The sequence below is a fragment of the Tahibacter sp. genome (assembly GCF_032229445.1).
Taxonomy (GTDB): Bacteria; Pseudomonadota; Gammaproteobacteria; order Xanthomonadales; family Rhodanobacteraceae; genus Tahibacter.
This window is the reverse complement of sequence record NZ_JAVTWC010000087.1, coordinates 1-44,648: the sequence shown is the minus strand read 5'-3', so window position 1 is coordinate 44,648 and position 44,648 is coordinate 1. Positions and strand designations below refer to the sequence as shown.

At 65.4% G+C, this 44,648-nt stretch carries 22 protein-coding genes; 17 read left to right on the top strand and 5 right to left on the bottom strand.

The annotated features are described in order from the left end of the window. The first annotated feature begins 670 nt into the window (after nucleotides 1–670). The 3 genes from RUU78_RS15195 (at nucleotide 671) to RUU78_RS15185 (ending at nucleotide 8,950) form a co-directional block, all read left to right on the top strand. Nucleotides 671–5,260 carry a non-ribosomal peptide synthetase gene (locus tag RUU78_RS15195; protein WP_313918058.1) on the top strand — a complete coding sequence of 1,530 codons (4,590 nt, stop codon included), beginning with the start codon at nucleotides 671–673 and terminating at the stop codon, nucleotides 5,258–5,260. 26 nt (nucleotides 5,261–5,286) lie between these two features. Continuing rightward, nucleotides 5,287–7,923 carry a 50S ribosomal protein L11 methyltransferase gene (locus tag RUU78_RS15190; RefSeq protein WP_313918056.1) on the top strand — a complete coding sequence of 879 codons (2,637 nt, stop codon included), beginning with the start codon at nucleotides 5,287–5,289 and terminating at the stop codon, nucleotides 7,921–7,923. Nucleotides 7,924–8,002: 79 nt separating this feature from the next. Further along, complete coding sequence (locus tag RUU78_RS15185) at nucleotides 8,003–8,950, top strand: acyltransferase domain-containing protein (RefSeq protein ID WP_313918054.1); 948 nt, start codon at nucleotides 8,003–8,005, stop codon at nucleotides 8,948–8,950. Nucleotides 8,951–9,082: 132 nt separating this feature from the next. On the opposite strand, the gene RUU78_RS15180 is transcribed toward RUU78_RS15185, so the two are convergent. The 5 genes from RUU78_RS15180 to RUU78_RS15160 form a co-directional block, all read right to left on the bottom strand. Next, on the bottom strand, nucleotides 9,083–10,264 hold the full coding sequence (locus tag RUU78_RS15180) for a glycosyltransferase (protein ID WP_313918060.1): 1,182 nt from the start codon (nucleotides 10,262–10,264) through the stop codon (nucleotides 9,083–9,085). A 452-nt stretch (nucleotides 10,265–10,716) separates the two neighbouring features. Beyond that, on the bottom strand, nucleotides 10,717–12,447 hold the full coding sequence (locus tag RUU78_RS15175) for an amino acid adenylation domain-containing protein (protein ID WP_313918052.1): 1,731 nt from the start codon (nucleotides 12,445–12,447) through the stop codon (nucleotides 10,717–10,719). Further along, nucleotides 12,428–14,170, bottom strand: coding sequence for a condensation domain-containing protein (locus RUU78_RS15170; protein WP_313918050.1), 1,743 nt, complete (start codon nucleotides 14,168–14,170; stop codon nucleotides 12,428–12,430). The genes RUU78_RS15175 and RUU78_RS15170 overlap by 20 nt, the downstream gene beginning before the upstream one ends. A 221-nt stretch (nucleotides 14,171–14,391) precedes the next feature. After that, complete coding sequence (locus RUU78_RS15165) at nucleotides 14,392–15,198, bottom strand: 4'-phosphopantetheinyl transferase superfamily protein (RefSeq protein WP_313918048.1); 807 nt, start codon at nucleotides 15,196–15,198, stop codon at nucleotides 14,392–14,394. A gap of 3 nt (nucleotides 15,199–15,201) precedes the next feature. After that, nucleotides 15,202–15,963, bottom strand: coding sequence for a metallophosphoesterase (locus RUU78_RS15160; protein WP_313918046.1), 762 nt, complete (start codon nucleotides 15,961–15,963; stop codon nucleotides 15,202–15,204). Between the two features lie 437 nt (nucleotides 15,964–16,400). Between RUU78_RS15160 and fabD the strand changes: the two genes are divergently transcribed. The 14 genes from fabD to RUU78_RS15090 all read left to right on the top strand — a co-directional run. Further along, nucleotides 16,401–17,261 carry an ACP S-malonyltransferase gene (gene fabD, locus RUU78_RS15155; protein WP_313918044.1) on the top strand — a complete coding sequence of 287 codons (861 nt, stop codon included), beginning with the start codon at nucleotides 16,401–16,403 and terminating at the stop codon, nucleotides 17,259–17,261. Nucleotides 17,262–17,333: 72 nt separating this feature from the next. Beyond that, nucleotides 17,334–17,786: a PspC domain-containing protein gene (locus tag RUU78_RS15150; protein ID WP_313918042.1), complete on the top strand. Its 453-nt coding sequence runs from the start codon at nucleotides 17,334–17,336 to the stop codon at nucleotides 17,784–17,786. Nucleotides 17,787–17,840: 54 nt separating this feature from the next. Beyond that, complete coding sequence (locus tag RUU78_RS15145) at nucleotides 17,841–19,271, top strand: PfaD family polyunsaturated fatty acid/polyketide biosynthesis protein (RefSeq protein ID WP_313918040.1); 1,431 nt, start codon at nucleotides 17,841–17,843, stop codon at nucleotides 19,269–19,271. 2 nt (nucleotides 19,272–19,273) lie between these two features. Next, nucleotides 19,274–19,522: an acyl carrier protein gene (locus RUU78_RS15140; RefSeq protein WP_313918038.1), complete on the top strand. Its 249-nt coding sequence runs from the start codon at nucleotides 19,274–19,276 to the stop codon at nucleotides 19,520–19,522. Between the two features lie 38 nt (nucleotides 19,523–19,560). Continuing rightward, a complete protein-coding gene (locus RUU78_RS15135) occupies nucleotides 19,561–20,823 on the top strand; it encodes a hydroxymethylglutaryl-CoA synthase (protein ID WP_313918036.1) in 1,263 nt (420 codons plus the stop codon). Then, complete coding sequence (locus RUU78_RS15130) at nucleotides 20,820–21,590, top strand: enoyl-CoA hydratase/isomerase (RefSeq protein ID WP_313918035.1); 771 nt, start codon at nucleotides 20,820–20,822, stop codon at nucleotides 21,588–21,590. The genes RUU78_RS15135 and RUU78_RS15130 overlap by 4 nt, the downstream gene beginning before the upstream one ends. Nucleotides 21,591–21,627: 37 nt before the next feature. After that, nucleotides 21,628–27,111, top strand: a complete 5,484-nt coding sequence (locus RUU78_RS15125) for a non-ribosomal peptide synthetase (protein ID WP_313918033.1) — start codon at nucleotides 21,628–21,630, stop codon at nucleotides 27,109–27,111. A gap of 60 nt (nucleotides 27,112–27,171) precedes the next feature. Continuing rightward, entirely contained in the window at nucleotides 27,172–28,071 is a 900-nt protein-coding gene (locus RUU78_RS15120) for an ABC transporter ATP-binding protein (RefSeq protein ID WP_313918031.1), read from the top strand. Next, complete coding sequence (locus RUU78_RS15115) at nucleotides 28,068–28,871, top strand: ABC transporter permease (protein WP_313918030.1); 804 nt, start codon at nucleotides 28,068–28,070, stop codon at nucleotides 28,869–28,871. The genes RUU78_RS15120 and RUU78_RS15115 overlap by 4 nt, the downstream gene beginning before the upstream one ends. 25 nt (nucleotides 28,872–28,896) lie before the next feature. Continuing rightward, entirely contained in the window at nucleotides 28,897–29,640 is a 744-nt protein-coding gene (locus tag RUU78_RS15110) for a polyketide synthase (RefSeq protein WP_313918028.1), read from the top strand. Between the two features lie 31 nt (nucleotides 29,641–29,671). Next, nucleotides 29,672–30,370: an ABC transporter ATP-binding protein gene (locus RUU78_RS15105; protein ID WP_313918025.1), complete on the top strand. Its 699-nt coding sequence runs from the start codon at nucleotides 29,672–29,674 to the stop codon at nucleotides 30,368–30,370. Beyond that, nucleotides 30,367–31,518 carry an FtsX-like permease family protein gene (locus RUU78_RS15100; protein WP_313918023.1) on the top strand — a complete coding sequence of 384 codons (1,152 nt, stop codon included), beginning with the start codon at nucleotides 30,367–30,369 and terminating at the stop codon, nucleotides 31,516–31,518. Before RUU78_RS15105 ends, RUU78_RS15100 begins: the two co-directional genes overlap by 4 nt. Before the next feature lie 31 nt (nucleotides 31,519–31,549). After that, a complete protein-coding gene (locus RUU78_RS15095; RefSeq protein ID WP_313918021.1) occupies nucleotides 31,550–32,749 on the top strand; it encodes an ABC transporter permease in 1,200 nt (399 codons plus the stop codon). Nucleotides 32,750–33,034: 285 nt separating this feature from the next. Beyond that, on the top strand, nucleotides 33,035–44,648 hold an 11,614-nt coding region (locus RUU78_RS15090), incomplete at its 3' end, for an SDR family NAD(P)-dependent oxidoreductase (protein ID WP_313918018.1).

Sequence of the window (44,648 nt, the reverse complement as noted above, 5' to 3'; positions counted from 1 at the left end):
TTCTGATCACTCTGAACGCCCAACGGGCCGGGACGAAGAGTGATCGCCCAGAACCACAGATTCTGATCACTCTGAACGCCCAACGGGCCGGGCTCGCCAGATGCCCGCGTAGCAGGTATTTGGCGCGGTTGTGGAGATCGGGTGCCAGGTAGAAGTGCGGTAGCGCCAGGAATGGTACTTGCGGGACAGGACACTGGACGTCGGCAGCACAAGGGGGCACGGTGGCAGGGCGGCCGCGAGATTCGCGGCGTGTGATCGGGCGGGCTAGGCCGGGCGTGATGACGACTGCGACGGCGCTATGCCTGCCACGTGATGAGCGCGCAATGGTGTCGATAGTGCCGCATTTGCGTTTCGCTGCGGCTGTGCCGGCTGCACTCCTGGTTGCGCGCCTCGTGACCGGGATGCGCGCACTACCGGTGGCATCGCGTGGCATGGCCGCGGACGCGTGTCGTCAATCCGGGTTGCTCCGCATTCGGTGGACTTCGGTGCGCTTCCCGACCAAGTGCATCTCGCGTGCCGTCAGGGTGCCCGCGGCACGGAAACGTGCCGCTCGCGATCAGCGCGTGAGCGAATGATCCGGGCAGACGAATCCGGGCCCGCGCCGGTCTCGTCGACTCGAATCCGACAAAACGACGGTTATTCGAGATCACATAATCAGATGAGGTAGTGAATGTCTTCCCGTCACGATGTGTCCGAACTTACCCCACAGCAACTGCAAGCCCTGGCGGATCGGCTGCTGCGTCAACGCAAGACGGCGGCTGCGCCGACGGCGAGCATTCCGGACGAAACGCCGACGGCACTGAGCTACGCGCAGGAAGCGTTATGGCTGGTGGAGCGACTCGGCACGGGCGTGCGGGCGTACAACGAGACGATGACGCTGCGGCTCGAAGGTGAGCTGGACGTCGGCGCGCTCGAGCGCAGCCTGTCCGCGGTCGTGCAACGACACGGTGCGCTGCGTGCGCGTATTGACGTGAGCGACGATGGGTCGCCGCATCAGGTCATCGAGCCGGCGCGGCCGATCACGCTGGAAGTCCTGGACCGGCCAGATATCGACGACGACGGCTTGCATGCCGAACTGCATGCACTCGCCGACCGCGCATTCGATCTGGCACAGCCGCCGCTGTTTCGGGCTACCCTGGTACGCATCTCACCCAGATCGCATGTGCTGCTGTGGAACGTGCATCACATCGTATGGGACGAGTGGTCGGTGCAACTGTTCCTGATCGAGTTCGGCGCGCATTACGCGGCGTTCGTGCAAGGGCAGCCCGGTCCCGGGCTGGCGCCGGTCGCGCTGCAGTACGTGGATTTCGTCGCCTGGCAGCGCGGTCACATGACGCAGCAATCGCTCGAACAGCAGCGCGCCTACTGGCGTGGCTGCCTGGCTGGCGCGCCGGCGCTGCTGACCTTGCCGATCGACCGTGCACGACCGGCGCGCCGGACGTTTCTCGGAGGCAACCATTACTTCGAGTTGCCGGTGCGCGTGGCGACGTTGCTCGAAGCGACGTCGCGCGCGGCCGGCGCGACCCTGTACATGACGCTGCTCGCGTTGTACCAGGTCCTGCTGGCGCGGCTGAGCGGCAGCGCCGACATCGTCGTTCGATCGCCGACTTCCGGACGCACGCATCCGCAGGTCGCCGGGGTGATCGGGCTGTTCGTCAACATGCTGCCACTGCGGAATATCATTCACGGCGATGTCACGTTCGCCACGCAACTGGACCAGGTGCGCCTGGGCACGCTGGACGCGCTGGGCAATCAGACGTTTCCCTACGAATGGCTCGTCGCCGAACTGGTACGCACGCGCGACCTGTCCTACGAGCCGATCGCTCAGGTGGATTTCGTGCTGCGCGAAGAGCATGAGGCCGGCGGTACGCTGCCGGGCATTGCCGTGCTGCCGCTGGAAACGCTGCATTCGGGAGCGATCAATGATCTGACCTGGATCGCGCGGCCGGATGCGGGAGGCATGCGATGTGAATTCGTATACGCGACCGACCTGTTCGATCCGGTGACGGTGCAGGAATTCGGCGAGCGTCTCATACGGCTCGCCCGCAGCGTCGTCGACGAGCCGGCTGTGCGCCTGGAACAGATCGATCTGCGCCTGCCTTACGACGAGGCCGTTGCCCGAGCCCGCTATCCGCTGACGGCCGTGCAGCAGATCCGCTGGCGGCAGATCGACGATGCGGCCGCGACGACGGTCCCGCGCATGATCTGCGTCATCGTCGAACTGGCGGAAGCCGTGGATCCGGTGCGGCTCGCGCAGGCGGCGAACGCGCTGTCGGCACGAACGGAGGCGCTGCGGCTGCGTTTCGAAGCGGTCGCGCCCGGACGCGTGCTGCAGCAGGTCGCTGCCGCCGTACCCGTGGAACTCTCGCAGGTGGACGTGTCCGTCGCGCCCGACGTGGAAGCGGCTGCGACGGCGGCGATCGAGGCGTTCGCGCGATGCGACGCGGGCATACTCGATGCGGCCGCCTTCGACGGACTGCTGGTCAAACTGGGTGATGCGCGATTCCGTCTTGGCTTCCGCTATCACCCGCTGGCGTTGGATTCGGCACAGGCCGACGCGCTGACGCGACAGTGCCTCGCCGACTATGCATCGGCGTCGCCGGTAGCTGCGCCGGGCGGATCGCTGCGACGGCACTGGCATGTCGAGACGGAGTGGTACTACGGCCCGCGGTCGGGAGCGGCGCAGGATTTCTGGCGCAGCGTGCTGGCCGATTCGGTCGCGGTCACGTTCGCCGCGGGCAGCAGTCGCCAGCCCTTGTCGGCACCGGTCCGTATCGGCGGCGATCTGCCGGCAGCACTGACCGACGCAATCGGCGCCTATGCCGGCGCAGTGGATTGCAGCGTCGCCGATCTGATGTTCGCGTTGATCGCCCTGTACGTGCAGCGGGCCACCGGCACGCAACGGCCGCGGGTAGGTTCGTCGGTGACGATTGCGGCGGCGCACGATGTCGTGGCGGCTACGCAGGCGTTTGTGCCGGTCGTGGTGGTCGCGGAGGCGGCGGCCGCGGTGGGCGCCAACGTGCAGAGCGTTCTCGCACAGCGACGACAGTCCACCGGGTACGCACGCGACTACGCGCCGCTGCAAGCCGGGCTGCTCGCCGACGACGAAGAGGCGTTCCGCGTCGCGATCGACGTCGAGGGCGGCACACCCGAGGCGCGCGGCGGCGTGCAGGTGCAAGCGGCCGACCGGCACGACCTGACGATCAGCTATGGGCTGGATGATGCCGGGCGCTGCATCGGGCTGTCGCTGCATGCCTATCCTGGTCAGCACCAAGTCTGGGAACTGGAGTCGGTGCTCGCCGCGCTGACGAGCTTCCTGCGCAGCGTGTGCACGGCGACGCCGGCGCTGCCGTTGCAGCGGGCGGACATGATGACGGCGCAGGAACGCGAGCGGTTGCTGGCCCAGGTATGCGCACCGCAGTGCGTCGATGTCGGCACCGAGTGGGTCCACGAGCAGTTCACGCGCCAGGCGTGCCTCACGCCGGACGCAGTCGCGGTGCGTATCGGGACCCAGGAGATCACCTACGCGCAATTGGAGGAGCGCAGCAACCGCTTCGCCGGTTACCTCGTGCGGCGCGGGGTCGGGGCTGACTGTGCGGTCGGGCTGTTCCTCGAACGATCGATCGAACTGCTGGTGGCGATTCTGGGCACGCTCAAGGCCGGCGGAGCGTATCTGCCGATCGATACCGAATCGCCTGATGCGCGCATCGCCTACGTGCTCGGCAATTCGAAACCGACGTTGCTGATCACGACGGCGGCGTTTGCGCAGCGGCTCAAACCGGTCGTTCCGGATACGCTGATCTGCGCGATCGACAGCGTGGATTTTTCCGGCAGCCCCATTACCCCGGTGGTGCGCGTGCACGGCGAGCAGCTCGCCTATGTGATGTACACCTCCGGCTCGACCGGCCAACCCAAGGGCGTGGAAATATCCCATGCGGCGCTGCTCAACTGCATTGCGTGGATGCAGGCGGAATACGGCCTGGGTGCGGGCGATCGCGTGTTGCAGAAGACCCCGTACACGTTCGACTTCTCGGTCTGGGAACTGCTCTGGCCGCTGATGACCGGTGCGCGCCTGGTGCTGGCAAGGCCTGGCGGACACCGCGACGCGGAGTACCTCTACGGGCTCATTCGCAGCGAAGGGATCACGCTGACGCATTTCGTGCCGTCGATGCTGGCTGCGTTCCTGACGCAGGCACCGACGCTGGACTGTCCATCGCTGCGTCACGTGACCTGCGGCGGCGAGGCGCTGCCCGCAGCACTCGTCGAGCGCTTCTTCGCCGCGCATGCGGGCGCGCGTCTGCACAATCTCTACGGGCCTACGGAAGCCACTATTCAGGTCAGCTATTTCGAGTGCCTGCGCGAGTCGGCGTCGAGCGGCGTGCCGATCGGGCGTCCGATGTGGAACACGCGCCTGTACGTGCTCGACGAACAGCTGCAGCCGGTTCCGCTGGGCTTCATCGGTGAGCTCTATATCAGTGGCGCCTGCGTCGCGCGCGGTTACCGCAACCGCCCTGACCTGACCGCGGATCGCTTCGTCGCCGACCCGTTCGCCGGAACGGCGACCGCCCGCATGTATCGCACCGGAGACTTTGCGCGCTATCGCGCAGATGGTCTGCTCGACTTCCTCGGCCGCTGCGACCAGCAGGTCAAGATACGCGGCGTGCGCATCGAGCTCGGGGAAATCGAGGCGCTGCTCGCGCAGCACGCGAGTGTGAAGCAAGCCGTCGTGCGGCCGCTGGCACGCGACGGCGACGTACGCCTCGTCGGCTACGTGATTCCCCGCGACGGCATGAGCGTATCGCCCGACGTGTTGCGCATGCATCTCAAGCAGCACCTGCCGGAGTCCATGCTGCCGTCCGCGTTCGTGTCGCTGGCGGCGTGGCCGGTGACGGCCAACGGCAAGCTCGATCACCGCAGTCTGCCGGCACCCGATGCCGGCACGCAGTCGGCACGCGAGTACGAACCACCGCAGAGCGGCACCGAGGCGAGTCTCGCGTCCATCTGGTCGCAACTGCTCGGTGTCGAACGTGTCGGGCGCCGCGACAACTTCTTCGAGCTCGGCGGGCATTCGCTGCTGGGCATGCAGGCCATCGCGCGCGTGCGTGCGCGGCTCGAGGTCCCGGTGCCGTTCGAGGCGATGTTCGAATGCCGCGACCTGGAGGCGCTGGCGCGGCGCATCGACGCAATCCGCTGGTCGCGGGAGACCGACGAAAACAGCGACGACGACGTTGGCAATTCGCGCGAACGGCTCGTATTCTAGAGAATCGGCAGAAGGGAAACCGCAACATGACGGAGTGGCACGAGCGATTGCAGCGCGCACTGGCACGCGGCAATCCCGAGGAGATGAAGGCGGCGCTGGCTGAAGTACCCGGCAACGTGTTGTATATGGCGGTGCCGATGCTGTCACGCATGGCAGAAGAAGCGACGCGTCGCAACGAGGTCGAGGAGGCGCTGACCTATCTGAACCAACTGGTAGAGGTCGAGCCCGACTCGGTCCGCTGGCGGCTCGACCGCGCGAATCTCAACCGCAAACGCGACGAGCCGGTGCTGATCATCGAGGACGCTACGCATGTCGCGGGGCTGGAACCCGACAACTGCGTCGCGGCGCGGCTCCTGGCCGAAGCGCATGACGGGCTGCGCAACGCGCGCGAGGCCGTGGACGCCTACCGCAAGCTGGCCGCGCTGGAGCCCGACGACGAGGCGGTCCGGCAACGCCTCGACTACTTTCAGAAGCAGTTGCGCAAGGACGAGGTTCTGCAGCAGGTGCTGGACCCGGAATCGGCGGCCCAGCAACCGCCGCCCGTGATCGAGCCGCCGCCGGCGACGCGATTCGATCCGAGGCTGCTGCTCGACCCGGCGATACCATCGTCGATGAACCCGGCGATGGTGGCGGGCCTGAAGCAGCACCTGTGGCGCTACAGCATCCATCATTCGGCGCGCAACTCGCTCGAGCGTCTGGAAGACGAGCGCTGGCTGCAGACCTGGGATGACGCGCTGGCCGCGACGGCGGGCGGCCGCGTGCTGCTGCACGGCAGCGAGTTAGGCATTTTCGCGGTGCGCGCACTGGTGCACGGCGCTGCACATGTGACCGTGGTGGAACCCTCGGCGCTGGACGCGCGCATCGCGTCCGGCGTGATCCAGAAGCACCTGCTCGCAGGTTGGCACGCCAGGCACGGCGCGGACGTGCCGTCGTGGACCGAGGAGGAAAGGCGCGCATCGTTTGAGCAGTTCGCTGCGGCGATCGACGTGCTCGGCCCGGCTGAACTGCAGCCCGCCGACTACGACTGGCTCGTGTTTCCGAATCTCGACCACACGCTGCTCGGTACCGGCATCGTGCGTACGATTCGCGGCTATCGCGAACGCGGCGCGACAAAGCTGCGCGTGTTGCCGCGCAAGGCGCGCGTGTTCGCCATGGGCGTGCAGTGGGCGTATCCGGGTACCGGATTCGACCTCCAGGCGCTGAGCGGATTGCGCTGGGCGCCGTATCCGCAGCCGCTGGATCTGTCCGAAGCATGCTGGACCGCGCTGACCCCGGCGAGCGAAGTGGGCGAGATCGATCTGGAAGACTTCGTCGAGCAGGTCTGGTCGCGCGAACTGCCGGTCGTGCAGCAGGGTAGGCTGGATGCGATCGTGTTCTGGTTCGATCTCGATCTGGGTGGCGGGCGCCTCGATACGTGTCCGGGCAGCGGTCTGACGAGCGTGAGGCCCGCGGTCCAATATGCCGATTCGGCTGTGCTTGATGTCGGCTCGACAGTGGCGCTGCGCATCCATGTGGATACGTCGCGGATCTATTTCGAAACCGTTCCTGCCGCGAGCGAACTGCGTTCGGGCGCGCTGCCGAGCTGGTACTTGCCGATGGTCGTGGACGAGGGGAGAAATTCTGCATATCGCAGCGCGCTCGCGCAGCGTCTGCAGGAACGCAGCGAGGCAGCTGTCCTGGACATTGGCGGTGGCTGCGGCCTGCTCTCGATGATGGCGGCGCAACTCGGTGCACGACGCGTCGATGCCTGCGAGCTGGACGGCGCGCTTGCCCGCGCAGCCGAAAAGGTGCTCGGCGCGAACGAGGCCGGCGAGCGCGTGCACATCATCAACAAGGATTGCCGTCACCTGAAGGTTCCGGACGATCTGCCCGGCAAGGCCGATCTCGCGGTATTCGAACTGTTCGATTGCAGCCTGATCGGTGAGGGTGTGCTGCATTTTCTCGCTTACGCACGCGAGCACCTGCTTGCGGATGATGCGATCTACGTGCCGATGGCCGGCCGCGTGCGCGCGATGCTGGTCGAGTATCGTCTCGACCGGATCTGGGACATCGATGTCAACATCCTCAATCCGTACCGCTTCTCGCCGGAATTCATCAACGTCGATGCGAACCGCATCGTGCACCGGCCGTTGAGCGAAGCCTTCGACGTCTTCGCCTTCGATTTTGCCAGCGCGTCGCCGGAACCGCAGGAGTGCGAGATCGATCTCGTCGCCAGCGCCGACGGCACCGCCGGAGCGGTGCTGTTCTGGTTCGACCTGCAGCTCGCGCCGGAGCAGTGGCTGTCGAACGCGCCGGGAGCGCCACAGTCGTTCCACTGGAAGCAGGCACTGCAGTTCCTGCCCGAAGTGCAGGTGCGCGAGGGCATGTCGCTGCCATTGACGGCCAAACACAACGGCAGCGCGCTGACGTTTCGCTGGCGGCCTGATACGTTGCCGGCAGAGTCGTACTCCAAGCTGCCGCGCTTTGATCCGAACGCGTTCCAGCAGGCGGCTCAACTGCAGGCACAGACAGCCAGCCTGTTCCAGCACTGCATGTCCGACCGTGCGGAATACGAGCGTGTCGCTCAGCTCGCGCAGTTGTTCGCGATCGACCCCGCCGCGCATGAGCTCGATCCGCGCATCGCGCAGCGTTTTGCCGCGAAGTTTCTCGCGAACGGCAGCTGAGGGCGGCATACGCCTGCGTCTGCCGAACCGGTATCCGAACATCGATCGGGAGATTCGCGCGCCGCACGCGGTCACGCTCATGTCGAGGCTCAAGACGATCTTCATGTTCTCGGGGCAGGGGTCCCAGTACTACCAGATGGGGCGGCCGCTGTATGACGGGAACGCGGTGTTCCGGTACTGGATGGATCGTCTCGACGCCTGCGGTCGGCGCGAGGCCGGCGCCTCGGCCATCGGACTGATCTACGATCCGAAGCGTACGCGCGCGGACACGTTCGAGCGCACGCCGCTCAGCGGTGTGGCGATCTTCATGGTCGAGTACGCGTTGACGATGGCGCTCGAGGCCGAAGGTCTGCGCGCAGATCTGACGCTCGGTGCGAGCCTGGGTACCTATGCTGCAGCGGCGGTCGCCGGTGCGATCGCGCCGGAAGCCGCGCTCATCGCGATCCTGCAGCAGTCGGAGGTCGTGCGGCGGCATTGCCCGCCGGGCGGCATGCTCGCCATCGTCGCCGAGCCCACGCTGTTCGACCTGCCGGAACTGTGCAGCCGTTCAGAGCTGGCCGCGCTGAATTTCTCCGGTCATTTCGCCGTCGCGGGGCTGGAGCACAACCTCGTCGCGATCGAAAGCTTTTTGAGTGCCAAGGGCGTAATACACCAGCGGGTGCCGGTGTCACACGCGTTTCATTCGCAGTGGATCGATGCCGCGCACGCGCCGCTGTTGCGCGATTTCGAAGGGTTGCCGCTGGCGCCGCTCAGAATTCCGCTGGTCTGCTGCGCACAGGCGCGCACATTCCACAGCATCCCCGACGGATTCTTCTGGTCGGTGATCCGCCGGCCGATCGAATTCCAGCGCACTGTCGCCGAACTCGTGCGGGAAGGTCCTTTTCGCTATGTCGACGCCGGTCCGTCGGGCACGCTGGCGGGTTTCCTGCGCTATTTGCTGCCGGCCGGGTCGCCGGCTCAAGTGCAGCGGGTGCTGGCGCCGTTCGGTAGCGAGATCAGGAATTTCGAGGCGGCGATCGTCGTCTGAGCGCCGCGCTGGCTTCGGCGCGCGGCGTGGCGGACGAATGCCGACGATGGCGTTTCGCCGCTGGCATGGGCAGGGTGCTGCCCCTCACGTGTTGCCACGGGACCCGGAGGTCGCAGCGGAACCCGAATAGTGTCACGCCTTCACCCCGAGCTCGCGGGCGTAGCGCTCGATGAACTCGCAGACACGGGACGTCGCATCGTCGTCGATGCGGCCTGCGACGACTTTCGCTGCCTGTGTCATATGCGCGTCTGCGACGGTGTTCGCGACGACGTGCGTGATCAGGTCCACCCGGAACTCGGCGCGATCGATGCGCGTTCCGCATCCCAGCGCGACGACGCGATCGGCATTGGCAAACTGATCGAAGGCGATCGGGCAGATGATCTGCGGCACGCCCGCACGGAAAGCCTGCGCAACGGTCCCCGCGCCACCGTGATGGATTACTGCAGAAGCGTAGGGAAACAATTGCTTGAGCGACACGTAGGGCACCGACATGCATCCGGACGGCAACGGCGAGGGCAGTTGCTCCGGGTATCGGGTCAGTACCACCAGGCGTTCGCCGATCGAGACGCAGGCTTCGATTGCATTGGCGTACAAGGCCGCGTCGGTTTGTGCGTACGTGCCAAAGGTGACCACCAGCGGGGCCTTGCCACGAGCCAGGAAATCCACCAGCTCCTCGGACAGTGCCCGACTATCGTCCTGTGACTCGAACAGATAGTGCAGTGGGATGACGTTGGCCGGGCGCTCGAGGTCGGAAGCATCGAGGAACCATTCCGGATAGAGACCCAGCGCCCGGTCGGGCGTCAGCAGCCAGCGCAGCCAGCCTTCCTGCATCGGGGGGAGTCTGATGCTCTTCCGGATACCGTTGAGCACGTCCCCGAACATCTGGTCGAACTCGCCGGCGTCGAGATGGACGCGTGGCGCATACTGGATTTCAATCAGCGGCATCTGGAATTTTTCCCGGAGGAACGGGAATCCCGCGCCAGTCATTGCGGGAGCCAATCCGATCGAATCGCCTGGAACGAATTCTTGCCAGACGAAGCGAATCGTTTCAGCTACGGCAGGCAACGCCATGTGAATCCAGGCCTTCATGTTTTCCAGATGCGGCTCGGACTCTCGCGGCAGCGTACGCCAGGAATCCCATTGCTGCTGGCTCAGCACGGCATGGGCATGTAGCCCGCTTTCGCGCACCTTGGTTTCCGCATCGGCGGTGGTCAGCACGAATACCCGATGGCCGCGTTGCTGCAGCGCGCTACCGAGCGAAATGACCGGATTGACGTCGCCCAGACTGCCAATGGCACACGCGAAAACTATCATTTGCCACTTCCTCTGAGGCGCATGTTGGCTTTCCCTGAACAAGTCTGTTGCGGTGCGCTGGCATCGGATCAGCCTATCGAGCTGGTTAACGCGTGGATCAGATGAGCGTGACCTGCGCTGATCAACCGCGGAACACGCGCGCGCTCGCCGGGAGGCGATCCTCTCTGACACGCAGACACAGGGTCCGTTGAAGGGCGCTGGTCGGACTCATCGGGCCGTTTTCTCCCGACGGACGGGCGCTGCGCCGAGCTACAGGAACGGCTTGCGGTCTCAGCGCGATAGCGCAGCCAGCGCTCCGGTACCGGCGGATTGTCGTTAGCAGCAATGTTGACCGACGCGACAATTGTCTGGACTGTGCCGGACGCCGCATGGCTGCGCAAGATCATCCGGACGCCAGGGCGCTTTTTCGCCAGCGACACGGCGACCGATCACGATTGCCTGTAGCGCCAGGTTCACGCGTAGAGGACGGCAAGCTCGAGAGCGTGTTCGGAGGCCGTGGCGAAGCTGAAGAAAAGCCGCGCACACCAGATTTGCGCCAATCCCAGCACCGCGTTCCGTGCTGTGCGCGGGCGGCTTTGGACCATGGCCAGGGCATGCTTGCGATCGAGCTTGCCATTGTTCGACTTTGGCAACGAATCCAGCCAATTGAATTCGCTCGGAATCATGTAGCTGTTCAACTTGCGCGACAGAAACGACTTCAGCTCGCGCACGGCCATGGGCGTTCCGGACATGAACGCCGTGAGTTTCTTGGTTCCGTCGACTTCGACGACAATCACGGCCGCTTCGTCTACGGCCCCGTGCGACATCAGTACCGCTTCGATCTCGCCGAGTTCGATGCGATAACCGCGAACCTTGACCTGGCTGTCCATACGCCCGTGAAATTCGAATCCGCCGTCCTCGAGCTCGCGCGCGAGGTCGCCGGTCTTGTACAGGCGTGGGCCGCGGATGTGTGGGAAGCGATTTTCGACAAACGCCTTCGCGGTCAATTCAGGCGCCTTGTAATAGCCGGCAGCGAGCCGGATACCGGCGATGCACAGCTCACCGAGCTCACCTTTCGCTGCGAGCTCGCCGTTCTCGTCCACGACGAGCATCTGCACGTCACTGCTGTCGGGTATGCCGATCGGAATGATCATCACATCTTCGGCGGGACGCGAGTCGATCAGGTAGTTCGAGATCGTGACCGACGCCTCGGTCGGTCCGTAGAGGTTGATCAGCTTGGTGCGCAGGCCGTAGCGGTCGATCCATTGACGCACGAAGGGTGCCGGGATTGCCTCGCCCGCGAAGGCGATCCAACGCACGCGTTCGAACGTGACGTCCTCGTCCCGCATCGCCCGGATGAACTCGCCGAACATCGACGGCACGAAGTGAACGACCGTGATCTGGCTCTCGACGAGCCATTCGGCGAGCGCCCATGGGTTTTGCAGCACGTTCTTGCTGGCCATGTACACCGTCGCGCCGGCGAACAGCGGCGGAAACAGTTCGGCCATCGACAGGTCGAAACAGCACGAGGCCATCTGCGAGCACCGGTCGCCTTCCCTGATGTCGAGCGCCTTGCGTTGCCAGTCGAAGCGGCTCGTCATGCCGTCGTGGCGCAAGGCGACGCCTTTGGGGTGGCCTGTGGAACCCGATGTGTAGAAGATGACCATGAGGTCCGTCGGCGCGACGACGACGTCGGGTGGCGCCTGCGGCGCCTGATCCAGGTCGTTGCGGCCCAGACGGCGATACGGAAGCCGTTCGAGTGCTCGCTCCGCGCTGGCGGCGACATCGTCCAGAAACAACAACGTCTTCAGTGTTGCCAGCGGCGTGTTTTCCAGAAACAGGGCCGAGTAGGTCTCGGTGACCACGCTCGACTCGGTAACCAGCGCCTCGACTTCGGCGTGGTCGAGTATGTAGCGCACGCGATCGGCGGGAAACTCCGGATCGACGGGCACGTAGACACCGCCTGCCTTCACGATGCCGAGCAGGCCGGCGAGCAAGCGAGGGCCGCGCAGCGTCAACAGTCCGACACGGGTCCCGGTCTCGATGCCGTGGGCACGCAAGGTATTGGCGATCCGGTTGGAAAGCCGATCCAGCTCCGCGTAGCTGAGCTGCTCGTCCTTGCCGGTCACCGCCGGCAGATCCGGGGTCAGGCAAGCCTGGTGCATGAACGCCTTGTGCGGCGTGTCAGGAGTCTGTGAATCCATCGGGATAGTGCCCCTCAATGACGGAAGCCATTTGTGCCAGCGTTCGGCAGGCAAGCAGTGCATCTCGATCCAGCGTCTTGAGACTTCGCGAATACAGATGTGCGGCGAGACGGACGCGCTGCAGTGAATCGATGCCCAGATCGCCTTCCAGGTCGAGGAAAAGCTCGTCGGGCGCAATCTCCAGGTGCATCGTCTCGGCTGCGATATCCAGCAGCTGCGTAGCGACTTTGCCCAAGTGGCCGGTGGGTGCCGGTGACGCGTCGGTGGAAAGATCTGAGGACGGCGCGGTCGGGTTCGCGTAGGTTTCCAGCTCCCCTGCACAGCGATCCAGGAAGCGCTCGATCAGCTGGACGTCGAAATATGGGCTGTCGAACACGAAAAACAGCATCAGGCGCTCGCCGAAGATCAGGAACTGGCATTCGAGAGAGCCGGCAGGATTGGTGCCGCCCGTCCGGATGCGCGCGACCTGTACGTCCTTGCCCGCGGGACCGAAGCGGGCGTGCCCGAGAAACGAAAGGTGCAGGTTGGCGCGCTGGGTGTCGGTAGCGTCGCCGGGCGTCTGCTCCGGAACCGCGCCTCCGACCAGCGGAACCTTTTTCACCTGGTCCGCGAACACTCGGGCGAGCGCGCGATCGAGACCCGAATTGAGTCTCTTGTGAGCCTGCGCGTGAACCGCCGCAAGGACATCCTCGAATCGCACATCGGGATCGGGCACTTCGAAATCGGTTGGCGCACACTGGGCGAAGCCGGCAAAGACGCCATCAAATGCAACGTCCGGATAGTTCGTGCCGCTGGTTGCAAGCTGTATGGCGATGTTTTTCGGGTGCGGATGAACCGCCATGGTCCTGAGAAACGCCGCCAGCATCACGGAGTTCATCGAGCAGTTCAGTTCGGCCGTCTTTTTCAGCAGCGCGGAAGTCGCTTTCTCGTTCAGTGCCCGGGAGCGGACCTCGAATCGCCGTTCGGATACCGAGGCCTTGCTCCGGTTGGGATTCCACAGGCACATTCTGGAATACGCAGGCGGCCTTTCCAGTTCGTCCTTTACGAGTGCGAGTTCCTCGACCGTCGGCTGGTAGCGGCCGATTCGCGCCAGCCTGTCGGCGTACTCTCCGACGCTGATGGCAGGTGCGAGCCGCGCCGCGCGCCCGGCTAGCCGGGCCGTGTAGATCTCGAGAAACTCCCCGAGCACCAGGACCTCGCCCAGCGCGTCCGCGATCGCGTGGTCGCCGGCGAAGAACAGGTGCAGTTCATCGTCAGCGACACATTGCATCGAGAAATGGTGTAGTGGCCAGTGATCGAACTGCCACTCCACGTGGCCCAGTCTCTGGAATTCACGTCGGACGCACAGTTCCTGCTCGTCTCGGGCAAGTCCACGCAGGTCCTCGAATGTCATGGCTGGCGGTTGGACGTTCTCCAGAATCGATGCGCGGCCGGCGCCGAGCGTCGTCGCCTGCTTCGGAATCTCCAGGCACAGGCGCAAGCCCGGATGGCGCTCGACGAGTTCCCCCCAGGTTGCCTGCGCAACATCGGGGTCGAATGCGCTGCGGAACTGGATTCCCATGCAGATCGCCACCGCGTCCCGCGGCTTGTTGAGGAGCAGCCTGAGGTACTGGTAGTCGAGCAGCCGGGCAGGGTGGCGAACGGCGCCTTCGGGAACGGGCTGCTGGTAGACGCGCGGACCGCCACGACGATTTTCTGCAATCTTCAGACTTGGCGTCGACATGCGGGCGTCTCGGGCTCACGATGGGGAACGACCACGCAGGCCGGAGTAGCCATCAGTGATTTTCCACTCAAGGCCTATGGGTCGTTGATTCGTCGTCGCTGATTCGTCTGCCAATCCGGAGCCTGTCCGGATGCCGGGCAGGAGGATATAGCAGAGGCTTTGACTGCAACAAGGTCGTTGAACGAATGCGTGACGTACGCCACCGGGCGACGCGGGAGCGATCAGGGTTGTCGGGGTGGTGACCGGCGTCTGAGTGCCGCACTCAGCTCGACCGGTGTCGCGGAGAGCGGACAGGCGATCTGCGGCAGGGCCGGTTGCAGCACGAGGCGCGGAGCTTCGACAAAACGCTGTTCCAGGCACAGCGACACCAGATAGTCCGGGCTGGGTTGCAGTTGCCAGAAGGTCCAGCGCTGCGGCGCCTCGTCGAGGTCCGGGTCGGTGTCGAGCAGGACGGTCGCTTCCGAGGGATACGAGAAAGTGAACCGGTCCAGCGGAATCGACAGCCCCATGCCGCACGCCTTGATGTAGGACTCCTTCAGCGTCCAGTACTCGAAAAAACGGTGCTGCTGCCGCGCCGGCTCGAGTGTGCGTAGCTCGCGCGCTTCGTCGCGCGAAAAGAACCGGTCGGCGACTTCGATCGGCGCTGCACGCGATGTGACGTTTTCGACATCAACACCGACGGCGGCTTCGCGGGTAAGCGCGAGCGTGATGAGGCTGTGGGTGTGCGAGAGGTTGAAGTGCAGCGCGCAGGCGTCACCGTGCCTGGCGGCGATGGCCGGGCGGCCGTAGTCGTTCACGGTGAATCGCCAATCGGCAGCCGGTATCGGCATGTAGCGCGACAGCGTCGAGCGGACCAGCGCCCGCGTGACCAGGTAACGCAGGCGATCGCGCTCGAAGTGGAAGCGCGCCATCTGTACGCGTTCCTCGTCGGTGAGCAACTCGCGATAGCCGGCCGGCAGGTCCGAACTGGCGAACCGGTCGTAACAGGCCAGCCACAGGTGCACTTCGCCCGGCGCCAGCGTGAGCATCAGTCAGCCGTCCAGGATCGCCGTCAGGCGCTTTGCCGTAATGCGATCTTCGTGGGGGTAGCCGAAGGCGTTGTTGATATAGATGACGCCGTCGATCAGTCGTTGGCGATTGATGTGGCTGTGTCCGTAGACGTGCATCTGCGACTTCAGGCGGCGCAACTGCGTGTCTATGTGAGTCGACCCCAGCACCGGGAACAGCATGCGGTGCTCGGCGGGAAGCGAACTCGGCAGAAGGTCGATCCGCGGCACGAAGTGTGAAAACGTGACCACGCGCTCGATGCCCTCTGGCACCCAGGTCTGGTTCAACGCGCCGAAATGAAGACTGATTTCCTGCGCGTGAAATCCGTCGGGCCAGCGGCACGCGACAAAGTCCATCCAGGCGGCGCGCAAGGTGTCGCTGGGCGTGCCGAACGTATAGTCGTACCAGCTGAACAGGGGCACGATGTACAACAAGTCGCGGCGGAACGGCTGCATCGACACGCCGGCGTCTTCGGCAACGACGGCAACTTCGCGGAACTTGTCGAAGGAGGTCTTGCCCGGCGTGTCGCGCAGTACCCACAGGTCGTGGTTGCCGGGCACGAACAGGACCTGACCGAAGCATCGCGCGAACTGGTGCAGGCACCAGCTCAGCGTGGACAGCTGGTCGCTGACATCTCCCGCGAGGATCAGAACGTCGTCGCGGTATTCGACGGTCGAAAGATTCTCCACCCAGCGCGCATTGCTGTCGTAATCGACGTGTATATCGGAAAGAGCGAATACGCGCATCGCGGACAGCAGTCACAAGGCCGGCATGGAACACCGAGTCTATCAAGCTGTCGCGAGCCCGCGGACGTTGAGGTCGCGATTCGTGCGCCCGCCGTGTGTCCAGTCGCGTTTGCGCGGTCGGGTGTTGCGCTGAGGTGACACAGGCCGGTAAGCCCGGCACTTCCGACGCGCGAACGTTGCGTACCCGGAGACTGATTCACGGTGCGGAAAATAGGGGCAACCGCAGGTTTCTGGACATTGCGATACTCGTCGGGACGGTGATAGAGTCATCGAGCCGCGATCGACGACACGTCGCTTGCGAAGTGACGGTGCCGGGGGGCGCTTCGTCAATCTGCAACATCTGTGTGAGCTGGCAGTTCCTGCATGCATCCTGATCATGGACGAGATCCGGTAGCGAGCAGGATGTCGTCGCGGGAAAGTTAGCTAGGGGGTAGTCGATGGTTGCGTTTGTTTTTCCCGGCCAGGGATCGCAGAAGCGTGGCATGGGAGAGGATCTTTTCGATCTCAAGGAATATACGGCGGCCGAGCGGGAAATCGACGAACTCGTCGGTTATTCGATGCGCCGACTGTGCAAGGAAGACCCGCAAGACCAGCTGAAAGATACGCGCTACACGCAGCCGAGCCTGTACGTCGTCAACGCGCTCTACCTGTTGAAGCACACGCTCGCTTTCGGAAGTCCGACTCACGCTGCCGGCCACAGCCTCGGCGAATACAACGCGCTGCTCGCTGCGGGCGTATTCGATTTCATGACCGGCCTGCGCCTCGTCAAGAAGCGCGGCGAACTCATGGCCCAGGCCAAGAGCGGCGGCATGGGCGCGGTGATCGGCCTCAGTCGTGCAGCGATCGAGACCGTCATCCAGAGCAACGGCCTCAGCGGCGTGGACGTCGCCAATTTCAATTCGCCTTCGCAGACCGTGATTTCCGGACCCGTCGCCGAACTCACGCGTGCTGGCCAATTGCTCGAACAGGCGGGTGCGAGAATGTACATGCCGCTGCAGGTCAGCGCGGCTTTCCATTCGCGCTACATGGCGGAATACGCCGACGAGTTCGCCCGCTTCCTGCAGCCATTCACATTCGCCGCGCCGAAGATTCCGGTCGTGTCGAACGTCACCGCGCAGCCGTATCCAGCCGATGGCGAAGCCATCAAGTCGTTGCTCGTGCGCCAGATCACGCAGTCCGTGCAGTGGACCCAGAGCGTGCGCTATCTGCTCGCGCAGGACGTCACGGATTTCAAGGAAACCGGGCCAGGCAACGTGCTGACGCGGCTGATCCAGCAGATCCGGCAGGAAAACGACTGACGGAAATCGACGCGCGCCGCTGCTGAAAGTGCACGACAGAGGGGTTGCAGCTCCATGAAGGCGATAGTGACGTTGAACCTGTGCGGCACCGAGTTTCAGCTCGAGGACGACGCGGCTGCCAAGCTGCGGCGCTACATCGCCGCCTTTGAAGCCGCCTTTCCCGATTCGCGCCGTGTCGCGCAGCGCGAAGAACTCGACCGGATGCTGAAGGAAAGGCTCGCGTCCCGCCTCAAGCGCAACAAGACGACGCTCGTGGAAGCGGACATCGAAGCCGTCCTGATCGAGTTGCCGGCCGTCGGTACGCCGATGCCCGCAAAACGGCGGCTTTTCCGTATCCGGCAAGGCCGCGACATCGCCGGCGTGTGCCTCGGCGTCGCCGCCTATTCCCAGCTCGACGTCGGCCTCGTACGCTCGATATTCGTGCTGGCGGCGGGCGTCTCCATCATCTTTTATCTGATAGCAATGTTTGTCGTGCCGGTCGTGGAAACGGTCGAACAGGCGAAACTTGCTTCGGCGTCGTCGTAGGCGATGCCGGTGCACCCGATTCATCTGACGCCGGCCGCCGCCACCGAATGCGCGATGCCGACAATCACCGCCGATGCGCTCGGCGATGCACAGTTCAAGTCCGACTACGGCCTGCGCTACGCCTATCTGGCCGGCGCCATGTACAAAGGCATTTCCTCCGTCGAGCTGGTCGTGGCGCTCGGCCGCGCTGGCATGCTGGGCTATCTCGGCACCGGCGGAATGGCGTTCGATCTGCTCGAGTCGAGCATCCGGAGCATCCAGCAGCAGCTGCCGAACGGCGAACCCTACGGCATGAATCTGCTGTGCAACCTGGATCGGCCCGAGGTCGAGGAGTCGACGGTCGACCTGTATCTCAAGTACGGCATCCGGTTCGCCGAGGCCGCGGCGTTCATTCGCGTCACTCCGAGCCTCGTGCGTTATCGGCTGCACGGCATCACGCGCAATGCCCGTGGCGAGATCGAGTCGCCCCGGCGCATCCTGGCGAAGGTCTCGCGTCCGGAAGTCGCCGGCGCGTTCATGCAGCCGCCGCCGGAAGACATCGTGCGCGCGCTTCTGCTCGCGGGCCGCATCACGGCGGACGAAGCGGAGCTGAGCCGCGGCATTCCGATGGCGGAGGATATCTGCGTCGAGTCGGACTCGGGCGGGCACACCGACCAGGGCGTGGCATTCGCCTTGCTGCCCGCGATGTTCGCGCAGCGCGATGCGATGATGGCCACCTACAAGTACAGCCGGCGTATCCGCGTCGGTGCTGCCGGCGGTATCGGCACGCCGCACGCCGTGGCAGCAGCGTTCGTCATGGGCGCGGATTTCGTCATGACCGGTTCGGTCAACCAGTGCACGCAGGAAGCGGGTACCAGCACTGCGGTGAAGGACATCCTGCAGGAACTCAATGTCCAGGACACCGCCTACGCGCCGGCTGGCGACATGTTCGAGATCGGTGCGCGCGTGCAGGTCGCGCGCCGCGGACTGTTCTTTCCGGCACGGGCCAACAAGCTGTACGAGCTCTACCAGCGTTTCGGTTCGATCGAGGAGATCGACGAGCGCACGCGCCAGCAGATCCAGGAGAAATACTTTCAGCGATCCTTCGATGAGGTGTGGAACGAGACACGCTCGTACTACCTCCGCGCGGCGCCGGAACGGCTGCAGGAAATCGAACGAAATCCGAAGCAGAAGATGGCGCTGATCTTCAAGTGGTATTTCGTCCACACCACGCGACTCGCGATGCAGGGCGTGCCGAATCGCCAGGTGGACTACCAGATTCACAGCGGCCCGGCGCTAGGCGCGTTCAACCAGTGGGCGAAGAACACGCCGCTCGAGTCCTGGCGCAACCGGTATGTCGCCGATATCGGCAAGCGCCTGATGCATGGCGCGGCAGAACTGCTGAACCAGCGCTTCGCCGCATTGCTGCGTCCCGCGCGCGCGCGCGCCGGCGGTGCCGATGCAGAACCGTTCCATGTCGCGGATATGTCCGCACTGTCGAGATGACCATGAACAAGCAACGCATCATTGAGATCGTCGGCGCGCATGCCGCGGAAGTGCTGCCAAACCTCGCAGACCATCGGTTCGCGGACGACGACCGGCTGCAGGACCTCGGCGCCAATTCAGTGGATCGCGCCGAGATACTGAACATGGTGCTGGATTCGCTTTCGCTGGCGATTCCTAGAGTGGAACTTTTCGGCCCCCGCAACATCGGGGAGCTGGCCGATCTGCTGCTGCGCAAGCTGCAGTCGGCGTAATCGACGGTCGGGATCGACCAAGGGCAGGGGAGGATTGCATGCAGGTCGGAATCGAAGCGATGAACGTCTTCGGGGGCACGGCGTTTCTCGACGTCGGCAGGCTCGCCGAGCATCGGCGGCTGGACACCACCCGATTCGAAAATCTGTTGATGAAGGAGAAGACCGTAGCGCTGCCGTGCGAGGACGCCATCACCTTCGGCGTCAACGCGGCACGGCCCATCGTCGATGCGCTCAGCGACGCCGAGCGCGACCGCATCGAACTCCTGATCACCTGTTCGGAATCCGGCATCGACTTCGGAAAGTCGATGAGCACCTACATCCACCACTATCTCAAGCTCAATCGCAACTGCCGCCTGTTCGAGATCAAGCAAGCCTGCTACTCGGGTACGGCTGGCTTTCAGATGGCCGTGAGTTTCATCCTGTCGCAAGCATCGCCGGGGGCCAAGGCGCTGGTCGTGGCGACCGACATCTCGCGCATGATCGCGGTGAGCGGCGGTGAAGCGCTGACGGAGGACTGGTCGTTCGCCGAACCCAGTTCCGGCGCGGGGGCCGTCGCCATGCTGGTGGGCGAGGAGCCCGAGGTGTTCCAGGTGGATGTCGGCGCCAACGGCTACTACGGCTACGAGGTGATGGACACCTGCCGCCCGGTCGCCGACAGCGAGGCCGGCGATGCCGACCTGTCGCTGCTGTCGTACCTGGACTGCTGCGAAAACGCATTCCTGGAATATCGCCGCCGTGTGCGCGATGCCCATTATCGCGAGTCGTTCCAATACCTCACGTTCCACACGCCGTTCGGCGGCATGGTCAAGGGCGCACACCGGACCATGATGCGCAAGATGGCCGGCGCGACGCCGCGCGAGATCGAGGACGATTTCCAGCAACGCGTGACACCGGGCATGTCGTACTGCCAGCGCGTCGGCAACATCATGGGCGGAACCGTGTTCATGTCGCTCGCGGGCACCATCGATCGCGGCGACTACACCGATGGCCCGCGCCGCATCGGCTGCTTTTCGTACGGGTCCGGCTGCTGCTCGGAGTTCTACAGCGGCGTCGTGACGCGCGAAGGGCAGGAGAAGCAGCGCCAGTTCAACATCGTGGGCGAGCTCGATCGGCGCTGGACGATGTCGATGCAGGAATACGACGCGATGCTGCGCGACAACGAAGTGGTCCGGTTCGGCACGCGCAATGTTTCCTTGCAGCAGCATTGGGATCTGGTCGCGAGCAAGCGAACCTCCGAACGGCCGCATCTGTATCTGCGCCAGATTCGGGAATTCCACCGCGAATATGAGTGGACGGAGTGAACTACGAGACCTTGCAGGTTCGTCTGCAGGATTCGATCTGCTTCGTGCAGTTCGACCGTCCGCAGGCGAACAATACGATCAACCAGCGCCTCGTGGAGGAATGCCACCAGGTACTGGACGCCTGCGAGAACTCCGCCACGGTGATCGTATTCAGCGGCAATGCGGAGGTGTTCTGCTTCGGCGCCGACTTCCAGGGCATACGTGATCGCTCCGTAAATCCGGCCGGCGCCGCGGACGAGGGCGGTCCGGACCGGCTCTACGATCTGTGGCTGCGCATGGCGAACGGACCCTTCGTCACCGTCGCGCATGTGCGCGGCAAGGTGAATGCGGGTGGCGTGGGTTTCGTGGCGGCGGCCGACATCGCGCTGGCCGACGAAAGCGCGAAGTTCAGCTTGTCCGAACTGCTGTTCGGGATGATCCCTGCCTGCGTGCTGCCGTTCCTGGTCCGGCGTATCGGTTTCCAGCGGGCACACTACCTCACCTTGATGACCCAGCCGATCGGCGTCGAGCAAGCGCACGCATGGGGGCTGGTAGACGCCTGGGAAGCGCAGAGCGAAACGCTGCTGCGCAAACATCTGCTGCGATTGCGCCGGCTGTCCGCCACGGCCCTCGGACGCTACAAGCGCTACGTCAATGAGATCGTCCCGGCGCTGCATTCATGCCGCCAGGCGGCGCTGTCGACCAACACTGAAGTGTTTTCCGACCCGCGGAACATCCAGGACATCGTGCGTTACGTCGAGACGGGGGCATTCCCATGGGAAGCCTGATCGCCACGGCCGGGACGGTTTGCGGAGTGCGGCCCACATGAGCGGTGAATCGTCCATCGACGATCTGATCCACGAACTGCGTCAGCGCGACGTGCGTTTGCGGGTGGACAAGGACGAGCTGAGCGTCGATGCGCCCAAGGGCGTGCTGATGCAGGAAGACGTGCGGCGGCTACGCGCGCACAAGGAACAGATCCTCACGTTCCTGCGCGACGTGGCGGACCATTTCGAGCCGCCGCCACTGCAGCCGTGGCCGAAGGCCGATCGCATACCGTTGTCGTTCGCGCAGCAGCGCCTGTGGATCGTCGACCAGCTGTCCGGCCCGCAGGGCACGGCGCGCGCCATGCGCTACCACCTGCCGCAGGCACTGCGTCTGCACGGCCCGCTCGATCTCGATGTTCTGCAACGCGTGCTGGACGAACTCGTCGCCCGGCACGAAGTGCTGCGTACGCGAATCGGGACCGTTGATGGCGTGCCGGTCCAGTCGATCGCTGCGGACGCGACATTCCTGCTGCATCGCTTCGACCTTCGCGCTCACCCTGCCGACGACCGGGAGGCCGAAATGTACCGGCTCCTCGAGTACGGCATGCAGGAGCCGTTCGATCTGGCGTCGGGACCCATGATCCGCGGCTTCCTGCTGCGCATGGCCGACGATGACCACGTCCTGTTCATTGCGATGCATCACATCGCCTCCGACGGCTGGTCGTTGCAGATTCTCTGGCGCGAAATCTGCGCGCTGTACGACGGGTTCCGCCGGGGTGAGGCGAATCCGCTGCCGGCGGTCGAGATCCAGTATGCAGACTATGCGCAATGGGAGCGCAGCTGGCTGCAGGGCAGCGTGCTCGATGCCCACCTGGACTACTGGAAGCGCCAGCTGTCCGGCGTCGCCGGCCTTGAGCTGCCGCGCGACCATGCGTTGCCCCCGGTACCGAGCTTCAAGGGTGCGACCCAGACCTTCGCCATGCCGAAAGACGTCGCCGCGGGCGTGCGCGCGCTGTCGTCCAGCTCGGCGTGCTCGCTGTTCATGACGATGTTCGCGCTTTTCCACGTGCTGCTGTCCCGGCTCAGCGGCCAGCGCGATTTTGCCGTGGTCACGCCGGTCGCCGGGCGCAGCCATCGCGGCACCGAATCGCTGGTCGGTCTGTGCGTGAACAGCCTCGCCCTGCGCGTGTCGACCGAGCCGGGCATCTCGTTCCGCCGCATGCTCGCAAAGACGAAGCGTGTCGTGCTCGACGCCTTCAAGCACCAGGACCTGCCGTTCGAACAGCTGATCGCCTGGATCCGCTCGGAGCGTGATGCGGCCCTCGGCGGTGTCTCGTTCACGATGAACAGCATCTCGCGTGGTCAGTTGCAGCCAGAGGGCCTGCAGGTGGAGCCGGTGCTGCTGCCGTGGTCCACGGCCAAGAGTGAGCTCACGCTGGGCGTGCATGAGTCGCAGGACGAACTGTACGGTGTCTTCGAGTATTCCTGCGATTCGTTCGAAGCGCGCACGGTGGAACAGCTGGAGCGGCGCTTCGTGCGCATCGCGCAGCAGATCGTGGCGAATCCGGACATTGCGCTCGACGATATCGACGTCGCACTGGAAGACGAGCCGGCGGCCGTGCAGTACCGCTATTCGGCGCGCTACCTCGACGACCGCGCGTACTGGCTGGCCGATCGCTGCGATGGAGAGCCGGTAAGCCTGTCGACGGGCGCCACCCGTCAGGCCGAGGCCGGATATCTTTGTGCCGAACTCGTACTCGATGGCAAGTCGGCCCGCGCGCTCGGTCGGGCGAGTGCGACGTACAAGACTTCACTGCCGCAGTTGCTGCTGGCGGGCACGGCGCTCTATCTGCACAAGGCAAGCGGCGCCGAGCCGCTGCGCTTCGGCCTTGCCACGGATGATGGCGGCGACGCGCTGCCGGTCGAGTTCGCCATCGATGCCACCGTGAACCTGCGCGAGTTCGCGCAGATGGTCAGCGACCGCTGCGCGGCTACCTTGAAGCACGGTGACTGCGGCAGCGAGAACATTCGCCAGCTGCGCGGTGGCGACGACGGATGGCGCTGCCTCACGGTCGTCGGCGTGACAGAGCGCGGCCGCGACACGGTGGCCATGTCGACGGGCACCGCAGCAGTGCAGGGGGCCGAGCTTCGGGTTCAGATTTTCGTCGATGCCGGAGTCCGGATCGAATTGCGGGCCGATGGACGACTGTTCGAGCAGTGGGAGCTCGGCGCGCATCTCGATGCATTGCGCGCCCTGCTGGCGCAGATGGCGGCGCCCAAAGCCGCACGAGCCAGCGTGCAATCGACGGCCCTGCTCAGCGGCGACGCGCGTGCGGCCATGCTGGCGCGTTGCACTGGCGAGCGTACCGGTGCGCCTGGTGACGCGCTGATCCACGAGCTGTTCGAAGCGCGGGCAAAGCAGCAGCCGCAAGCGCTTGCCGTGCTGCACGGCACGGTGGAAGTCAGCTACAGCGAACTCAATGCGCGAGCGAACCGTCTCGCGAACCACCTGAGGGCGCTCGATGTCGGACCCGGAAAGCTCGTCGTGGTCTGTCTCGAGCGCAGCGCGGATCTGATTGCGGCATTGCTCGCGGTGCTCAAGAGCGGGGCTGCTTACGCGCCGGTGGATCCGGCCACTGCCGCGGAGCGGCTGCACTACGCCATCGCCGACACGCAGGCCGCGGCGATCATCACGCAATCGCGACTCGTGCATCTGCTGCCGGACACCCGCGCGAGCGTCGTCGTGGTCGACAGCGACGCGAACACGATCGCGCAGCGTTCTGCCGCCTACCGGCGTCGCCCGGCGGCTCGTCCGGCGTCGACGCTGGCCTACATCATCTACACGTCGGGTTCGACTGGCGAGCCGAAAGGCGTCATGGTCGAACACGGCAATCTGATCAACCATGCGCGCTGGATGCAGCGGGAGTTCGGCCTCTCGGGCGACGATCGCGCGCTGCAGTTCGCGTCGATCAGCTTCGACGCATCGGCGGAGGAAATCTATCCGACGCTGCTGGCAGGTGCTGCGGTGGTGATCCGGCAGGCGGCCGTGCCGGGCGCGCAGGAACTCGTGCAGTGCATCGTGGCTCAGGGCATCACCCTGCTGAACCTGCCGACCGCCTATTGGCATGTGCTGGTCGAGGCGCTGGCCGGCGAGCGTGTCGATACCGGGCGCCTGCGGCTGATCATCGTGGGAGGCGAACGTGTCTCCCTCGAATCGCTGCTGCGCTGGCGGGCTATCGCCGGTGACGGGATCGAGTGGGTGAACACCTATGGGCCGACCGAGGCGACGATTACAAGTACACTTTATCGCGCGCCGCGCGATTGCAGCGGGTTGACCGGTGTGCCGATCGGCCGCCCGATCGACAATGCCGACACCTACGTGCTGGACCGCAGCGGGCAACCGGTTCCGGTTGGCGTGATCGGCGAGCTGTGCATCGGCGGGGCCGGCGTCGCCAGCGGATACTGGCGGCGCGACGATCTCACGGCGGAGCGGTTCGTGGCCGATCCGTTCACGACGTTCGAGGCGGCGCGGATGTACCGTTCCGGCGACCTCGTGCGCTGGCTGCCGGACGGCAACATCGCCTACGTCGGACGCAACGACGACCAGCTGAAGCTGCGTGGTTTCCGCATCGAGCCGGGTGAGATCGAGATGCAGCTGCGCGCCTGTCCGCACGTGCGCGAAGCGACCGTACTGCTGCGCGAGGACGTGCCCGGCGACAAGCGCCTGGTTGCCTATATCGGTTGCGTGAGGCCACCGGCGACCCTGGTGGCCGACGTTCGCGAGCGGCTCGAGAAGGTGCTGCCCGAATACATGGTGCCCAGCGCCTTCGTCGTGCTCGACGCGCTGCCGATGACCTTGAACGGCAAGCTCGATCGCCGGGCACTGCCGGCACCCGAGGCGAACACATCCGACGCGCAGGCGTACGAGGAGCCGAAGGGCGCGATCGAGCAGGTTCTGGCGCAGATCTGGCGCGACGTGCTGCACGCGGAGCGCGTCGGCCGGCACGACAACTTTTTCGACCTCGGCGGCAGTTCGATCAGCGCGATCCAGGTGATCGGCCGCGCGAACCAGGCTGGCCTGAAGCTCAACCTCAACGCCATCTTCGAAGACCAGTCGATCGCCCAACTAGCCGCTTTCATCGAGCGCACTGGCGCGGCGTCCGGCAATCTCACCGCGAAGCGTCCGCGTGCTGCGATGCAGGCGCCCGAGCGTGGCAGTATCGAGGGAGGCGTTCCATTCACGCCCATCCAGATACAGGTATTGCACCAGGGCGAGGACGCAGTGAGGTACATGACCGCCTCGCGCGTGCTGAGCTGCCGGCGCACGCTGGCGCCGGACCTGCTGGAGGCGGCGCTGCGAAAACTCATCATCTATCACGACGCCTTGCGCCTGTGCATCACACGCGATGAGTCCGGGGAATGGAGTCAGGCCATCGCGCCGGCGGCGCGGGTCGGCGAGTACTCCGTGCTCGAATGCGAGACGGTTGCGTCGCGGGAAGGCATCGCGTCGGTACTGAACGCCGCGCTCGAGCGTGCGGCCGGACGCATCGACTCTCACGTCGGCTCGCTGCTGCAGGCGTCGCTGGTTTCCGTCGGAGAGGATGCGGCGGACGGCCAGGCGCTGGTCCTGGCCGCACATCACTTCGCGATGGACCCGGTCTCGTGGGAGATCCTCGTGCAGGATCTGCAGACCATCTACGATCAGCTTGAGGCGGGCATGCCGGCCCGTCTGCCGGTGAAGGGCGCTTCGTTCCGTGACTGGAGCGCGAGCATCACCGCCTACGCGAACGGTTCTGAAGCCCGTCCCGAGCTGGACTACTGGCGTGCTTCGTCGTGGGCGAGCCGGTCCGAGCTGCCGACCGAGGTAGACGCCGCTGACGAGGACGCGGAGTCCCTCTGTGTCACCGTGGGACTCGATGCCGCGCAGACGCGCGCGCTGCTGTCCGACGTGCCACGCGTCCACGGTGCCCACGTCAACGAGGTGCTGCTCGCCGCGGTCGCGCGTGCGCTGCACCGGCGGTTCGACCGTACGCAGTTCGCGCTGGGCATGTATCACCACGGACGAGCTGCCGCCATCGGCAATCTCGACCTGTCGCGGACGATCGGCTGGTTCACGGCGCCGGTGCCGCTGCTGCTGGACGTCGAGCCGGGCGCGACGATGCACCCCTCGTTGTCACACGTAAAAGCTATTTTGCGCGCAATGCCGCACGAAGGAGTCGGCTACGGCATCCTGCGCCATCTTCGTTCCGACGCCGATATGCTGCCCGTTGCCGAGATCGATGTTCTGCTCAATCACCAGGGAACAGTGGCTGGCGACGCGCCGGGTGGGCTGTTCACAGCGCACTTCGACGAACGCGAATATGCGGAGCTTTTGCCCAAGTTCAAACTGCCCTGGAAGCTCGCTATATTGAGCAACATCGCCGACGGTTGCCTGCGTGCAAATTTTGTCAGCAGCCGATATTCTCGCCAGACGCTTCAGGCAATCGCCGACGCATTCGAAGATGCGCTACGCGAGCTGTGCGATCCACTTCGAACTCACTGAGACCCGCAGGCACGAACGGCGGCGGGATAGGCGTCCATCATTGAAAGCAGGCGATGCGAAATGGCGAGCGACGATTTAGTGGAAATGAAAGGCGTCTACAAGAGCTTTGGGGAAACCAAAGCCCTGGACGGCTTCGACATGACCGTGCGCCCAGGCGAGCTGCTGGCCCTGCTCGGCGAGAACGGCGCGGGTAAGACCACGGCGATTTCGCTGATGCTGGGCCTTGAGCCGGCCGATGCAGGACAGATCCGCCTGTTCGGTGAACGTCCCGGTTCGATGAATGTGCGTCGCCGCATCGGCGTGATGATGCAGGAAGTGTTCATGGCGCCGGAATTGCTGGTGCACGAACACCTTTCGCTGTTCGCGAGCTACTACCCGAACGGGTACAGCGCTGATGAAATACTCGAATTCACCAATACCACCGCACTGCGCAGCCGGAAATTCGGCGTGCTCTCCGGTGGACAGAAGCGTCAGATCCAATTCGCCATCGCGCTCTGCGGCCGCCCGAAACTGCTGTTTCTCGATGAGCCGACCGTCGGACTCGACGTGCAGGCACGCAAGGACCTGTGGGCGACGCTGCGCCGACTGATCCAGCAGGGCTGCTCGATCCTTCTGACCACGCACTATCTCGAAGAAGCCGAGGCGCTGGCCGATCGCATCGTCGTGCTGGCGAAGGGGCGGGTGGTGAGCACGGGCACCGTCAAGGAAGTCACGCAGACGATTTCAACTCGCCGGATTAGCTGCGTAAGCCAGCTGACGCCCGAGGAAGTGAGTACCTGGCCCGCTGTCTCAAGCGCCGTCATCGAAGACGGAAAGCTCGTGCTGGCGGTCGGTCATTCCGAACTCGAGGCCACGGTGCGCCGGCTGCTTGCGGCCGACTCCACGCTCGTCGACCTGCAGGTCAGCCAGGCTGGACTGGCTGACGCCTTCCTCAAGATCACCCAGGAGAGCCGTCAATGAATTCCAACGCGGCCGCCGTAGCGCCAAGCAGCCTCGGCAGTGTTCACATGTCGAATTTTCAGGTGCTTCGCATCTACTACCTCGAGGCGAAATTCGAGTTCATCCGCTCGTTGCGCAATCCCGGCTTCGGCATGCCGTTCCTGATCATGCCGGTGGGTCTGTTCCTGCTGTTCATCACGCTCTCGCCGCTGCCGGAGAATGCGACGACTGCACAGCGCATGTACCTGTTCACCGGCATGGCGATCATGGGCATCATGGGACCCGGCATGTTCGGCTTCGGCGCGATCCTGGCCGGCGAGCGGCAGTTCAAGTTGCTGCAGCTCAAGCAGGCCCTGCCCATGCCTGCCGGTGCGCATCTGATCGGCAAGTTCGCCGTGGCGCTTATCTACGCGGCCGCAACGATCGTCTCGATGATCGTCGCTGCCGAGCTGCTGGACCGCATCTCCCTGACCTTGACCCAATCCTTGCTCGTCGGCTTGACGCTGCTGCTCGGCGTGCTGCCGTTCTGTGCGATCGGCTTCTACATCGGCTCACGCACGTCGGCGCATCTGGCCGCCGGCGTCACCACCGTCGTCTACATGCCGCAGCTCTATCTGTCCGGACTGTTCTTCCCGATGCCGCCGTCGATTTCCTGGCTCGCGCTGTTCATGCCGCCGTTCTACCTGAACCAGCTGACGCTCGCCGCCGGTGGCGCCGAGCACATTTTCATCGGCAACGGCTTCGTGCATGTCGTAGTCCTCGCGGCAGTGACGTTCCTTCTTGCGTGGTCGACCGTGCGAAAATTGGCGCGCAGCGGCTGAAGCCGCGGCGGGCTAGGGAGTTCCAATGTCGGTTGTGGATCTGAAAGAGATTGATCGGGGGGTCCTGCTGATAACGATGCAGGATCGGGAGAACAAGAACACCTTCTCTCCGGAACTCATGCTCGGGCTGGTGGATGCGTTCGCGCACATCGAAGCCAATCCGGGCTACCGGATTGCGATCCTGACCGGCTACGACTCGTATTTCGCTTCCGGCGGCACCAAGCAGGGGCTGCACGACATCCAGCAGGGCAAGACCAAGTTCTCCGACATCAATCTTTACAGCCTTGCGCTGGATTGCAGGATTCCGGTGATTTCCGCCATGCAGGGGCACGGCATCGGCGGCGGCTTCGTGTTCGGCATGTTCGCGGATTTCGTCGTGCTGAGCCGCGAAAGCATCTACACCACCAACTTCATGAAATACGGGTTCACTCCCGGCATGGGAGCGACCTATATCATCGCCAGGAAGTTCGGTCTGTCGCTCGGCCACGAGATGCTGATGAGCGCCCGCAGCTATCGCGGCGACGATCTCGCGCGGCGCGGCGTGTCGATTCCGGTGCTGCCGCGCGCCGAGGTGCTGCCCTTCGCGCGCGAGCTCGCTGCCGATCTCGCCGACAAGCCGCGTACCTCGCTGGTGATGCTGAAGGATCATCTCGTCGGCCAGATGCGGCAGGAGCTGCCGGTCGTGATCGAGCAGGAACTTGCAATGCATGACGTTACGTTCTCGCAGCCGGAAGTGCGCGAGCGGATCGAGCGGTTGTTTGGCAACTAGCGACGTACGGCAGCTTCGGGGACCGAATGGAATGAGCAGTTTCATCACCTTGCACAGAGTGACCAAACGCTACCAGGCCGGTCAGAACATGATCGAGGTGCTCTATGAGCACGACCTGTCGATCGAGCAGGGCGAATTCGTCGCGCTGATGGGACCGTCCGGATCGGGCAAGACCACGCTGCTCAACATCATCGGTGGCCTGGACACGGTCGAGAAAGGACAGGCGACGGTCGCCGGCGCCGCGCTGCATGCCATGTCCAACCGCGAGCTGTCGCGCTGGCGGTCGCAGCATGTCGGTATCGTTTTCCAGTTCTACCATCTGCTGTCGATGATGACGGCAGAACGCAACGTCATGCTGCCGCTGCTCCTGACCGGGCTCTCCGCGGCGCAGTGCAAGCAGCGCGTACGCATCGTGTTCGAGCTGCTCGGCATCAGCGACTATCTGCAGCGGCGGCCGGAGGAACTGTCGGGCGGCCAGCAGCAGCGTGTCGCGATCGCGCGAGCGCTGGTCACCGACCCGGCGCTGTTGATCTGCGACGAGCCGACCGGCGATCTCGATCGCGAGAATGCCGAGCAGATCATGCAGGTGCTCCAGCAACTGAACCGCGAGCACGGCAAGACCATCATCATGGCGACGCACGACCCGCAGGCGGCGAAGTACGCGACACAGGTGATGCTGGTCGGGAAAGCGCGCGAGTCCGAGGCCGCAACAGGGAGGACCGCGCGGTGAAATATTTCGGCTTGATCTGGGCACAGTTGTGGCGCCGCCCAAAGCGGACCTGGTTCACGGTCATCTCGATCGCGGTCGCCTTTCTGCTGTTCGCGGTCCTGATCGGTTTCAACGTGGTGCTGGATCAGGCATTGGCGAAGCTCGACAGCCGCCTGTTCGTCGTCAGCAAGTATTCCCAGGAACAGCTGCCGCTGGCCTACCGCGCGCAGATCGAGGCGGTTCCCGGGATCAAGGACGTGTCGCACATGGCTTTCTTCGGCGGCTACTACAAGGACCGCCGCTTCGGCTTGCCGGTCTATGCCACCGACATCACCAAGACATTCCATATCTATCGATCGCTCTTCGACGTGCCGGAAGACACGCTGCAGAAGATGCGTGAGAACCGTACTGGCGCGCTCGTAGCCAAACGGCTGGCCGGCGCGTATGGCTGGAAGGTGGGCGATCGGGTCGCCCTGAGCAGCACGATCTGGACCAACAAGGACGGCACCAGCGACTATCCCGTCGACATCGTGGGCCTGTTCGAAAGCAAGGACGGCGCGACAGAGGGCTTTGCCGGTGCGATTTTCATCAACTACGACTATCTGAATGAATCGCGCATGTTCCTGCGCGATTCGGTGCAGTTCTTCATTGCCGAACTCGGCGATCCGAAGTCCTCGCCCGAAATCATGAGTGCGATCGATGCGAGGTTCGCCAACTCGTCGTCCGAAACCCGCACGATGACGGAGCAGGCGCTGCTGGAAAGCCAGATGACGACGATCTCGGACATCGAGCTGCTGATCAATGCCATCGTCGCCGCGGCCTTCTTCGCGCTGCTGTTCGTGACGGCCAGCACGATGGCGCAGTCGGTGCGTGAACGCAGCCCGGAATTTGCGATGCTCAAGACGCTGGGCTTTTCCGACGCCGCCGTGGTCGCGCTGGTTCTCGCAGAGGGCCTGTTGCTCTGCTTGTTCGCCGCCGTCGTGGGATTGCTGGTGGCGCGCGTCGTGTTCCTGATCGTTGGAAATATCTTCGCCGAGGCGGGCATACCGTGGATCGTGATCCTGCAGTCGTTCGGTATCGCCGCCGCGCTTGCGCTGATCAGCGGTGCATTGCCGGCGCTGCGTGCCGGGCGCCTGACCATCATCCAAGCATTGGCGCTGAAGCGTTGAGCGCGAACCATACCTTGTGGGGCATACAGGCATGTTGAACTTGTTCCGCCAGATCGCCGCCGTGATGACGACGAGCATCTACACGCTGAAACGGCGTCTGGGTACCTCGCTGGTGATCGTGATCGGCGTTACCGCAGTCGTCGGCATGCTGGCGACGGTGCTCGCCATGGCCATCGCAATGACCCGCTCGGTCGGCAACACCGGACGCGACGACCGCGCCATGGTGTTGCGTGCCGGTTCGTCGACTGAGGCCACGAGCATGTTGCTGCGCGACGAAATGCTCTCCATCCTTACCGTGCAGGGCATTGCGACCGATGCGGCCGGGAAACCGCTCTATTCAGCCGAGCTACTGTCGCAGGCCAGCGTGATGCGCCGCAATATCGGCGGTCCCTCCACCGCCGTCACGGCGGCGCTGCGCGGCGTCAGTCCCGACGTGCTGGCCGTGCGCCCCGAATTGAAGCTCGTGCAGGGACGCCTGTTCGAACCGGGTAAGTACGAACTGATCGTTGGCGAAACCGCAGCGCGACGCTTCGAAGGGCTTGAGATCGGCAAGACGCTGAAGCTGCGCAGCAGCGACTGGCAGGTCGTTGGCGTGTTCAGCAGCGGCGGCGACACGCACGAATCCGAGCTCATGGCTGACCGCGACACGCTGGCCGGCCTGTTGCGCTGGAATCACTACAATTCCGTGCTGGTGAAGCTTCAGTCGGCGGACGAGCTGTCCGCGTTCGAGACGTCGCTGCGCGCCAACCCTGGACTCAACGTCGATGTGCTGCGCGAATCGGACTATTACCGCCAGCAGTCCAAGGACATCGGAAAGGTTGTTTTCGTTGCTGCCTACGTGCTCGCTGCCATTATGGCCTTCGGTGCGATCTTTGCCGCGCTAAACACCATGTATGCATCGATCGTGGTACGCGGCCGGGAGATTGCGATCCTGCGTGCGCTGGGTTACGGCGGTGAGCTGATCGTGTTCTCCGTTGTCGTCGAGTCGTTGATCCTTACCATGCTCGGCAGTGCCATTGGACTTGCGCTCGCCTGGTACTTCGTCGACGGCAAGGCTCTCGGCACCGGCTACGGCGGCCTGAACACCCAACTGATGTTTGACTTGCAGATAACGCCGCAGGTGGCGTTCGTCGGAATTGCGGTGGCGGTGGTCATCGGCCTGGTCGGGAGCTTTTTCCCTGCCATGGCCGCGGCGCGCGTTCCGGTCACCGCGGCGCTGCGCGATATCTGATGCGGTAGGCGAACATTGAAGTCGACTCGGGACCTGCGCCGCGGAGGCGGCAGGCCTGTAGTCGTCGCCGCGATTTGCAGCTGTCAGGGAAGTGCTGAACAAGGTGGAACGAGTCTTTGCTTTTGGCGCCACTCACGGGTGCTGCCAAATGCGCGCAAAGTAGACGTTTTGGCGGGGATGTCAGGGTCTGGTGTAGCTAGCTGGAACCGCTCTCCAAGAACTTGTTCAGTGCTTGCCTAGGGAGAGGTCGGGATCGCGGGAAGGCGAAAACACTAGGGGGATCCGGTGCTCGAGATATTGAATCGCCATTCCCACGGACTGGTCGTGGTTCCATTCGTCGACGCGCTGCGCAAGAGCGGATGCCTGTCCTACATGGCGTCGTGCGAGCGTTTTTCGGCAACCGAGATCACCCAGCGTTTCGGGCTGAACGCCGGCTACCTGGCGGTGGCGCTGCGCATGCTGCTCACGTGCCGATGGATCGCCCGCGTAGGCGCGGAAGACTATCGCGTGACGCCCGAATTCGAGGCCCACGCGCTCGTGCCAGCCGACATCATGAGCCTGTACGCGTTCCCCTACGAGGGCTACGTCAACGGTACGGCCAAGCGCTCGCTGGAGCGTTGGATCGAACGCTCCGGGCGCCGCTGGGACGCCGGCGACAGCAGTTTCGCGGACTACCTCGACGGGGTGTTCATGATTCCGTTGCTGCTGGCGTTGAAGCAGCACGGCAAGCTGAAGTATTCCGACGCGCACGATGGCTCGCGCGTGGCGCTGCGCTGCGAACTCACCGGTCTCGCGCGCGAGGAGGTCCTGCGCCTGCTCAGCGATATGCGCTGGCTGGAAAGGAAAGGCCGCTCGTTGTGGCTGCTGCCGGCGGGGATCGCCATGCTCGAACGCATCGCGATCACGGCGGCGCTGGCCTCCTACCGGCGGATGTTCGCGCAGACGCAGGAGCTGCTTTCCGGCGATCCGGGGCGTGTCTTCACACTCGACCGTTTCGGGCACGAAAAGCATCTGGACCGCACGCTCAACGTGGTCGGCAGCGGGTTCCAGCATCAGCGCTATTTCACGGCGCTCAGTGAGTTCGTACACAAATGCTTCGACGACGCGGACCTCGCGGCGCAGCCGAAGTATCTCGCCGATACCGGCTGCGGCGACGGTACGTTGCTGCGCAGGCTCTATGAGACGGTGAAGAAAGGGACGCGGCGCGGCCGCGCGCTGAATCGCTATCCGCTGACCCTGATCGCGGTCGACTGGAACGAAAAGGCCCTGCAGCAATCGGCCGCAACGCTCGCCGGTCTGCCGCATCTCGTGCTCAAGGGAGATATCGGCGATCCGGCGTCGATCATGGCCGACCTCGAACGCCGCGGCATCGCGATCGGAGAAGTGCTGCACGTGCGCTCGTTCCTCGATCACGACCGGCCGTATCTGCCGCCCGCCGACACCGACGAAGCGCAACGGCGTTGCGGGCTCGTCGGCAGCGGTGTCTTCATCGACCGGGCCGGCGGATCGATCGCGCTGCGTGACGTGGTGCAGAGCACCGTCGAACACCTGCGTCGCTGGGCCGGCGTTCTGGACCGGAACGGTCTGATGATGCTCGAGGTGCATTCGCTCGACGCGGAGCGCGGCGCCCGGTTCGCTGACGAAGCCGAGAGCCTGCACTTCGACGCCTACCACGCCATGTCGCGCCAGTTCCTGCTGGACGCGCGCACATTCGTGCTGGCCGCCGGCGAAGCCGGCCTGTTCTGCGCCGCGAACGAGTGGGAGAGCTTTCCGCGGCGCATGCAGTTCACGCGCATCACGCTCAATCATTTCCTGCAGCGACCGTTCCGCGTGCGACACGCACGACCCGACGAATGCGCCACGCTGGCGCAGGCACAGCCGCTCTGGCGCGAGCCGGCGCACTGGCAGGCGCTTGCCGCGCCGTTGCCCGACCAGACGCTGGTACTGCTTCGTGACGGACACATCGCCGCAGCGATCGACTGGAATGAACCGCCGCTGGCGATGCAGCCGGTGGACGCGGTGGAGCTCGACGGCCAGGTCCGGCGCATCGCGCTGCAACGCGCGTGGGCGTCTGATTTCCAGGGCGTGCACGATTGCAGCGAGCTGCTGCAGTTTGCTCGCCACTACTTGCTGGTGGACAAGTCCGTCACGGCGTTCGACGGGCTCGACGAGTGCAACGACACGCTGGCCGGACTGCGTGCCGGCAAGACGCCGACCTGGCGGCACGTGGTCGACGAGATGTCGGTGGCGGCGAGCACGGCGGCGTTCCCGGCAGAATGCGATCCGCGCGGCTGGGAGGCCGAACTGGCCGACTTCGCGTTCAGCTCCATCGCGCGATGGCTGCATGGGCACCGCGTCTGCGTGCGTGCGGGCGAGCGCCATCGGGTCGCCGATTTGCTCGCGTCGCTCGGCATCGCATCGAAGTATTCGCGCTATTTCCACTCCTTGCTGTCGAGGCTGGAGGAGCGTGGCGGGCTGCGTCAGGAGTCCGACGAAATCGTCGTCCTCGCCGGACTGGACGCGGCGCACGCGCCCGCCGTGTTTCCGTCGTTCGACGAATTCGAGCGCCGCTTCGCGCAGCGCCATCCGCATGCCGCGCCGTTCGCGCGTTTCATGCTGCCGTGCCTGCAGCATTTCGACGATATCGTGAGCGGACGGATCGCCGCGGCGGCAGTGATGTTCCCGGACGGCGACATGGACGCGTTCGCCGGAATATTCGACGGCGAGCCCATTGCCACCTATTTCAATCGCCTGGTCGCCGTCGCGGCCAGTGCGGCCGTAGCCGGCGCGCGCACCGGCGAACGCGCCGGACCGGTACGTATCGTCGAGATCGGCGCCGGTACCGGCGGCACGACCTTGCCGGTCCTGCGCGAACTTCATGCGACCAGCGACGTCGACTACCTGTTCACGGATATTTCGCCGGCGTTCCTGCGCCGTGCGCGGAACCGGTTCGGCGACGCCTATCCGTTCGTGCAGTTCCAGCAGCTCGACATCGAGCGCGATGCGGCGGTGCAGGGCTTCGCTCCGGGCGCTCATGCCGTTGCCATCGCCGCGAACGTGCTGCACGACACGCGTGACATCGTGTGGACCTTGCGTCAGGTCCGACGACTGCTTGCGCCGGGCGGCGTACTGCTGCTGACCGAATACACCGAGGTCAAGCCGTGGCTGTTCTTCAGCGGCGCGCTGCTGCACGGCATGTGGCTGTTCGAGGACGACGCGCGCAGGCTGCCGCAATTCTGTCTGCTCGGCGTGGCGCAGTGGCGCCGTGCCCTGGAAGACGCGGGATTCACCGATATCGAAGTCTTTGCGTTGCCGACGCAGTCCGAAGCCCACTGCGGCCAGTGCGTCATCGTCTGCCGGGCTTCGGACCAGCAACTGGCAGCAGAAACGATGGCTGTCGCCGAGCCCGACGCGCTCGCCGCGGGGACCGAGGCCGCACCGTCCGGTGATGCGGGGCAGGTGCCGTCGCCGCTCGCGGCGCGTGTGCGCGATCTGATACTCGACACATTGGGCACGACCCGGATGGCCGCCTACCACGGCGACCGCCCGCTGATGCAGCTTGGCCTGGATTCGGTCGAGATGGTCGAGCTCAAGGGCGCGCTTGGCCGAACGGTCGGGCTCAAGCTGTCACCGGCATTCCTGTTCGAACACGAGACAGCCGACAAGATCGCTTCGGCGCTGGCCCAGATGTTGTCGCCGGAGCAGTTGCGAGCGCTGCAGACGGCAAGCGTCGATTCTGCCGCCGCCGCGGTCGCGCCTGAAACAGCCGCGCCGGCGCCCGTTCCGCCACCGCCCGCATCCGCATTCCCGCTCGCCGCAGACAGGGCCATTGCCGTTGTCGGCATCGCGTGCCGGCTGCCGGGTGCGGAGAACGCACAGGCGTTCTGGGAACTGCTGCGCGACGGCGGCCAGGTGTTCGGCTCGCTGGGCAGCCGCTGGCAGTGGCCCGCTAACATCGATCCGCACGGCAGCCACGCCGGCATCGACCGCGCCGGCCTGTTGCCGCGCATCGATGCGTTCGACGCGGACTTTTTCCAGATTTCACCGCGCGAGGCCGAGCTCATGGATCCGCAGCAGCGACTGCTGCTGGAGCTGAGCTGGGAAGTGATGGAACGCAGCGGGTATCGTCCGGCGCAACTCGCGACGCGGCGCACCGGGGTATTCGTCGGTGCCTGCCACAACGACTATCGCGACCTGCTGGCGCGCGCGACCTCGGCGCACGACGCCTACGTCGGTACCGGCAGCGCGCTGTCGATGCTCGCCAATCGCCTGTCGTTCTTCTACGACTTCCGCGGCCCGAGCGTGTCGATCGACACCGCGTGCTCGAGCTCGCTGGTCGCGCTGGAGCGGGCCGTGCACGCGCTGCGGTCAGGCGAGTGCGAGCACGCACTGCTTGCCGCGGTCAACCTCATCTGCAGTCCGGTCAACAGCATTGCCTACTACGAGTCGGGAATGCTGTCGCGCAGCGGAATCTGCCGTGCGTTCGATCGCGACGCCGACGGCTTCGTGCGCGGTGAGGGGGCAGTCGCGCTGCTGCTCAAGCCGCTGCGGCAGGCACTCGCCGATCGCGACCTGGTGCATGGCGTGATCCTCGGCGCGGCCGTCGGCCACGGCGGCCGCGCCGCCTCGCTGACCGCGCCGAAGCCCGCTTCGCAGGCGGCGGTGATCGAGGCGGCGCTGCGCGACGCCGGTGTCGACGCCGATCGGGTGCAGTTCGTCGAAACCCACGGCACCGGCACGCAACTCGGCGATGTCGTGGAGATGGCGGGACTCCAGCAGGCTTTCCGGCGCGCGCGCAGCGCACAGGCGCACGTAGACCCGACGCATCGCTGCGGCATCGGTTCGGTGAAGACGCATATCGGCCATCTGGAGTCCGCGGCCGGCCTGGCCGGTGTGGTCAAGGTGCTGCTCTCCATGCGCCACGCCATGCTTCCGGCGAGCCGCAACTTCGAGACGCCCAATCCGGACATCGATTTCAGGACGGGTCCGTTCGAACTGGTGACGCGCACGAAAGCCTGGGCCGCGTGGCGCGATGCCGCCGGGCATCTGTTGCCGCGCATTGCCGGCGTCAGTTCATTCGGTTTCGGCGGCGTCAATGCACACGTTGTCTTGTGCGAGGCGATCGCCGCACCGCTGGCGACCGAGGCGATGCCTCGGCGCGAGATTATCGTGCTGTCGGCCAAAAGCGTTGCGCAACTCAACGCCCGCGTCGCGGCCCTGCTCGGCGACCTGGCGCAGGGCGCCGGCGGTGCGACGCTGCGCGACATCGCCTACACGCTGCAGGCAGGACGCGAGCCGATGGACTGCCGCCTGGCCGTGGGCGTGGAGTCGATTGCGGATCTGCGGCGAAAGCTGACCGGTTTCCTGGCGGGCGCGCCGTTCGATGGGCATGTCGGGGAAGCGCGTCCCGTGTCCGCGGGCAGCTCCGCAGCGCAATTGCGCCACGCGGTCGCGCGCTGGTGCGAGCACACCGAGGAAACGGAACTGTGCCGCCTGTGGGTGCAGGGACACGAGGTCGATTGGGAGGCGTTGCACGCCGGCGAGAAGCCGCGACGAGTCGAGTTGTCGGCCTATCCGTTCGCGCGCGAACGCCATTGGATCGCGAGCGGCCCCGCTGATCCGGATCGCAGCCGCCCGCTGAGGGCCTTGCGCGCGCGGCGCTGGGCGCCCGTGGTGCCGCGTGCCGGGCTTGCCGATGGCGAGTCGGCGGTCCCGCCGCAGCGCCGGGTTGTGCTGTGCCGGCCCGCGGCTATGGACGAACAGGCTTTCCTCGTACTCGAGTCGATGCTGCGGAGCGCCGGCACTCCCTGCGAGATCTGGACCTGGGACACCGAGGATGCGGCCGAAGGCTTCGAGCGATTCGGCTGGCACGTGCTGTGCTGCCTGCAGGCAATGTTCGCGGACAAGCCGCGCGACGAGGTCATGTTGCAGGTGGCCTATCCGGAATCCGCGCGCACCGAGCTGTTGCGCGGCCTGAGCGGCATGCTCAAGACGGCGCAGCTGGAGAATCCGCAGGTGCGCGCGCAACTGGTGGGGCTCGAGCCGGACGGCGCTGCCCCGGCGTGGAAGGAGCAGCTCGACCTGTGCGCCGCGATGCGGATCGTGGATATCCGGTACCGCGGCGGCGTCTGCGAGTCCGAAGACAGCGTCGCCCTCGACCATGGCCTGACCCGGATGCCCTGGCGCGCCGGAGCCACATACCTGATCACCGGCGGCGCCGGCGGTCTCGGTCTCGCGTTCGCCGACGAGATCCTGCGCCAGGCGCCCGGCGCGCGCGTGGTGTTGGCAGGCCGCTCCGAATTGACGCACGACAAGGCGGCCCGTCTTGCCGAGTGGGGCCGGCTCGGGCTGCGCGTCGACTACCTGCGCGCAGACCTGTCCCGCCGCGACGAGACACAGGCGCTGCTCGACACGATCGCGCAGCAGCATGGCGCGATCGACGGCGTCATCCACTGCGCGGGCGTCGTGCGCGATGGGTACATTCTCAACAAGCAGCCCGACGCCTATGCGCAAGTCATGGCGTCGAAAGTGCGCTCCGTCGTGCATCTCGACGAGGCGATCGGCGCGGGTGCGCTCGACTTCTTCGTGCAATTTTCCTCGGCGGCCGGCGTCACCGGCAACGTCGGTCAAAGCGACTACGCCGCGGCCAACGCGTTCCTCGATGCGTATGCCTGCCTGCGCGAGCAGCGCGTGCGACAGGGCCAGCGCCAGGGGCGCAGCCTGTCCATCGCGTGGCCGTGGTGGGCGACGCAGGGCATGCAGGTTCCGACACCTCTGCAGGAACAATGGATCGCGCAGGGAATCCGGCCATTGCAGCCCGCCGAGGGCATTGCGGCGTTCTATGCGGCCTACGCGAGCGACGGCGCCTGTATCGAAGTGGTCGGGGCGACCAGCGCGCCAGTCGCCGGCGAGATCGCGAGGGCGTCACGGCCGAGGCTCGCGGCACCGCTCGCGAGCTTGCGTGAGCGCACCCGACAGCGCCTGAAGGATTTGCTTGCCGAAGTGACCAAGCTGAGCGCGTCGCGCATCGACGCGAATGCTCCGCTGGAGCGCTACGGCATCGATTCGATGATGGTCATGCGGTTGAACGCACGGCTCGCCGCGGACTTCGGCGCACTGTCGAAGACGTTGTTCTACGAATACTCCACGCTCGATGCGCTCGGCGACTATCTGACGGCGCAGCATCCCGAGGCATGCGCACGCTGGTGCGAGCTCTCCGAGGCCGGGGCCGAAACCGGCCTCCCGGCCGCGGCGCAGCAGGCGCCGCGCGAGCGCGACGCAGCGCGCGCGCACGAACCGATCGCCGTGATCGGCCTCAGTGGCCGCTACGCCGGCGGACGCGATCTGCGCGCGTACTGGGAGAATCTGCGCGACGGCCGCGACTGCATCGGCGAGATCCCGCCGGAACGCTGGTCGCTCGAGGGCTTCTACGACCCCGACGTCGAGGAAGCCGCTGCGCGCGGCCGCTGCTACGGCAAGTGGGGCGGTTTCATCGAAGGCTTCAGCGAATTCGACGCGCAGTTTTTCGGCATTGCGCCGCGCGACGCGGATCTGATGGACCCGCAGGAGCGGCTGTTCCTGCAGGCCAGCTGGGAGGCGATGGAAGACGCCGGCTATACGCGGCAGTCGCTCGCCACCCGCCACGACCGACGCGTCGGCGTGTTCGTCGGCGTCACCAAGACTGGTTTCGACCTGTACGGTCCGAATCTGTGGCAAAGCGGCAAGGCCCTCACGCTGCACACCTCGTTCGCGTCGATGGCCAACCGGGTGTCGTACGTGCTGAACCTGCAAGGGCCGAGCATGCCCGTCGATACCATGTGCTCGGCCTCGCTCGTCGCGATCCACGAAGGTTGCGAGCATCTGCTGCGCAGCGAATGCGAGATCGCCATCTGCGGCGGCGTGAATGTGTACCTGCACCCGTCCAACTATCTGTATCTGGGCGCCACGCACATGCTGGCGCCTGACGGCCGTTGCCGTGCTTTCGGCGCCGATGCCGGTGGCTTCGTGCCCGGCGAGGGCGTCGGTGCAGTGCTGCTCAAGCGGCTTTCGTCGGCGCAGGCCGACGGTGACTTCGTCCACGGCGTGATCCGCGCGACGGGCGTCAACCACGGCGGCAAGACCAACGGCTACACGGTGCCCAACCCGGTCGCGCAACGCGAGCTGATCGCCGCGACGCTGGCGAAGGCGGGCGTGGACGCACGCACGGTTAGCTACATCGAGGCACACGGCACCGGCACCGTACTGGGCGATCCGATCGAGATCACCGGGCTCGCGCAGGCCTTCGCGCGCCAGACGGCCGACACGCAGTTCTGTGCGATCGGCTCGGTCAAGTCGAACATCGGTCATGCCGAGAGCGCAGCAGGCATTGCGGGCCTGACCAAGGTGCTGCTGCAGATGAAACACCGGCAGCTGGTGCCGAGCCTGCACGCAGCGGCACCGAATCCCAACATCGACTTCGCCGCCACACCGTTCGTGGTGCAGCAGACGCTCACGGACTGGCCGCGGCCGCGGCTGAACCTCGACGGGGCGATGCGGGAGTACCCGCGCGTAGCGGGGATCTCCTCGTTCGGCGCCGGTGGCACCAATGCGCACGTCATAGTCGAGGAATACATCGAGGCACGGCGGGCCAATGGCGAATCGGCTGTGGGCTCGCTGGCACCCGTCGTGATCGTATTGTCGGCCAGGAATGCCCAGCGGCTGACCCTCGTGGCCGAGCGCCTGCTGGACGCGATCGATACCGAAGGCTTCGACGATCGCCATCTGGCCGACATTGCCTACACGCTGCAGGTTGGACGCGAGACGATGGAGTGCCGGCTCGCTTTCACTGTCGCGTCGATGCAGGAGCTTCGCGAACGGCTGCGCGGCTTCAGTGTCGGCGACGCGCTGGCGAGCGGGGCGTATTTCGCGACGCTACCGGCGGATTTTATCGCCGCTGCCGACACGGGCGACCTGATCCGCGCGCGGCTTGCCAACCGCGAATACCGCGGACTCTGCGAGCTGTGGGCGAACGGTGGCGCCGTCGACTGGCAGTTGCTGCACAGCGACGCGGCTGCGCGTCGAATTCCGCTGCCGACCTACCCGTTCGAGCAGACGCGCTACTGGATCGCAGCGAAGGGCGAGGTGCAGGTATCCGCAGCGCCGGGGCCGCGTGATGCCTTGCGCAAGCCGCAGGGGATCCGCTTGCGCAAGCTCGATGCGGCCGGTCACGCGTCGCCGAAGCACGCACCAGTGCCGGTACCGGTACCGGTACCGGTACCGGAGGCGACGGTGGCGGTGAAGGTTCCGCTGGCTGCCTCGGTACGCGAAGCGGCGCGGCCTGCGGTCGCGGTCCGCACCGCAGCACCGGAACGGTTGCGGATCGACCGATCGGTGCTGCAGGCGGAGCTGACCCGCACGCTGGCCGAGGCGCTGTTCATGGATCCGTCGGACGTGGATCCGCGCAAGTCGTTCGCCGAGATGGGCCTGGATTCGATCATCGGCGTGGAATGGGTGCGGGTGATCAACCGGCGCTATGCGCTGCAGATGGTGGCGGCGCGCATCTACGACTATCCGAACGTGGAGCGGCTGGCGCAGTACCTGGCGCAGCAGCTGGAGCAGTGCGAGCCGGCGGTCGCGGTGCCTGCCACGGCACCGGCGCGACCGCGGATCGACCGTTCGGCGCTGCAAGCGGAGCTGACCCGCACGCTGGCCGAGGCGCTGTTCATGGATCCGTCGGACGTGGATCCGCGCAAGTCGTTCGCCGAGATGGGCCTGGATTCGATCATCGGCGTGGAATGGGTGCGGGTGATCAACCGGCGCTATGCGCTGCAGATGGTGGCGGCGCGCATCTACGACTATCCGAACGTGGAGCGGCTGGCGCAGTACCTGGCGCAGCAGCTCGAGCAGCGCGAGCCGGATTTTGCCGGGACGCAGGAGTTCGTCGAAACGCCGGCTTTGTCGCGCGAGGTCGAACGCCCCGTAGTTGCGCCGGCCTCGGCGCAGCCCGTTGCGGGTGCGCGGCTCGTCGCCGAGCCGGAGGCGATTGCGATCGTCGGCATGTCGGGGCGCTATCCGCAGGCGCCGGATCTGGACACGTTCTGGCGCAACCTGAGCGAAGGCCGCGACAGCGTGGAAGAAATTCCCGCGTGGCGCTGGGACGCGCAGCGGTACTTCGATCCGCGCCCGAACCTGGCCGGGAGCATCTACTGCAAATGGCTGGGCGCGATCGAGGACGTCGCCGGCTTCGATCCGCTGTTCTTCGGCATCTCGCCGGCCGAAGCGGAGATGATGGATCCGCAGCATCGTCTGTTCGTGCAGGAGAGTTACCGCGCGTTCGAGGATGCCGGTTACGACCCGCGCTCGCTGGGCGACAGCCGCTGCGGTGTCTACCTCGGAATCATGAGCAACGACTACGCCACGCTGCTGCAGGCGCGCGGCATGGCGAGCGACAGCACGGGCAACAGCGCGGCGATCGCGGCGGCCCGCATCTCTTACATCCTTGACCTGAAGGGGCCGGCGATCTCGATCGACACGGCCTGTTCGTCGTCGCTCGTGGCCACGCATCTGGCATGCCAGGCACTGCGCAACGGCGAGGTGGATATGGCGCTGGCCGGCGGCGTGACGCTGTACCTGACGCCGGGTCCGTACCTGAGCATGTGCGCGGCGGGAATGCTGTCGCCGCAGGGTCGCTGCAAGACGCTGGACAATTCGGCGAACGGCTTCGTGCCGGGCGAAGGCGTCGGCGCGCTGCTGCTCAAGCGGCTGAGCGAGGCGGAGGCGGCAGGCGATCCGATCCACGGGGTTATCGTGGGCTCGGGCATCAATCAGGACGGCAAGACGAACGGGATCACGGCGCCGAGCGCGAACCGCCAGGGCGAACTGCACCGCGAGGTGTACGCACGCTACGGGATAGATCCGAAAACGATCGGCTACGTGGAGATGCATGGCACCGGCACCCAGCTGGGCGACCCGATCGAGCTCGAAGCGTTGCTGAGCGCGTACGGTGCCGCTGGCGTTGCGAAGAACGCCTGCGGGCTGGGTTCGGTCAAGAGCAACATCGGCCATGCATCCGCCGCGGCGGGGATTGCCGGCGTGCACAAGGTGCTGCTGCAGATGCGGCATCGGCAGCTGGCGCCGACGTTGCACTTCAATTCTCCCAACGCGCACTTCGACTTCGCCAACTCGCCGTTCTACGCGAACACAGCGTTGCGTGCGTGGGAGCCGCTGCAGGGACGGCGCCGCGCCGCGGTCAGTTCGTTCGGCCACAGCGGCACCAATGCGCACCTGGTCGTCGAGGAATACGTGGCGCCCGCCAAGGTGCTGCTTGCTCAGGCGTCGTTCGCCGTGACGCCGGCGCGACCCGCCGTGGTGGTGTTGTCGGCGCGTACCGAAGAACGCCTGCGCGTGCAGGCGCAACGGTTGCTCGATGCGATTGCCGCACGAGCGTTCGGTGACGCGGATCTCGCGAGCGTGGCCTACACGCTGCAGGTCGGGCGCGAAGGCATGGAGCATCGTCTCGGTTTCACGGCAGGCACGATGCAGGAGCTGACGCAGCGGCTGCAGCGTTTCGCGGACGGTGAGCCGTCGGTGGACGGGCTGTATCGCGGCGAGGTCAAGCGCAATCGCGAAGCGCTGTTGCTGTTCGGTGGCGACGAGGAACTGCAGGAAGCGACTGCGAAGTGGCTCGAACGCGGCAAGTACGCCAAGGTGCTCGATGCGTGGGTGAAGGGCATGGCGTTCGACTGGAAGCGTCTGTATCCGCACGGTACGCCGCGCACCATGTCGCTGCCGACGTATCCGTTTGCGAACGAACGCTACTGGCTGCCGCTGGAAGGTTCTTCGTTGCCGGTTCCGCTGTCCATCGTGGGTGACGGTGCGGCCGCGTTCGTTGCGGCCGAGGCGCCGCCGCTGCCGGACGCGG

What these genes read in the sequence shown, in the direction of transcription:
- RUU78_RS15195 (WP_313918058.1), top strand. Translation starts at nt 671, where the DNA reads ATGTCTTCCCGTCACGATGTGTCCGAACTTACCCCACAGCAACTGCAA.
- RUU78_RS15190 (WP_313918056.1), top strand. Translation starts at nt 5,287, where the DNA reads ATGACGGAGTGGCACGAGCGATTGCAGCGCGCACTGGCACGCGGCAAT.
- RUU78_RS15185 (WP_313918054.1), top strand. Translation starts at nt 8,003, where the DNA reads ATGTCGAGGCTCAAGACGATCTTCATGTTCTCGGGGCAGGGGTCCCAG.
- RUU78_RS15180 (WP_313918060.1), bottom strand. Translation starts at nt 10,264, where the DNA reads ATGATAGTTTTCGCGTGTGCCATTGGCAGTCTGGGCGACGTCAATCCG.
- RUU78_RS15175 (WP_313918052.1), bottom strand. Translation starts at nt 12,447, where the DNA reads ATGGATTCACAGACTCCTGACACGCCGCACAAGGCGTTCATGCACCAG.
- RUU78_RS15170 (WP_313918050.1), bottom strand. Translation starts at nt 14,170, where the DNA reads ATGTCGACGCCAAGTCTGAAGATTGCAGAAAATCGTCGTGGCGGTCCG.
- RUU78_RS15165 (WP_313918048.1), bottom strand. Translation starts at nt 15,198, where the DNA reads ATGCTCACGCTGGCGCCGGGCGAAGTGCACCTGTGGCTGGCCTGTTAC.
- RUU78_RS15160 (WP_313918046.1), bottom strand. Translation starts at nt 15,963, where the DNA reads ATGCGCGTATTCGCTCTTTCCGATATACACGTCGATTACGACAGCAAT.
- fabD (WP_313918044.1), top strand. Translation starts at nt 16,401, where the DNA reads ATGGTTGCGTTTGTTTTTCCCGGCCAGGGATCGCAGAAGCGTGGCATG.
- RUU78_RS15145 (WP_313918040.1), top strand. Translation starts at nt 17,841, where the DNA reads ATGCCGACAATCACCGCCGATGCGCTCGGCGATGCACAGTTCAAGTCC.
- RUU78_RS15140 (WP_313918038.1), top strand. Translation starts at nt 19,274, where the DNA reads ATGAACAAGCAACGCATCATTGAGATCGTCGGCGCGCATGCCGCGGAA.
- RUU78_RS15135 (WP_313918036.1), top strand. Translation starts at nt 19,561, where the DNA reads ATGCAGGTCGGAATCGAAGCGATGAACGTCTTCGGGGGCACGGCGTTT.
- RUU78_RS15125 (WP_313918033.1), top strand. Translation starts at nt 21,628, where the DNA reads ATGAGCGGTGAATCGTCCATCGACGATCTGATCCACGAACTGCGTCAG.
- RUU78_RS15120 (WP_313918031.1), top strand. Translation starts at nt 27,172, where the DNA reads ATGGCGAGCGACGATTTAGTGGAAATGAAAGGCGTCTACAAGAGCTTT.
- RUU78_RS15115 (WP_313918030.1), top strand. Translation starts at nt 28,068, where the DNA reads ATGAATTCCAACGCGGCCGCCGTAGCGCCAAGCAGCCTCGGCAGTGTT.
- RUU78_RS15110 (WP_313918028.1), top strand. Translation starts at nt 28,897, where the DNA reads ATGTCGGTTGTGGATCTGAAAGAGATTGATCGGGGGGTCCTGCTGATA.
- RUU78_RS15105 (WP_313918025.1), top strand. Translation starts at nt 29,672, where the DNA reads ATGAGCAGTTTCATCACCTTGCACAGAGTGACCAAACGCTACCAGGCC.
- RUU78_RS15095 (WP_313918021.1), top strand. Translation starts at nt 31,550, where the DNA reads ATGTTGAACTTGTTCCGCCAGATCGCCGCCGTGATGACGACGAGCATC.